This window comes from Pseudomonas sp. UV AK001 (genome assembly GCF_046097675.1).
GTDB lineage: Bacteria > Pseudomonadota > Gammaproteobacteria > Pseudomonadales > Pseudomonadaceae > Aquipseudomonas > Aquipseudomonas kribbensis.
Genome location: NZ_JBJUVZ010000013.1, coordinates 1 through 53,969, shown reverse-complemented (window position 1 = coordinate 53,969; position 53,969 = coordinate 1). Strand labels below are relative to the sequence as shown.

58 protein-coding genes (1 of these 58 running past the window's edge) are annotated in these 53,969 nt (G+C 60.8%); 22 read left to right on the top strand and 36 right to left on the bottom strand.

The genetic code is table 11. The features are described from left to right. The 4 genes in view from zur to ACKLNA_RS27100 are tightly spaced (at most 37 nt apart) and all read left to right on the top strand, a layout consistent with a single transcriptional unit that may run on beyond the window. A protein-coding gene (zur, locus tag ACKLNA_RS27115; protein WP_011331783.1) for a zinc uptake transcriptional repressor Zur crosses the window boundary here: on the top strand, positions 1-473 show its 3' portion. Its footprint begins 10 nt before the window's first position; the window shows 473 of its 483 coding nt (coding positions 11-483); the start codon falls outside the window, past its left edge; its stop codon occupies positions 471-473. Then, on the top strand, positions 473-1,258 hold the full coding sequence (gene znuC / locus ACKLNA_RS27110; RefSeq protein WP_408987663.1) for a zinc ABC transporter ATP-binding protein ZnuC: 786 nt from the start codon (positions 473-475) through the stop codon (positions 1,256-1,258). The genes zur and znuC overlap by 1 nt, the downstream gene beginning before the upstream one ends. Next, positions 1,251-2,039 (top strand): zinc ABC transporter permease subunit ZnuB, encoded by a 789-nt coding sequence (znuB, locus tag ACKLNA_RS27105; RefSeq protein ID WP_065260666.1) that lies wholly within the window; start codon positions 1,251-1,253, stop codon positions 2,037-2,039. The genes znuC and znuB overlap by 8 nt, the downstream gene beginning before the upstream one ends. Positions 2,040-2,076: 37 nt before the next feature. After that, a complete protein-coding gene (locus ACKLNA_RS27100) occupies positions 2,077-2,790 on the top strand; it encodes a PA5502 family lipoprotein (RefSeq protein ID WP_114880890.1) in 714 nt (237 codons plus the stop codon). 38 nt (positions 2,791-2,828) lie between these two features. Here ACKLNA_RS27100 and katE read toward each other — a convergent pair whose 3' ends face one another. After that, positions 2,829-5,036, bottom strand: a complete 2,208-nt coding sequence (katE, locus tag ACKLNA_RS27095) for a catalase HPII (protein ID WP_408987662.1) — start codon at positions 5,034-5,036, stop codon at positions 2,829-2,831. Between the two features lie 194 nt (positions 5,037-5,230). On the opposite strand from katE, the gene ACKLNA_RS27090 reads away from it, so the two are divergent. The 3 genes from ACKLNA_RS27090 to ACKLNA_RS27080 all read left to right on the top strand — a co-directional run bounded on the left by ACKLNA_RS27090 (position 5,231) and on the right by ACKLNA_RS27080 (position 7,760). Beyond that, positions 5,231-6,238, top strand: a complete 1,008-nt coding sequence (locus ACKLNA_RS27090) for a methionine ABC transporter ATP-binding protein (protein ID WP_408987661.1) — start codon at positions 5,231-5,233, stop codon at positions 6,236-6,238. Continuing rightward, on the top strand, positions 6,238-6,912 hold the full coding sequence (locus ACKLNA_RS27085) for a methionine ABC transporter permease (protein WP_065260662.1): 675 nt from the start codon (positions 6,238-6,240) through the stop codon (positions 6,910-6,912). The genes ACKLNA_RS27090 and ACKLNA_RS27085 overlap by 1 nt, the downstream gene beginning before the upstream one ends. Positions 6,913-6,989: 77 nt before the next feature. Continuing rightward, the gene (locus ACKLNA_RS27080) at positions 6,990-7,760 is read left to right on the top strand and encodes a MetQ/NlpA family ABC transporter substrate-binding protein (RefSeq protein WP_408987660.1); all 771 of its coding nucleotides are present in this window, start codon (positions 6,990-6,992) and stop codon (positions 7,758-7,760) included. A 61-nt stretch (positions 7,761-7,821) separates the two neighbouring features. Here the strand turns inward: ACKLNA_RS27080 and ACKLNA_RS27075 are convergent, their stop codons facing one another. From ACKLNA_RS27075 to ACKLNA_RS27055, 5 genes are read right to left on the bottom strand one after another with little or no spacing between them, the layout of a single operon-like run. Next, positions 7,822-8,457, bottom strand: a complete 636-nt coding sequence (locus ACKLNA_RS27075) for an SCO family protein (RefSeq protein ID WP_007953994.1) — start codon at positions 8,455-8,457, stop codon at positions 7,822-7,824. Beyond that, positions 8,454-9,353, bottom strand: coding sequence for a heme o synthase (gene cyoE, locus ACKLNA_RS27070; RefSeq protein ID WP_192552650.1), 900 nt, complete (start codon positions 9,351-9,353; stop codon positions 8,454-8,456). Before cyoE ends, ACKLNA_RS27075 begins: the two co-directional genes overlap by 4 nt. Further along, entirely contained in the window at positions 9,341-10,420 is a 1,080-nt protein-coding gene (locus ACKLNA_RS27065; RefSeq protein WP_085713032.1) for a heme A synthase, read from the bottom strand. Before ACKLNA_RS27065 ends, cyoE begins: the two co-directional genes overlap by 13 nt. A gap of 10 nt (positions 10,421-10,430) precedes the next feature. Next, positions 10,431-11,024 carry a hypothetical protein gene (locus tag ACKLNA_RS27060; protein WP_408987659.1) on the bottom strand — a complete coding sequence of 198 codons (594 nt, stop codon included), beginning with the start codon at positions 11,022-11,024 and terminating at the stop codon, positions 10,431-10,433. Next, positions 10,990-11,730: an SURF1 family protein gene (locus ACKLNA_RS27055; protein WP_408987658.1), complete on the bottom strand. Its 741-nt coding sequence runs from the start codon at positions 11,728-11,730 to the stop codon at positions 10,990-10,992. Before ACKLNA_RS27055 ends, ACKLNA_RS27060 begins: the two co-directional genes overlap by 35 nt. Before the next feature lie 71 nt (positions 11,731-11,801). Between ACKLNA_RS27055 and ACKLNA_RS27050 the strand changes: the two genes are divergently transcribed. Beyond that, the gene (locus tag ACKLNA_RS27050) at positions 11,802-12,005 is read left to right on the top strand and encodes a twin transmembrane helix small protein (RefSeq protein ID WP_065260656.1); all 204 of its coding nucleotides are present in this window, start codon (positions 11,802-11,804) and stop codon (positions 12,003-12,005) included. 9 nt (positions 12,006-12,014) lie between these two features. Here ACKLNA_RS27050 and ACKLNA_RS27045 read toward each other — a convergent pair whose 3' ends face one another. From ACKLNA_RS27045 to coxB, 4 genes are all read right to left on the bottom strand, one after another. Then, entirely contained in the window at positions 12,015-12,902 is an 888-nt protein-coding gene (locus tag ACKLNA_RS27045; RefSeq protein WP_085713030.1) for a cytochrome c oxidase subunit 3, read from the bottom strand. A 25-nt stretch (positions 12,903-12,927) separates the two neighbouring features. Beyond that, positions 12,928-13,479: a cytochrome c oxidase assembly protein gene (locus tag ACKLNA_RS27040; RefSeq protein WP_408987657.1), complete on the bottom strand. Its 552-nt coding sequence runs from the start codon at positions 13,477-13,479 to the stop codon at positions 12,928-12,930. A gap of 27 nt (positions 13,480-13,506) precedes the next feature. After that, positions 13,507-15,093, bottom strand: a complete 1,587-nt coding sequence (ctaD, locus tag ACKLNA_RS27035) for a cytochrome c oxidase subunit I (RefSeq protein WP_114880897.1) — start codon at positions 15,091-15,093, stop codon at positions 13,507-13,509. An 82-nt stretch (positions 15,094-15,175) separates the two neighbouring features. Next, positions 15,176-16,303, bottom strand: coding sequence for a cytochrome c oxidase subunit II (coxB, locus tag ACKLNA_RS27030; protein ID WP_085713027.1), 1,128 nt, complete (start codon positions 16,301-16,303; stop codon positions 15,176-15,178). 369 nt (positions 16,304-16,672) lie between these two features. Here coxB and ACKLNA_RS27025 point away from each other — a divergent pair, with 369 nt between their 5' ends. Continuing rightward, positions 16,673-17,305 carry a hypothetical protein gene (locus ACKLNA_RS27025; RefSeq protein WP_065260651.1) on the top strand — a complete coding sequence of 211 codons (633 nt, stop codon included), beginning with the start codon at positions 16,673-16,675 and terminating at the stop codon, positions 17,303-17,305. A gap of 51 nt (positions 17,306-17,356) precedes the next feature. On the opposite strand, the gene ACKLNA_RS27020 is transcribed toward ACKLNA_RS27025, so the two are convergent. The 3 genes from ACKLNA_RS27020 to ACKLNA_RS27010 all read right to left on the bottom strand — a co-directional run bounded on the left by ACKLNA_RS27020 (position 17,357) and on the right by ACKLNA_RS27010 (position 20,979). After that, positions 17,357-18,883, bottom strand: coding sequence for a SulP family inorganic anion transporter (locus ACKLNA_RS27020; protein ID WP_408987656.1), 1,527 nt, complete (start codon positions 18,881-18,883; stop codon positions 17,357-17,359). Positions 18,884-18,973: 90 nt separating this feature from the next. Further along, positions 18,974-19,705, bottom strand: coding sequence for a carbonic anhydrase (locus tag ACKLNA_RS27015; protein WP_114880899.1), 732 nt, complete (start codon positions 19,703-19,705; stop codon positions 18,974-18,976). A gap of 215 nt (positions 19,706-19,920) precedes the next feature. Then, complete coding sequence (locus tag ACKLNA_RS27010) at positions 19,921-20,979, bottom strand: PA0069 family radical SAM protein (RefSeq protein WP_408987655.1); 1,059 nt, start codon at positions 20,977-20,979, stop codon at positions 19,921-19,923. A gap of 233 nt (positions 20,980-21,212) precedes the next feature. On the opposite strand from ACKLNA_RS27010, the gene ACKLNA_RS27005 reads away from it, so the two are divergent. Further along, a complete protein-coding gene (locus ACKLNA_RS27005; RefSeq protein ID WP_408987654.1) occupies positions 21,213-21,515 on the top strand; it encodes a hypothetical protein in 303 nt (100 codons plus the stop codon). A 53-nt stretch (positions 21,516-21,568) separates the two neighbouring features. On the opposite strand, the gene ACKLNA_RS27000 is transcribed toward ACKLNA_RS27005, so the two are convergent. Genes ACKLNA_RS27000 through ACKLNA_RS26990 form a run of 3 tightly spaced genes read right to left on the bottom strand, consistent with a single transcriptional unit; the run spans position 21,569 to position 25,416 of the window. Then, entirely contained in the window at positions 21,569-22,870 is a 1,302-nt protein-coding gene (locus tag ACKLNA_RS27000) for a c-type cytochrome (protein ID WP_408987653.1), read from the bottom strand. Between the two features lie 12 nt (positions 22,871-22,882). Further along, positions 22,883-24,667 carry a GMC family oxidoreductase gene (locus ACKLNA_RS26995; protein WP_408987652.1) on the bottom strand — a complete coding sequence of 595 codons (1,785 nt, stop codon included), beginning with the start codon at positions 24,665-24,667 and terminating at the stop codon, positions 22,883-22,885. Between the two features lie 2 nt (positions 24,668-24,669). Next, positions 24,670-25,416: a gluconate 2-dehydrogenase subunit 3 family protein gene (locus tag ACKLNA_RS26990; RefSeq protein WP_408987651.1), complete on the bottom strand. Its 747-nt coding sequence runs from the start codon at positions 25,414-25,416 to the stop codon at positions 24,670-24,672. Between the two features lie 300 nt (positions 25,417-25,716). Between ACKLNA_RS26990 and ACKLNA_RS26985 the strand changes: the two genes are divergently transcribed. Continuing rightward, entirely contained in the window at positions 25,717-26,361 is a 645-nt protein-coding gene (locus ACKLNA_RS26985; protein WP_248744369.1) for a dual specificity protein phosphatase family protein, read from the top strand. Here the strand turns inward: ACKLNA_RS26985 and ACKLNA_RS26980 are convergent. From ACKLNA_RS26980 to prlC, 3 genes are all read right to left on the bottom strand, one after another. Further along, positions 26,348-28,399 (bottom strand): M3 family metallopeptidase, encoded by a 2,052-nt coding sequence (locus ACKLNA_RS26980; RefSeq protein WP_408987650.1) that lies wholly within the window; start codon positions 28,397-28,399, stop codon positions 26,348-26,350. The two genes, ACKLNA_RS26985 and ACKLNA_RS26980, sit on opposite strands and share 14 nt — an antisense overlap. A 112-nt stretch (positions 28,400-28,511) precedes the next feature. Then, on the bottom strand, positions 28,512-28,802 hold the full coding sequence (locus ACKLNA_RS26975) for a YheV family putative zinc ribbon protein (protein ID WP_007953955.1): 291 nt from the start codon (positions 28,800-28,802) through the stop codon (positions 28,512-28,514). Further along, positions 28,799-30,877, bottom strand: a complete 2,079-nt coding sequence (prlC, locus tag ACKLNA_RS26970; RefSeq protein ID WP_408987649.1) for an oligopeptidase A — start codon at positions 30,875-30,877, stop codon at positions 28,799-28,801. The genes ACKLNA_RS26975 and prlC overlap by 4 nt, the downstream gene beginning before the upstream one ends. 62 nt (positions 30,878-30,939) lie before the next feature. Here prlC and ACKLNA_RS26965 point away from each other — a divergent pair, with 62 nt between their 5' ends. Together ACKLNA_RS26965 and ACKLNA_RS26960 are read left to right on the top strand one after the other, a co-directional pair. Then, positions 30,940-31,485: a gamma carbonic anhydrase family protein gene (locus ACKLNA_RS26965; protein WP_085696514.1), complete on the top strand. Its 546-nt coding sequence runs from the start codon at positions 30,940-30,942 to the stop codon at positions 31,483-31,485. A gap of 28 nt (positions 31,486-31,513) precedes the next feature. Then, on the top strand, positions 31,514-32,164 hold the full coding sequence (locus ACKLNA_RS26960) for an HAD family hydrolase (protein ID WP_114880907.1): 651 nt from the start codon (positions 31,514-31,516) through the stop codon (positions 32,162-32,164). A 3-nt stretch (positions 32,165-32,167) separates the two neighbouring features. On the opposite strand, the gene ACKLNA_RS26955 is transcribed toward ACKLNA_RS26960, so the two are convergent. Further along, the gene (locus ACKLNA_RS26955) at positions 32,168-33,253 is read right to left on the bottom strand and encodes an aminopeptidase (protein ID WP_408987648.1); all 1,086 of its coding nucleotides are present in this window, start codon (positions 33,251-33,253) and stop codon (positions 32,168-32,170) included. Positions 33,254-33,312: 59 nt separating this feature from the next. Between ACKLNA_RS26955 and ACKLNA_RS26950 the strand changes: the two genes are divergently transcribed. Together ACKLNA_RS26950 and ACKLNA_RS26945 are read left to right on the top strand one after the other, a co-directional pair. After that, positions 33,313-33,735: a hypothetical protein gene (locus tag ACKLNA_RS26950; RefSeq protein ID WP_085733829.1), complete on the top strand. Its 423-nt coding sequence runs from the start codon at positions 33,313-33,315 to the stop codon at positions 33,733-33,735. A gap of 40 nt (positions 33,736-33,775) precedes the next feature. Beyond that, a complete protein-coding gene (locus ACKLNA_RS26945; RefSeq protein ID WP_408987647.1) occupies positions 33,776-34,195 on the top strand; it encodes a hypothetical protein in 420 nt (139 codons plus the stop codon). Between the two features lie 6 nt (positions 34,196-34,201). Here ACKLNA_RS26945 and ACKLNA_RS26940 read toward each other — a convergent pair whose 3' ends face one another. Further along, positions 34,202-34,441, bottom strand: coding sequence for a DUF1161 domain-containing protein (locus ACKLNA_RS26940; RefSeq protein WP_085713012.1), 240 nt, complete (start codon positions 34,439-34,441; stop codon positions 34,202-34,204). A gap of 102 nt (positions 34,442-34,543) precedes the next feature. Beyond that, complete coding sequence (locus ACKLNA_RS26935; protein WP_011331817.1) at positions 34,544-34,975, bottom strand: OsmC family protein; 432 nt, start codon at positions 34,973-34,975, stop codon at positions 34,544-34,546. A 243-nt stretch (positions 34,976-35,218) separates the two neighbouring features. Here ACKLNA_RS26935 and ACKLNA_RS26930 point away from each other — a divergent pair, with 243 nt between their 5' ends. After that, on the top strand, positions 35,219-36,220 hold the full coding sequence (locus ACKLNA_RS26930; RefSeq protein WP_065260633.1) for an LLM class flavin-dependent oxidoreductase: 1,002 nt from the start codon (positions 35,219-35,221) through the stop codon (positions 36,218-36,220). A 61-nt stretch (positions 36,221-36,281) separates the two neighbouring features. Here ACKLNA_RS26930 and ACKLNA_RS26925 read toward each other — a convergent pair whose 3' ends face one another. Next, on the bottom strand, positions 36,282-36,506 hold the full coding sequence (locus ACKLNA_RS26925) for a DUF1161 domain-containing protein (protein WP_085713011.1): 225 nt from the start codon (positions 36,504-36,506) through the stop codon (positions 36,282-36,284). A 125-nt stretch (positions 36,507-36,631) separates the two neighbouring features. After that, the gene (locus ACKLNA_RS26920) at positions 36,632-36,847 is read right to left on the bottom strand and encodes a dodecin (RefSeq protein ID WP_003220389.1); all 216 of its coding nucleotides are present in this window, start codon (positions 36,845-36,847) and stop codon (positions 36,632-36,634) included. A gap of 156 nt (positions 36,848-37,003) precedes the next feature. Between ACKLNA_RS26920 and ACKLNA_RS26915 the strand changes: the two genes are divergently transcribed. After that, a complete protein-coding gene (locus tag ACKLNA_RS26915) occupies positions 37,004-37,330 on the top strand; it encodes a YqjD family protein (RefSeq protein WP_408987646.1) in 327 nt (108 codons plus the stop codon). On the opposite strand, the gene ACKLNA_RS26910 is transcribed toward ACKLNA_RS26915, so the two are convergent. Beyond that, entirely contained in the window at positions 37,303-38,220 is a 918-nt protein-coding gene (locus tag ACKLNA_RS26910; RefSeq protein ID WP_408987645.1) for a LysR family transcriptional regulator, read from the bottom strand. The two genes, ACKLNA_RS26915 and ACKLNA_RS26910, sit on opposite strands and share 28 nt — an antisense overlap. Positions 38,221-38,332: 112 nt before the next feature. Here ACKLNA_RS26910 and trpB point away from each other — a divergent pair, with 112 nt between their 5' ends. The 3 genes from trpB (at position 38,333) to ACKLNA_RS26895 (ending at position 40,955) form a co-directional block, all read left to right on the top strand. Then, positions 38,333-39,580: a tryptophan synthase subunit beta gene (trpB, locus tag ACKLNA_RS26905; RefSeq protein WP_408987644.1), complete on the top strand. Its 1,248-nt coding sequence runs from the start codon at positions 38,333-38,335 to the stop codon at positions 39,578-39,580. Further along, a complete protein-coding gene (trpA, locus tag ACKLNA_RS26900; RefSeq protein WP_085713008.1) occupies positions 39,580-40,392 on the top strand; it encodes a tryptophan synthase subunit alpha in 813 nt (270 codons plus the stop codon). The genes trpB and trpA overlap by 1 nt, the downstream gene beginning before the upstream one ends. A 119-nt stretch (positions 40,393-40,511) precedes the next feature. Continuing rightward, positions 40,512-40,955, top strand: a complete 444-nt coding sequence (locus tag ACKLNA_RS26895; RefSeq protein ID WP_085713007.1) for an anti-virulence regulator CigR family protein — start codon at positions 40,512-40,514, stop codon at positions 40,953-40,955. A 69-nt stretch (positions 40,956-41,024) separates the two neighbouring features. Here the strand turns inward: ACKLNA_RS26895 and ACKLNA_RS26890 are convergent, their stop codons facing one another. The 11 genes from ACKLNA_RS26890 to ACKLNA_RS26840 form a co-directional block, all read right to left on the bottom strand. Beyond that, positions 41,025-42,986 carry a DUF4105 domain-containing protein gene (locus tag ACKLNA_RS26890; protein ID WP_408987643.1) on the bottom strand — a complete coding sequence of 654 codons (1,962 nt, stop codon included), beginning with the start codon at positions 42,984-42,986 and terminating at the stop codon, positions 41,025-41,027. Then, positions 42,983-43,303 (bottom strand): DUF2388 domain-containing protein, encoded by a 321-nt coding sequence (locus ACKLNA_RS26885; protein ID WP_065260625.1) that lies wholly within the window; start codon positions 43,301-43,303, stop codon positions 42,983-42,985. Before ACKLNA_RS26885 ends, ACKLNA_RS26890 begins: the two co-directional genes overlap by 4 nt. Positions 43,304-43,331: 28 nt before the next feature. Beyond that, positions 43,332-43,640: a DUF2388 domain-containing protein gene (locus ACKLNA_RS26880; protein WP_134828660.1), complete on the bottom strand. Its 309-nt coding sequence runs from the start codon at positions 43,638-43,640 to the stop codon at positions 43,332-43,334. Between the two features lie 107 nt (positions 43,641-43,747). After that, a complete protein-coding gene (locus ACKLNA_RS26875; protein ID WP_085713004.1) occupies positions 43,748-44,065 on the bottom strand; it encodes a DUF2388 domain-containing protein in 318 nt (105 codons plus the stop codon). A 135-nt stretch (positions 44,066-44,200) separates the two neighbouring features. Continuing rightward, complete coding sequence (locus ACKLNA_RS26870; RefSeq protein WP_408987642.1) at positions 44,201-44,410, bottom strand: DUF1127 domain-containing protein; 210 nt, start codon at positions 44,408-44,410, stop codon at positions 44,201-44,203. Positions 44,411-44,670: 260 nt separating this feature from the next. Beyond that, positions 44,671-44,886 (bottom strand): DUF1127 domain-containing protein, encoded by a 216-nt coding sequence (locus ACKLNA_RS26865; protein WP_003220409.1) that lies wholly within the window; start codon positions 44,884-44,886, stop codon positions 44,671-44,673. A gap of 321 nt (positions 44,887-45,207) precedes the next feature. Beyond that, positions 45,208-46,701, bottom strand: coding sequence for an acetyl-CoA hydrolase/transferase family protein (locus ACKLNA_RS26860; protein ID WP_408987641.1), 1,494 nt, complete (start codon positions 46,699-46,701; stop codon positions 45,208-45,210). 215 nt (positions 46,702-46,916) lie between these two features. Beyond that, positions 46,917-48,350 carry an NAD(P)(+) transhydrogenase (Re/Si-specific) subunit beta gene (locus tag ACKLNA_RS26855; RefSeq protein ID WP_134828664.1) on the bottom strand — a complete coding sequence of 478 codons (1,434 nt, stop codon included), beginning with the start codon at positions 48,348-48,350 and terminating at the stop codon, positions 46,917-46,919. Further along, entirely contained in the window at positions 48,350-48,670 is a 321-nt protein-coding gene (locus ACKLNA_RS26850) for an NAD(P) transhydrogenase subunit alpha (RefSeq protein ID WP_003220416.1), read from the bottom strand. The genes ACKLNA_RS26855 and ACKLNA_RS26850 overlap by 1 nt, the downstream gene beginning before the upstream one ends. Positions 48,671-48,685: 15 nt before the next feature. Then, the gene (locus tag ACKLNA_RS26845; RefSeq protein WP_114880919.1) at positions 48,686-49,807 is read right to left on the bottom strand and encodes a Re/Si-specific NAD(P)(+) transhydrogenase subunit alpha; all 1,122 of its coding nucleotides are present in this window, start codon (positions 49,805-49,807) and stop codon (positions 48,686-48,688) included. Between the two features lie 434 nt (positions 49,808-50,241). Continuing rightward, positions 50,242-51,141, bottom strand: coding sequence for a LysR family transcriptional regulator (locus tag ACKLNA_RS26840; protein ID WP_408987640.1), 900 nt, complete (start codon positions 51,139-51,141; stop codon positions 50,242-50,244). Positions 51,142-51,299: 158 nt separating this feature from the next. On the opposite strand from ACKLNA_RS26840, the gene ACKLNA_RS26835 reads away from it, so the two are divergent. Further along, on the top strand, positions 51,300-52,481 hold the full coding sequence (locus tag ACKLNA_RS26835; RefSeq protein WP_408987639.1) for an acyl-CoA dehydrogenase: 1,182 nt from the start codon (positions 51,300-51,302) through the stop codon (positions 52,479-52,481). A gap of 13 nt (positions 52,482-52,494) precedes the next feature. After that, complete coding sequence (locus tag ACKLNA_RS26830) at positions 52,495-53,715, top strand: CaiB/BaiF CoA transferase family protein (protein WP_408987638.1); 1,221 nt, start codon at positions 52,495-52,497, stop codon at positions 53,713-53,715. Positions 53,716-53,969 lie beyond the last annotated feature (254 nt).

Sequence of the window (53,969 nt, the reverse complement as noted above, 5' to 3'; positions counted from 1 at the left end):
CCCCGATTGCCAGCCGTCCCCACGACCACTCCCATTGCGTCCACAGCGCCCTGTCCGAGGCCGATGCCTTGTGTGCACAGAAAGGCCTGCGCCTGACCGCATTGCGTCGGCGGGTGCTGGAACTGGTCTGGCAGAGCCACAAGCCGCTGGGTGCCTACGACATCCTCGCCGTGCTCAGCGAGCAGGACGGCCGTCGCGCCGCGCCACCGACCGTGTACCGGGCGCTGGATTTCCTGCTGGAAAACGGCCTGGTGCACCGCATCTCCTCGCTGAACGCCTTTGTCGGCTGCGTTCACCCGAAACACTCGCACCAGGGCCAGTTCCTGATCTGCCGCGAATGCCACGCGGCCATCGAGCTTGAGCAAAAAACCATCAGCGATGCGATCGTCCACAGCGCCAAGGACGTCGGCTTCATCGTCGAGGCCCAGACCGTCGAAGTGGTCGGCCTCTGCTCCGGTTGCCGGGGGGCTTGATGAGCGATGCGTTGATCCGTCTGGAGCAGGTGGCTGTCCGGTTTGCCGGGCAGAACGTGCTGGACAACATTCACTTGAGCGTCGAGCCGGGGCAGATCGTCACCCTGATCGGCCCCAACGGCGCCGGCAAGACCACGCTGGTACGCGCCGTCCTTGGCTTGCTGAAACCCGACAGCGGCAGTGTCTGGCGCAAGCCGAAACTGCGCGTCGGTTACATGCCGCAAAAGCTTCACGTCGATCCGACCCTGCCGCTGTCAGTCCTGCGCTTCCTGCGGCTGGTGCCGGGCGTCGATCGTCCGCGTGCGCTGGCGGCACTCAAGGAAGTCGGCGCCGAGCATGTCATCGACAGCCCGGTGCAAAGTGTTTCCGGCGGCGAAATGCAGCGCGTGCTGCTGGCCCGGGCGCTGTTGCGCGAGCCGGAACTGCTGGTGCTCGACGAGCCGGTGCAGGGCGTCGATGTGGCCGGGCAAGCCGAGCTGTACAGCCTGATCACCCGCCTGCGCGACCGTCACGGTTGCGGCGTGCTGATGGTTTCCCACGACCTGCATCTGGTGATGAGCACTACAGATCAGGTGGTATGCCTAAACCGTCATGTCTGCTGCTCCGGGCATCCCGAGCAGGTCAGTGGCGATCCGGCTTTCGTCGAGCTGTTCGGCAACCACGCGCCGAGCCTCGCGGTCTATCACCACCATCACGACCACGCCCACGACCTGCACGGTTCGGTGGTCAAGGGGCCTGTAACAGGCCAACCTCATGTTCACGGAGATAGCTGCAAGCATGGCTGATTTTCTGTTCTACGCCCTGCTTGCAGGTCTGGCGCTGGCGGTGGTCGCGGGGCCGTTGGGCTCGTTCGTGGTCTGGCGGCGCATGGCCTATTTCGGCGACACCCTGTCCCACGCCGCACTGCTCGGCGTGGCGCTGGGCTTTCTGCTGGATGTCAGCCCGACGGTTGCGGTCACCGTGGGCTGCCTGCTGCTGGCGGTACTGCTGGTGACCCTGCAACAGCGTCAGCCGCTGGCGTCCGACACGTTGCTGGGCATTCTTGCGCCGAGCACACTCTCTCTCGGGCTGGTGGTACTAAGCTTCATGCATGAAGTGCGGATCGACCTGATGGCCTATCTGTTCGGCGACCTGCTGGCGATCAGCCCGACCGATCTGGCGTGGATCCTCGGCGGCAGCGCGGCGGTGCTGGTGTTGCTGGTGACGCTCTGGCGACCGCTGCTGGCGATCACCGTGCACGAAGAACTGGCCAGGGTCGAAGGCCTGCCGGTGGCCGGTTTGCGCATGGCGCTGATGCTGCTGATCGCGGTGGTGATCGCGGTGGCGATGAAAATCGTCGGTGTGTTGCTGATTACGTCGCTGTTGATCATCCCGGCGGCTGCGGCACAACGTCACGCCCGTTCGCCGGAGCAGATGGCACTGGGCGCGAGCCTGCTGGGCATGCTCGCCGTGTGTGGCGGGCTGGCGCTGTCCTGGTTCAAGGACACCCCGGCCGGCCCGTCAATCGTTGTGACGGCGGCCGCACTGTTTCTGCTGAGTTTTGTTCTGCCCCGTCGAGGGGTGTAGACTTGCTCGTTTTTTGCGCAAATAGAGAGTCGCAGGAATGAAGCCGTTCGCCTCCCGTTATCTGCTCCTTGTCGCATTTTCAGTGCTGCTGGGCGCCTGCCAAAGCACGCCGCCGGTGGCCGAAGCCCCCGATGCGCGGGCCACGGCCATCGCACAGCTGGAGCAAAGCCTGGCCAGCAGCGAACTGGCCACTGCCGAGGACCAGTTGGCTGCCTTGCAGGCCGAAACGCCCAACGATCAGTCCCTTGAGCAATACCAGCGCCAGTTGGCCGAAGCCTATCTGCGCCGCAGCCAGATCGTCCTGCAGAAGGGCGATGTGAATGCTGCCGCAACCGCTCTGGCCCGTGCCCGTGCGCTGATGCCCAAGGCCCCGGCGCTGACCGGTGGCGTCAACGGCGCCATCACCGAAGCGCGCAAGGCCGAGCTGGAAAAAGCCGAAGCAGCGCTCCTGGCCGCCGAAGCCAAGCCGAAAGCCAAGGTGATCGATCCGACCGCCGAGAGCACCACGGTTGCACTGAATATCAACGATAGTCGCAAACTTCGCCGTCAACTCGACGCGATCGCCGCCGATGTGGTGAATTACGACTGTGCGGTGAGCATTCAGGCGCCGCGCACCAATGATTACCCTTGGCTGGCGACGCTGATCACCAAGCGCGTGAAGAAGCTCGATCCGGATTTCGATCTGCAGATCGAGAAGCAGATTCTGCGCACGGTTCCGGCGCAGATGGTTCTGAGCCCGCGCAAACCTTGATTCAACCGCAGCCTGCTTTTCGCAGGCTGCGGTTTTCTTCAGGCCGGAATTGCCTTGGCCTTCGCCTCCCGATCCCAGACCCGATGCTGCCCGATCGCCGCAAAGAACGGCTTGGTCAGCGCTTTCACATCTTTGCCTTCGATCAATCCGGCATCCGCTTCCAGCTTCAGCACATCCAGCAACTGTTTGGCCTCGCCTTGCAGGGCAATCGCCTTCAGGTGCTTGTACGCCTCCAGCAGGTAATGCAACGCCACGCCGTCTCCGCTCAACGCCTTGACCGACGCCGCGCCACCCGGCACGAACACCGCGTCGAACACCACAGAAGGCAAACCTTCCATCGACGCATCCACCGCCAGGCTTTTGCCATCGGCCGTCTTCACCGGTGCCGAAGTCGGGCCGAGCAGTTTGGCGTGCGCGCCTTCTGCCGCCAGAGCCTTCTTCATTGCATCAATTGCGGCACCATCGACGCCGTTGGCTGCCAAAATCGCCACTTTTCGCGTCTTGATATTCTCCGGCAACAGGTTGGCCTGACTCAGTGACGGTGAGTGGTCGAGAGATATCTTGCGCACCTCGACCGTGCCCTTGGCCGGCGCCGGCAATCCAAGGTTGTGCGCCACGCGCTTGGCCAGTTCCAGATCGATGTTGGCCAGAATCTCGTTCACTTCCCGGGCCCGAATGTGCTCCCGTTCAACCTTGCCCAGTTCGAAGCTGTAGGCCGAAATGATGTGTTCCTGCTCGTGCTTGCTCATGCTCTTGAAGAACAGTCGCGCCTGGGAAAAGTGATCGCTGAACGACTCGCTGCGCTGGCGGATCTTGTTGGCGTCGATGCGCTCCGCATAGCTCTCGAACCCGCCGTCCTGCGCTGCCGGCGTGGTTTCTTTCGGCCAGCCGCCATCAATCGAGTTCGGCTCGTAGGACGCACGGCCCTTGTCGATCACCGTACGGTGCTGGGCATCGCGCTGGCCGTTGTGGAAGGGCGCCACCGGACGATTGATCGGCAGCTCATGAAAGTTCGGCCCGCCGAGTCGGCTGATCTGCGTGTCGGTGTAGGAAAACAGCCGACCTTGCAGCAGCGGGTCATTGGAGAAGTCGATGCCAGGCACGATATGGCCGGGGCAGAACGCGACCTGCTCGGTTTCGGCGAAGAAGTTATCCGGGTTGCGGTTGAGGGTCATCTTGCCCAGCGGCGTGATCGGGACTATTTCCTCGGGAATCAGCTTGGTCGGGTCGAGGATGTCGAAATCGAAGTCGTGCTCGTTTTTCTCCTCGATGACCTGTACGCCCAGTTCCCATTCCGGGTAGTCCCCGGTCTCGATGGCCTCCCAGAGATCGCGCCGATGGTAGTCAGTGTCCTTACCGGCCAGCTTCTGCGCTTCGTCCCACACCAGCGAACAGGTGCCGGCGGTGGGGCGCCAGTGGAATTTGACGAAGCGCGATTTGCCCTCGGCGTTGATCAGCCGGAAGGTGTGCACGCCGAAACCCTGCATGCTGCGCAGGCTTTTCGGGATGGCCCGGTCGGACATGGCCCAGATGACCATGTGCGCCGATTCCGGCACCAGCGACACGAAGTCCCAGAAGGTGTCGTGAGCCGAGCCGCCGGTAGGCATTTCATTGTGCGGTTCGGGTTTTACCGCGTGGACGAAGTCGGGAAACTTGATCGCGTCCTGGATGAAGAACACCGGCATGTTGTTGCCGACCAGGTCGAAGTTGCCTTCGTCGGTGAAAAATTTCACGGCAAAACCGCGCACGTCGCGCACGGTATCGCCGGAGCCCCGTGGTCCTTGCACCGTGGAAAAGCGTACGAACACAGGCGTTTTCTTCCCCGGATCCCGCAGGAAACCGGCCTTGGTCAACGCCGAATGATTCTCGTAGCTTTGAAAGAAACCATGGGCGCCGGTACCGCGGGCATGGACGATGCGCTCGGGAATCCGCTCATGGTCAAAGTGCGTGATTTTCTCACGCATGATGAAGTCTTCCAGCAGCGACGGCCCGCGCGGTCCGGCCTTCAAGGTGTTCTGGTTGTCCGCGACCTTCACGCCCTGATTGGTGCGCAGAGCCTGGCCGGTGGCGTCGGAACGGAATTTTTCCAGGCTGTCGAGTTTGGCGTTGGTATTGGCGCGATCCGGGGTGTCGGTGCCGGCCATCTGGCTTTTGTCTGTGGCAGGTTTTTTCGTACTCATCAGTCGTGAACTCCTGTCTGCCCCGGCGTTGCGCCGGGACGCTTGAGTGGTTCCCGGGCACGGCACCCAGGGTTTTCAAGTCGCTTACCTAGTGACTGACGAGGGTTTTGGGCGTTCCTTTTTTATGACCTTTGATCCTGTTATTGCCAAATCGAAGGTTAATTGCGAAATAAATGCTAAGAACCTCTATACGGACAGGCTAAAATGCGCGCCCGGCTAACCGCTGATCCTTTTCCAACGCGCCCCACAAGGTTCGCTACGTGATCGAGTTTCAAAACGTCCATAAGACTTACCGCGTCGCCGGTAAGGACATCACCGCGCTGCATCCGACCAGTCTCTCCATCGAGAACGGTCAGGTGTTCGGCCTGATTGGCCATTCCGGCGCGGGAAAAAGTACCCTGCTGCGTCTGATCAATCGCCTGGAAGATTCCAGTGGCGGCAAGATCATCGTCGACGGCGAAGAAGTCACCGCGCTGGACGCCAACGGCCTGCGCCGTTTCCGTCAGCAGGTCGGGATGATCTTCCAGCACTTCAACCTGCTGGCATCCAAGACCGTGGCCGACAACGTCGCGCTGCCGCTGACCCTGGCCGGTGAACTGTCCCGCGCCGAGATCGACCAGCGTGTGGCCGAATTGCTGGCGCGGGTCGGTCTGTCCGATCACGCGAAGAAGTACCCGGCGCAGTTGTCCGGTGGCCAGAAGCAGCGCGTCGGCATCGCCCGCGCCCTGGCGACCAAGCCGAAAATCCTGCTGTGCGACGAAGCCACCAGCGCCCTCGATCCGCAGACCACCGCGTCGGTCCTGCAACTGCTGGCCGAAATCAACCGCGAGCTGAAACTGACCATCGTGCTGATCACCCACGAGATGGACGTGATCCGCCGTGTCTGCGATCAGGTGGCGGTGATGGACGCCGGCGTGATCGTCGAACAAGGTTCGGTGGCCGAGGTGTTCCTGCATCCGAGGCACCCGACCACCAAGCGTTTCGTGCAGGAAGACGAGCAGATCGACGAAAGCGAGCAGCGCGATGACTTCGCTCACGTGCCGGGCCGCATCGTGCGTCTGACCTTCCAGGGCGAAGCGACCTACGCGCCGCTGCTGGGTACCGTCGCTCGGGAAACCGGCGTGGACTACAGCATCCTGGCCGGTCGTATCGACCGCATCAAAGACATTCCTTACGGGCAATTGACCCTCGCCGTCACCGGTGGCGACATGGAAGCGGCGTTCGCCCGCTTCACCGCCGCTGACGTTCACATGGAGGTGTTGCGCTAATGGCAGACCTGATGAGTTTCTTCACCAATATCGACTGGTACGAAATCTGGCTGGCCACCGGCGACACCATGATGATGCTCGGCGGTTCGCTGCTGTTCACCGTGTTGCTCGGCCTGCCGCTGGGCGTGCTGCTGTTCCTCTGCAGCCCCCGCCAGTTGCTCGAAGCCAAAGGCGTATATGCGCTGCTATCGCTAGTGGTGAACATCCTGCGTTCGTTGCCGTTCATCATTCTGTTGATCGTGATGATCCCGTTCACTGTGCTGATCACCGGCACCTCGCTGGGCGTGGCCGGTGCGATTCCGCCGCTGGTGGTAGGTGCGACGCCGTTCTTCGCGCGTCTGGTGGAAACCGCCCTGCGTGAAGTCGATCGCGGCATCATCGAAGCGACCCAGTCGATGGGCGCGACCACTCGCCAGATCATCATGAATGCCTTGCTGCCGGAGGCTCGTCCGGGCATTTTCGCAGCGATTACGGTGACGGCGATTACACTGGTTTCCTACACGGCGATGGCCGGTGTGGTCGGCGCCGGTGGTCTGGGTGACCTGGCGATCCGTTTCGGTTACCAGCGTTTCCAGACCGACGTGATGATCGTCACCGTGGTGTTGCTGCTGATTCTGGTGCAAGTGCTGCAAATGGTCGGCGACCGGCTGGTCGTGCATTTCTCGCGCAAATAACCCGGTTTGGTAATCAAAAAATGAGCCGGCCATTCGCTGGCAGGTGCCACACGGGCACCTCAAAAGGAGTTAGCTGAATGAAAAAACTGATCGCTGCTTTCGCTGCCGTAGCCGCTTTTTCGGCTCACGCTGAAACCCTGACCGTTGCTGCCACTCCGGTGCCGCACGCGGAAATCCTCGAATTCGTGAAGCCGGCACTGGCCAAGGAAGGCGTGGATCTGAAGGTCAAGGTCTTCACCGATTACATCCAGCCGAACGTGCAGGTGGCCGAGAAGCGTCTGGACGCCAACTTCTTCCAGCACCAGCCGTACCTCGATGAGTTCAACAAGGCCAAGGGCACCAGCCTGGTGGCTGTGACCGGTGTGCACCTGGAGCCGCTGGGCGCCTACTCGAGCAAGATCAAGAAAATCGAAGACCTGCCAGGCGGCGCCAACGTGGTGATCCCGAACGACGCCACCAACGGCGGCCGTGCGCTGTTGCTGCTGGACAAGGCGGGCGTGATCAAGCTGAAGGATTCGAAAAACATCCTGTCCACCGTCAAGGACATCGCCGAGAACCCGAAAGACCTGAAGATCCGTGAACTGGAAGCCGCGACCATCCCGCGCGTGCTGACCCAGGTCGACCTGGCGCTGATCAACACCAACTACGCGCTGGAAGCCAAGCTGGATCCGTCCAAGGACGCGCTGGTCATCGAAGGCAACGACTCGCCGTACGTGAACATCCTGGTGTCCCGCGCGGACAACAAGGACAGCGACGCCATGAAGAAACTGGCCGCTGCCCTGCACAGCCCGGAAGTGAAGAAATTCATTACCGAGAAGTACAAAGGCGCGGTGTTGCCAGCGTTCTGATCCCGGCTTACAAGCATAAAAAAACCGCAGCTCAGGCTGCGGTTTTTTTTGGTCCGGGTTTTTACTTGCGGTTCAACATCACCGGCAACTGCGCCACCAGCTTGGCATTGTTCAACGGCGCCCGAATGAACCCACGCTGCGTACCATCAGGCCCGATCACCGCCAGATTCCCGCTGTGATCCACCGTGTAATTCGGTTTGCTGGTATCCGCCGGAATGAACGGGATGCTCACCGCGTTCGCCACCTTCTGCAGCTCATCGATCGACTTCGGCGTCAGGCCGATGAATTGCGGATCGAAGTAACCCAGGTACTGCTTCAACTGCGCAGGGTTGTCGCGGTTGGGGTCGACGCTGACCAGCACGATCTGCAGTTTATCCACCGCATCCTTCGGCAGTTCGCTCTTGATCTGGCGTAGCTGGGCGAGGGTGGTCGGGCAGATGTCCGGGCAGAAGGTGTAGCCGAAGAACAGCAGGCTCCACTTGCCCTTGAGCTCGTTGACCGTGACCGGTTGGCCGTCCTGATTGGTCATCGTCACGTCCGGCAGGTTGCGGCTCTGCGGCAGCAGGATGATGCCGGCGTCGATCAGCGCGGTCGGGTCGCCCTGGCCCTTGCCGCTCAGCACTTTGTTGACGGTCAGGCCGAGGATCAGCGCGATCACGGCCACGAGGATGAAGACGGTTTTCTGGGTTCGAGTCATAGGTTCAACAGTAAGTAGTGGTCTACGAGCAGGGCGATGAACAGCAGAAACAGGTACCAGATAGAGTACTTGAAGGTGTTGATCGCCGCGTGCGGCCGAGTGCCACGGTACAGCACCACGGCCCATTGCAGAAACCTCGCGCCCAGGCCGAGGGCGCAGATCAGGTACAGCGCGCCGCTCATGTGGATCACGTACGGCAGCAGGCTGACCGCCAGCAGGGCGAAGGTGTACAGCAAAATGTGCACCTTGGTGTAGTGCTCGCCGTGGGTGACCGGCAGCATCGGGATGTCGGCCTTGGCGTATTCCTCCTTGCGGTGGATCGCCAGCGCCCAGAAGTGCGGCGGGGTCCAGGCGAAGATGATCAGCACCAGCAGCAGTGGTTCAGCGCCGATATGGCCGGTGGCGGCGGTCCAGCCGAGCAACGGCGGTGCGGCACCGGCGAGGCCGCCGATGACGATGTTCTGCGGCGTCGCGCGCTTGAGGAACCCGGTGTAGATCACCGCGTAGCCGAGCAACGAGGCCAAAGTCAGCCAAGCGGTCAGCGGATTGGTGAAGGTCAGCAGCAAGGCCTGACCAAGTAGCGCCAGCACCAGTGCAAAGGTCAGTGCCGCCGTGGGCGAAACCCGGCCCTCGGCCAGCGGCCGTTTGTGGGTGCGGGCCATGACCGCATCGATGCGCCGGTCCACCACGTGATTGACCGCCGCCGCGCCACCGGCACACAACGCAATTCCCAGATTGCCGAACACCAGCACCGTCCATGGCACCCCGGCGCGGGTCGCGAGGAACATGCCGACCAGCGAGGTGATGAGCATCAGCACCACGACTTTCGGTTTGGTCAGCTCCAGGTAATCACGCCACAACGCCTGTGCGGGACGTTCGCCGATCAGAATCGCCATGGCGTCTCTCCTTTTAGGGTGATGGGCGCCGCCGAGGGTTTACGCGGGCTCAGGCGCCAGCGCGCGAGCATCGGCTGCTTGACCCGGACCAGACTGGTCCGCGCGTGATAGTTGACCAGCACCATGGTCAGCAGCAGCGCCGCGCCGCCGGCGTTGTGCGCCACGGCCACCGGCAGCGGCAGATGAAACAGCACATTGCTGATACCGAGGGTGATCTGCGCGCCGAGCGCAACCAGCACCAGCCCGGCCAGTCGCGTCATGCCCACCACTTTCAGTTGCCACGCCAGACCGAGCAGGACAATCGTCACCAGCAGGGCGCCGATGCGGTGGGTCAGGTGAATCGCCGTGCGTGCATCGCTGTCGAGTTGCCCGCCGAGGTAATTGGGGCCGATGTGCTGGGTCAGGTGAAAACCGTTGGCGAAATCCGCCGGCGGCAGCCATTGGCCGTGGCAGGTCGGGAAGTCGATGCAGGCCACCGCCGCATAGTTGGAACTGACCCAGCCACCCAGCGCGATCTGGCCGATCACCAGCAGCAGTCCGGCGGTGGCCCAATATTGCAGACGCTTGGGCACGGTCAGCGCCGGCAGCACGCCGGACAGCCTCAGCGTCAGCAGAAACAGCAGGCTCAAGGTCGCGAAGCCACCGAGCAAATGCCCGGTCACCACTTGCGGCCAGAGCTTGAGCGTCACCGTCCACATGCCGAACGCCGCCTGGGCGAACACCACCGCCAGCAGAAACAGCGGCAGTTTCAGCGGTTGCCCCGGATGCCGCCGATTGACCCACGCACGCCCGGCCAGAATCGAAATCAGCATGCCGAGGGTGCCGGCGAAGTAGCGGTGGATCATCTCGTTCCAGCCTTTGTGCGCCTCCACTGGCGAGTCGGGGTAGTGCAGTTCGGCATGGGCCAGTTGGGCTTCGCTTTTCGGCACGCTGATGAAGCCGTAGCAGCCCGGCCAGTCAGGGCAGCCGAGGCCGGCGTGAGTCAGGCGGGTGTAGGCGCCGAGCAGCACCACGATCAGTGCCAGCAGGGTGGCAAACAGCGCGAGGCGAAATCCAGGTTTGGCCATGACGATGCCCTTATCCGATGTTCGACAGTTTCAGCAGGTGACGCAGGTCGTTGAGCAGATCCTTGCCCTTCACGCTCGGGTCGTAGCGCAGCACGAGGTTGCCGTGGGGATCGATGATCCACAGCTGCGGCGTGGCCTTGTCGCCGGTGGCCTTGCTGAATGCGGCGGCGTCCAGCGGATAGCGTTGCAGTTGCGGATATTCGCGAGTGAGTTTGGCTTCGTAGTCGGCGCTCAACGGTTGCGCGGCGGCGAGGGCATGGCTGGCGCGCCCGGCATCGCGGCCGAGGCCGATCTGGATCTGCCGCGCCAGGTACACCAGTTGCTGGCAATCCACCGCGCAGTCTTTCGGAGCGGTCACCAGCATCTGCCAGCGTTCTTCGTCGGCCGTCACGCCGAGGTCGGCGCGGCTCTGGCCGTTGCCGATCAGTTCGCCGTGATAACTGCGTCCTTCCGGCACCCAGAACTGCAACTTGTACATGCCGGTGGCGAGGATCATCGGGCCGACGACGCCGAGCAGGATCAACAGCAGTTGAATGCGCCCGCGGCGGCGCCCGGCCGGGACTTTGGCTTCAGACATGCTGGGTGGATTCATGGCCGCTCCCATGGTGTTTCTCCTTCGCGTTGTGCAATCCGAGGTAGATGTAGAGACCGAACAGGGCGGTGGCCATGGCGAACCACTGCACGGCGTAGCCGAGGTGTTTTTCCGGGCCCATGGCGACTACCGGCCAGTCGGCCTGGTAGCTGGCGGGACCGGGTTCTGCGCGCAATTCATAGGCGAAGCCGTCGCGCTCCAGGGTTTTCCACAATTTGGCCGGTTCGACGGCGGTGACGGTTTGCGGCCAGGTGCTGCTGACCGGGTCGGCGTGCAACTGGAAGGTCGTGCCGGGGGCGACGTACACCCAGGCGTCGACATTCACGGCCTCGGCCGGCGTCTTGAATTGCGGGGTAACGCGGCGGTCCGGCCACGGCAGCCAGCCGCGATTGACCAGTAGCCAAAGGCCGGTGCGCTGATCCTGAAACGGTTGCAGCAATTCGACGCCGACCTTGCCGTCCCGCTGGCGGTTGTCCAGCAACAGGCTGTGCGCCGCATCGAACTGGCCGTGCAGATGCACCCGGCGAAAGGCCGGATCGGCACTGTGCAGCAGCTCGGTGCTGGCCATCGGCTCGGCGGCGCGGCGCTCGGCGTAGCTGGCGAGCAGGGCGGTTTTCTCCGCGCCCCGGCCCAGTTGCCAGAAGCCCAGCGAAATCAGCAGCGGCAGCAGCAAGGCGACCACCAGCGTCGGCACGACGCCCGGCCGGAAGCGCTTCATGGCCGCGCCAGAAAAGCAGTGAATGCGACCGCTATACTTGATTGCATCGCATGTACCCCCGGAGTCTTCCCATGCTCAAAGCAGCTATCGTCCTGATGCTGATTGCCACGGTGATCAGCCTGTTCAGCGGCCTGTTTTTCCTGGTCAAGGACGACAGCAGTTCAAATCGCCTGGTCATCGCCTTGAGTGTTCGGGTGGCATTGGCCGCTTGCACCGTCGGCTTGATTGCCTGGGGTTTTTACAGCGGCCAACTGGTGTCGCACGCGCCCTGGTAGCTCTGTCCTTCAGAGCACGTAAACGAAGATGAACAAGCCGATCCACACCACATCGACGAAGTGCCAGTACCAGCTCGCGGCTTCGAAGCCGAACTGGTGCTCGTTGTCGAAGTGGCCCTTCATGATGCGCATCAGCATCACAAACAGGATGATCGTGCCGATGGTCACGTGGGCACCGTGGAACCCGGTGAGCATGAAGAACGTCGCGCCGTAGATCCCTGAACCGAGGGTCAGGCCCAGTTCGTGATAGGCGTGCATGTACTCCTCGGCCTGCAAGGCGAGGAAGCCGCAACCCAGCAGCACGGTAATCGCCAGCCAGATTTTCAGCGCCCCGCGATGGCCTTTCTTCAGGGCATGGTGGGCGATGGTGATGGTCACGCTGGAGCTCACCAGCAGAATCGTGTTGACCAGCGGCAGGCCCCAGGGGCTGATGACTTCCTTGGGCGGCGGGAACAGTTTCGGGTCAGGCGTGTGCAACAGCGGCCAGGTGAACTGGAAGTTCGGCCAGAGCATGTGCGCAATGCCTTTGGTGCCTTCGCCGCCCAGCGCCGGGCCGGAAATGTGCCGCACGTAGAACAGCGCGCCGAAGAAGGCGATGAAGAACATCACCTCGGAGAAGATGAACCAGCTCATGCCCCAGCGGAACGAGCGATCCAGCTGCGGGCTGTACAACCCCGCGCGGCTTTCCTTGATCACCGCGCCGAACCAGCCGAACAGCATGTACGCCAGCAACAGCCCGCCGACGAAAAAGATGTACGGGCCGTGGGATTCCGGGCGTGCAGCCTTCAGATCGTTGAACCAGGTGGCCAGGCCGTAAACGGTGATGACCATGCCGAAGGTGGCGATGATCGGCCACTTGCTCTGGGCCGGGACGTAATAGTGCTCATGAGTTGCCATTTATTGTTCTCCTTATCGGGCACGCTTAACCGCCAGTGTTTGAAGCCACCGGAGGATGTCGGGCGGTGATATCGAACAGCGTGTAGGACAGCGTCAGGTGCTTCACGTCCTTGGGCATGTCGCGGTCAACGATGAAACGCACCGGCATCTCGATCTGCTGACCGGGCTGCAGCACCTGCTGGGTAAAACAAAAGCATTCGGTCTTGTGGAAATACGCCGCCGCTTCGCTCGGGGCGATGCTCGGCACGGCCTGGGCGCTCATCGGCTTGTCGGTGGGATTGCGGGCGATGAAGATCATCTCGTTCACCCCGCCCGGATGGGCGACCAGTTCCTCACCCTTGGGATAGAACTCCCAGGGCATGTCGGCGTTGTTCATCGACAGGAACTGCACCCGCACCTGTCGCGAGTTATCCACAACCTGCTCGCCCTCGTACTGCCCGGCAGTCTTGCCGTTGATGCCGAACGCCTTGCACATCACGTCGTAGATCGGCACCAAAGCAAAACCGAAAACAAACATCGCCACCACCACGCCCAGCAGTCGGGTCACCAGTTTCTTCAGCGAAATCGAGTCAGCCATGGCGGCGGCCCTCAAGGGCTACAGGGTTCATTTCACTTCCGGCGGCGTGGTGAAGGTGTGATACGGCGCCGGCGACGGCACGCTCCACTCCAGACCTTCGGCGCCATCCCACGGTTTGGCCGGTGCCGGCTCGCCGCCACGGATGGTCTTGATCACGATGAACAGGAAGAAGATCTGCGTGGCGCCGAACATGAACGCGCCGATCGACGAGACCATGTTGAAGTCGGCGAACTGCAGGTTGTAGTCCGGAATCCGCCGTGGCATCCCCGCCAGTCCCACGAAGTGCATCGGGAAGAACGTCAGGTTCATGCCGACGAAGGACAGCCAGAAATGCAGCTTGCCCAGGGTTTCGTCGTACATGTGGCCGGTCCATTTCGGCAGCCAGTAATAGGCCGAAGCGAAGATCCCGAAGATCGCCCCCGGCACCAGCACGTAATGGAAGTGCGCGACCACGAAGTAGGTGTCCTGGTACTGGAAGTCCGCCGGGGCGATGGCCAGCATCAGCCCGGAGAAACCGCCGATGGAGAACAGGATCACGAACGCCACCGCAAACAGCATCGGCGTCTCGAAGGTCAGCGAGCCTTGCCACATGGTGCTGGCCCAGTTGAACACCTTCACCCCGGTCGGCACCGCGATCAGCATCGTCGCGTACATGAAGAACAACTCGCCCACCAGCGGAATGCCCACCACGAACATGTGGTGCGCCCAGACGATGAACGACAGGAACGCGATGCTCGCCGTGGCGTAGACCATCGAGGTGTAGCCGAACAGCGGTTTGCGCGAGAAGGTCGGGATGATCTGGCTGACGGCACCGAAGGCCGGCAGGATCATGATGTACACCTCGGGGTGGCCGAAGAACCAGAACACATGCTGGAACAGCACCGGGTCACCGCCACCGGCGGCACTGAAGAAACTGGTGCCGAAGTGGATGTCCATCAGCATCATCGTCACGCACCCGGCCAGCACCGGCATTACCGCGATCAGCAGGAACGCGGTGATCAGCCAGGTCCAGACGAACAACGGCATTTTCATCAACGTCATGCCGGGGGCGCGCAGGTTGAGGATGGTGGCGATCACGTTGATCGCGCCCATGATCGAACTGATCCCCATCAAGTGAATGGCGAAGATGAAGTAGGTCACGCTTTCCGGCGCATAGGTGGTGGACAGCGGCGCGTAGAAGGTCCAGCCGAAGTTCGGCCCGCCACCGGGAGTGAACAGGGTCGACACCAGCAGCAGAAACGCCGCCGGCAGCAGCCAGAAGCTGAAGTTGTTCATCCGTGGCAGGGCCATGTCCGGTGCGCCGATCATCAACGGGATCATCCAGTTGGCGAGGCCGACGAACGCCGGCATTACCGCACCGAAGACCATCACCAGACCGTGCATGGTGGTCATCTGGTTGAAGAACGCCGGTTCGACGATCTGCAGGCCGGGCTGGAACAGCTCGGCACGGATCACCATGGCGAACGAGCCGCCGAGCAGGAACATGCAGAACGCGAACCACAGGTACAGCGTGCCGATGTCCTTGTGGTTGGTGGTCAGCACCCAGCGCATCAGGCCTTTGGCGGGGCCGTGGGCGTGGTCGGCATGACCGTGGTCATCGATGACAGCGCTCATGGCCGGTCTCCTTCAAGTGAGTGGACTTGGCAGGCCGGGGCGCCTTGCCCCGGCCGGTTCACGAAGTACGCAATAGACCGGCTCATTTGCTTTCCGCCTGTTTCAGCTCCAGCACTTCTTTTGGCGTGACCATGTCGCCCTTGTTGTTGCCCCAGGCGTTACGTTCGTAGGTCACGACCGCTGCGATGTCGACTTCCGAGAGTTGCTTGCCGAACGCCGCCATGGCGGTGCCCGGTTTGCCGAAGTACACGCGGTGCAGGTGATCGGCTTTCGGCCCGGTGGCAATCGGCGAGCCCTTGAGCGCCGGGAACATCGGCGGCAGGCCCTGGCCTTCGGCCTGGTGACAGGCCACGCAGGTGGTGTGATAGATCTTGTCGCCGCGTTCCTTGAGCTCGTCGAGGGTCCATTCCTTGCTGGTCAGCTCTTTGAGTTGCGCAGCCTCGGCCTTGCGGTCGGCCAGCCATTTTTCGTAGTCGGCCTTTTCCTTGACGTCGACCACGATCGGCATGAAACCGTGATCCTTGCCGCACAGCTCGGCGCACTGGCCACGGTAGATGCCGGGCTTGTCGATGCGCGTCCAGGCTTCGTTGACGAACCCGGGAATCGCATCGCGCTTGACCGCGAAGGCCGGCACCCACCAGGAGTGGATCACGTCGGCGGAAGTAACGAGGAAGCGCACCTTGGCGCCGATCGGCAGCACCAGTGGCTTGTCGACCTCGAGCAGGTAATGCTCGCCCTTGGCTTCCTTGTTGTGGATCTGTTCGGCGGGGGTGGCCAGGTTGCTGAAGAACTCGACGTCCTGGCCCAGGTATTTGTAGTGCCACTTCCACTGGTAGCCGGTGATCTGGATATCGATATCCGGCTCACTGGTGTCGTACATGCGGATCAGCGTGGCAGTCGCCGGAACGGCCATTGCCACCAGGATCAGCAGCGGAACGACGGTCCAGAGAATCTCGACGGTGGTGCTTTCGTGGAATTTTGCGGCGACCTGCCCGGTAGAACGGCGGTGCACCATCATCGACCAGAACATGGCGCCGAAGACGATGATCCCGATCACCACACAGATCCAGAAAATGGTCATGTGCAGGTCGAATACTGCGTGACTGATTTCAGTCGCTCCAGGCGCCATATTCACAGTCCAGGCGGCGTTGGCCTGGCTGAAAATCGACCACAACAGGAGGCCCATCCAGACGTGTGGATGTCGCATCATTGCGGGTTCCCCTTATCGTTCTTGTTATCCCGCCGGCTTTCGCCTGCGGCAAGGGAGCGGCTGCATCAGACTACGAACTTGAATCGCCGGGCCTTGCTGCGGGTGCAGTCGGGCGTCATCAGCTAACTCCATTCAATGGCGAGTATAGACAGCGGCTGAAAAATGCAATGTGCGGACGTAAATCGAATGAAACAGCTGGCACTTGCGTTCCAGGGCACGAATGGAGAAGGATGCAGACGAGTGGTGGCAAACCGATATAACGCAGGTGTATCAAGGATGAAATAATTATGACAAATGCGTCTTAGCATTTTTCGTAAGCCAGCTAAGTTATGTCTTCCCTATTTCATTGCCTTGTTTCCTGGAGTTTTCATGAACACCGCCGCATTGCGCGAGCAGATCCACATAGCCCGACAACACGAGATCGAAACCGGAAAGCTGACCCGTCAGCTCGAAAATCAACTGCAACACCTGCACCCGGCCATCCAGTTGCCGGAAACCGACGCCAACGGCGTGCTGACGCGTTTTGTCGCCGCCTACATCGATGAAGTGCCAGACCTGCTGGATGCAGCCAATGAAGTCGCCAGGGAAGCGGGAATCGAGTCACAGATCAAACCGGTGCTGAAAATCGCCGAACAGTACTTTCTCCAGCCGCCGGTCGGCCTGGACAGTCTGCTGGACGAGGCCTATCTGGCCCACCGCTTTGTCGAAGAGGTCAACGACCTGTACATCAAGCATTTCGGCCAGCCACTGATCCCCCTGGACATGACGGTTGCCAATCTGATTGCTCACCAGTTACTCGGTGAGGAATTTGCCAATCAACTCGATGAAGTGGTGCACCACGCGGTGGACAGCATGCTCGACGACGACAGCTTTGCGCTGGAGTCGGTGGAGGCCTACCGCGAGAAACTCAGCAGCCCGGACACCGGTGCGGCGTGGAAACGCTGGCCGTGCATGAGTCGCCGTCTGGGCGTGGGCCTGGAACTGGATCAGCCTGCGGCTTGATCTCGGCGCAAACGATTGGGGGAACAGATTGCTCTGTTCCCCCAGGTTTTTTCAGCCTGCCGCACCGATGCCGGTAGTGGTACGGATTCTCCCCTCAAGCCTGCGTTTCAGTCCTCGCGACTCGATCAACAGCTTCGAACCCTTGGCCGCATTGGCCCGGCCCCACTCCTCCAGCAGTTCCAGACAGGAATGGTCGATGTAGCTCAGGTTGTTGAGCGGCACATGCACCGTCGTGGCTGGCGGAATGCTGCCCAGCACCTGCGTCAGTGCCGGCACCTTGAGGAATGTCGCCGCGCCCACCAGGCGCAATTCCATTTCCCGGTCCTGTGGCAGATCGATCAGGCTGATCTTCAGTCGCGAAGCCTTGAACGCCAGTTTCACCAGGGTCAGGCCGAAACCGATCAACACGCCGGTCAACAGGTCAGTGAAAATGATCGCCAGCGCTGTCGCCGCGTAGGTGAACATCGGCATTCGGCCATAACGCCCCAGGCCACGAAAGGCCTTGAGATCTACCAGTTTGAAACCGGTGTAGACCAACACCCCGGCCAGGCTCGCCACCGGAATGCTTTGCAGCAGACTCGACAGCAACAGCACGAAGGCCAGCAGCCACAGACCATGGAAAATCGTCGAGTAGCGCGTGGTTGCGCCGGCCTGGACGTTGGCCGAACTGCGCACGATCACCCCGGTCATCGGCAACGCGCCCACCAGACCGCAGAGCATGTTGCCGACCCCTTGCGCCGACAGTTCGCGGTCGAAGTCCGAACGCGGGCCGCTGTGCATTCGATCCACCGCTGCGGCGGACAGCAGGGTTTCGGCACTGGCGATGAACGCCACGGCAAACGCGGCGATCAGCAGCGTCGGGTCGGCCAGGTTCAGCAGATCCGTCGGCTTCAGCCAGTCGATGGCTTCGGCGAGATTCGCCGGTACTTCAACCCGTTTGACCTGCAGCGCCAACAACAGGCTGGCGCCGGTTGCCAGCCCGACACCGAGCAGCGCGCCGGGAATGAAACGCAGCGAGTGCGGGCGGAATTTCTCCCACAGCCACATCACGGCGATGGTCGACAATCCGAGCAACCCGGCCTGCCAGCCAAAGGACGGCAAAGCCTGCGCCACTGCGCCGGGGAACGCTGTCAGGTTGTCCAGCCCGGAGGGTTTCGGCGCGGCATCCAGCATCACATGCACCTGTGAGAGCACGATCAGCACGCCGATCCCCGCGAGCATCCCGTAGACCACCGCTGGCGCCGTGACCCGGAACCAGCAACCGAGCTTCAGACGCCCGGCCACCAGTTGCAGAAAACCGGCGAGCAGCAGGATCGGCCCGAGCATCTCGATACCGTGCTGGCGCACCAGCTCGAACACCAGTACCGCCAGCCCCGCCGCCGGCCCGCTGACCTGCAACGGCGACCCCGCCAGCCAACCCACCACCAGACCCCCGATGATCCCGGTAATCAGGCCTTTGGCCGGCGGCAACCCTGAAGCAATCGCAATGCCCATGCACAGTGGCAGGGCGACCAGAAACACAACCACCGAAGCCAGCAGCTCCCGTGGCAACACCGCTTTCAATTGAGCCGCACGCATGATGACTCTCCCGAAGTTTTCTTCAGGCGTGGCGAAGCCGGGTCGCTTGAACTGCGACCGGCGTCAGACCACACGGATTTTTAGGAGGATTCAGAAGCGCGCTTTGGGCGTCGCCACCGGAATCGGATGGCTGCCGTCGAGCGGCAGGAAGCGTCCCTGATCCGCGTCGTAAGCTTTGATTTCGCTGGTTTCGATGTTGTAGACCCAGCCATGGATGAACAGATGACCGTTCGCCATGCGCGAGGCTACCGAAGGATGGGTACGCAAGTGCTGCAGTTGGGCGATGACGTTTTCCTCGGTGAGGATCGGCATGCTTTCTTTTTCGTCGGTGCAGTTGCAGTTGTCATGCACCATGGTTTTCGCAACTTCGGCGTGGCGCAGCCAGGCTTTGACCGTCGGCATCTTTTCCAGGCTGCCCGGGTTGAGTACCGCGCGCATGGCGCCGCAATCGGAGTGGCCGCAAATGATGATGTGTTGCACGCCAAGCGCCAGTACCGCGTATTCGATGGCGGTGGAAACGCCGCCGTTCATCTGGCCGTAGGGGGGAACCACGTTGCCGACGTTACGGGTCACGAACAGATCGCCGGGAGAGCTCTGGGTGATCAGTTCGGGAACGATGCGCGAGTCGGCGCAGGTGATGAACATCGCCCGTGGCGACTGGGCCGTGGCGAGTTTCTTGAAGAGTTCTTCCTGTTGCGGAAAGACCTCATGATGAAAATGCAAAAAGCCGTCAACGATATGTCGCAATGCTGCATCGGCGGAAACCGCCCCAGGGACGGCTTGCGCCGACGCAGCCAACGGCTGTTTATCCTTGTCACTCATGATTCATCCTCTTTGGCGGATTCGGGGAGTCATTCCCGTGTATTCCGGTATGAAGCCAGTGGCTGTTTAAAACATCCGGGCCGTCCTGACCCGTCAGTCACTCGATGAGCACGGTAACCGCCGAAACTTAACTCAAACTGAATGAAGCGCTCTAGAACGTGTGTTCCAGGTCACAAAAAACGTGACTGGGGTGAATCTGGTCAGTCATTTCCTCCTTAAATCAGCGCCATCTGGCGACCCGGCGGGCAAAAGGCTGTGCAGTCGAGATTGAAACCTTCGCGGTGATTGAGTCCCAGGCGTTTCAACGCCTTGGCGAATCGCTGGGCGAGCAGGTCGGCAAACGGCCCTTCACCGCGCATCCGGGCGCCAAAACGGCTGTCGTACAGCTCGCCGCCACGGCTCTGGCGGATCAGGCTCAACACATGGGCGGCGCGTTGCGGGTAATGCGCCTCGAGCCATTCCTCGAACAACGGTGCCACTTCCAGCGGCAGGCGCAGCATCATGTACGCGGCGCTCTGGGCGCCGGCGGCGTGGGCTTCGGTCAGCAGGCTTTCGATTTCGCTGTCGTTGATCATCGGAATCATCGGCGAGCACAGCACGCCGACCGGAATCCCCGCCTCGCGCATGACCCGTATCGCCCGCAACCGGGCCTTGGGCGCGGCGGCGCGGGGTTCGAGGATGCGTTTGAGCTCATCGTCCAGGGTGGTCAGGCTGATCATCACCGCCACCAGTCGCTGCTGCGCCAGCTCGGTCAGCAGGTCGAGGTCGCGCAGGATCAGCGAGCCCTTGGTGACGATGGTTACCGGGTGCCGATAACGCAGCAGCACTTCGAGGGTCTGGCGGGTGATTTTGTGTTCACGTTCGATCGGTTGATACGGGTCGGTGTTGGAGCCGAGATTGATCGGCGCACACTGATAGCCTTTCTTGCCAAGCTGTTCCTCCAGCACCTGGGCGGCATTGGTCTTGGCGATCAGCTTCGTTTCGAAATCCAGCCCCGGCGACATGTCCCAATAGGCGTGGCTCGGTCGTGCGTAGCAATAGATGCAGCCATGCTCGCAGCCGCGATAGGGATTGATCGAACGGTCGAAGGGCAGGTCCGGCGAGGTATTGCGGGTGATGATGGTTTTCGCCGTCTCGAAACTGACTTCGGTGCCCTGGGTCAGTGGCACTTCCTGAAACCAGCCGTCGTCCTCGGCCACCGAACGACTCGGCGCGAAGCGGTTGTGCGGATTGGTGGCGGTGCCGCGGCCGCGTGGGGGCAAGAGGCTGGTCATCACGGGTTTCCTTGTTCTGTACATGCATACAGTATCTGCAAGGTTGCGGATGATCCACTACCGTTCGGCCGTCCATCAATAAAACGCGCGGTTAGTTATAAGTTTGTTTAGATGTAAAGTTGTAGTGGTGCAAATTAAAGAAACATAAGGCGGCTGTTCGTTTGTTATTCAAGTTTGTAGTATTCACTCCGCTTCACAACACTTGATCATATAAAAGACAAAAGGAATTGATGATGTCGTTTTTTAATTCGCGCGGTATTTTTCTGCAACTTATGCAGCCCGGCCCGTCGGAGCCCAATACACTGGTGTCCATGCAACTTGCACGTAAGGAACTGGGCTGGGATGCCGAGGCTGGCGAGCAGACTGAAAGGCTGGTTGACCCGATTTTTGTTACCGCAACCTCCCTGGATGGCGGCCATACCTTCAGCATTGGCCGTCTGGAGCACGATGTGGATCGTGACGGTGAAATCGGTGAGCAGGATCGGGCCAAACTGGTTGCCCTGGCCAAAGCCTATGCCAGTATTACCAACCCGTAACAGCGATTGAATGAATAACCCCTGCATGATTAGTCATGCAGGGGTTATTGCGTTTAGTTGTGAATTGTTACTTGTCCAAGGTCGCCGGCTGATGTTGTGTTCATATCGTCGGTACGTAACTTGGCAACATCTTTCGCAGTGACGGCGGAGCCCTTGTTACCCCAACTTCCACGAATAAAGCTCACGACATCCGCCACTTCCTGATCCGACAGACGCCAGGCAAAACCCGGCATGGTGAAAGTGGATGGTGCCGTGTGCGTTGCAGGCAGGGTGCCGCCCTTGAGCACGATGTGGATCAACGAGGTCGGATCCTCCGATTGCAGCACCGGATTGCCCGCCAACGCCGGGAAGACCCGGGTGTAGCCGTGGCCGTCAGTACGGTGGCAGGCTGCGCAGTTGTCGATGTACACCGAGGCGCCACGCTGACTGTCATCACCATTCCACAAGGCCTTGGCGGCTTTCTCGTCGTATTGATGCGGCTGGTCGGCAGGATCGTTGGCCGGCAGCGATTTCAGGTAACGGGCAATCGCGGTCAGGTCGGCATCGGTCATGTACTGCATGCTGTGGGTGACCACGTCGCTCATGCCGCCGAACACTGCACTGCGGTCGCTGCGGCCGGTCTTGAGGAACTGCACCAGCTGCTCTTCGCTCCAGCTGCCGAGGCCGTCCTTGTGGTCGCCGCGCAGGCTTTTGGCGATCCAGCCTTCCAGCGGCGCACTGCCTGACAGAAAACTGCTGCCTTCGGCCGCACTCAGGGATTTTTCCTGCATGGTCAGGGCCCGTGGCGTATGGCAGGCGCCGCAATGTCCGAGGCCTTCCACCAGATACGCCCCACGGCTGACGACGGCATCGTCTGACGCGGGTTTGTAGTCCTCGACCTTCGGCGCGAACAACCAGCGCCAACCCATCAGCGGCCAGCGCATGCTCAACGGCCACGGGATGTCGCTGGCCTTGTTCTCCTGTGCCACCGGCTCCACGCCGTGCATGAAGTAGGCGTACAGCGCCTGCATGTCATCCTGACTGACGCGGGCGTAGGACGGATACGGCATTGCCGGGTACAACGTACTACCGTTTTTGGCGACGCCATGCCGCACGGCCTGGTCGAACTCCTCGAAGCTGTAGCCGCCCAGCCCGGTATTGTCCGGGGTGATGTTGGTCGAAAAGATCGTGCCGATCGGGGTTTCCATCGGCAGGCCGCCGGCGAACGGCTTGCCGTCCTTGGCCGTGTGGCAAGCCACGCAGTCACCGGCACGGGCGAGGTATTCACCTTTTTTGATCAAGGATTGATCTACTTCGGCGCCATGAACGGCAACGCTGCCAAGCAGCGCCAGGGTCGCGATAACGAGAGTCTTCATGGTCATCGCTCCTTAAGCCTGAACCAGCGGGCCGGGGTTTTTCAGGTATTGCTCGCGGATCGCCTTCGCCGACCAGTAGGTCAGTGCGGCAACCAGCCCGGTCGGGTTGTAACCCAGGCCCTGTGGGAACGCCGAGGCACCCGGGACGAACACGTTGTGTACGTCCCAGCTCTGCAAGTAGCGGTTCAGGGCGCTGGTCTTCGGATCAGTACCCATGATCGCGCCTCCGTTGAGGTGGGTGGTCTGGTAGGACGCCGTGTTGAAGTGCTCGCCGACTTTCTTGCCAAGCACGGCAATGGCTTTCGGGCCCATGGCTTGCGCGACCTTGCCCATCTTTTCGACCATGAAACGGTTCATCTTGATGTCGTTTTCCTGCCAGTCGAAGGTCATCCGCAGCAGCGGCAGGCCGTAGGCATCGCGGTACACGGGGTCCAGATCAAGGTAGTTGCCACGGTAGGACTGATGCGCACCGTGAGCGTCCATCGACACCTGGTGGGTGTAGTAATCGGCGGTCGCGCGTTTCCAGTCACTGCCCCAGGCCGGCGTGCCCGGCGGGTTGGAGGTGCCGGCAATCGGTCGGCTGCCGGCCTGGTTGACCCACATCGGCGAGCCGCCGACGAAGCCGTGCGGCCCGTGGTCGAAGTTATCGGCGTTGAAATCGTCCAGCGCCACGCCATTGCCGCCGGCGCCGATGAAGTTGTTGGTGTGGGTGTCCTTGTCGAAGAACGCCTTGATGGTCGCCATGTTCTGGTAGGCGAAGTTACGCCCGACCACGCCTTCACCGCTGATCGGGTCATACGGCTTGCCGATACCGGAGAGGAGCATCAGGCGCACGTTGTGCAGCTGGAACGCACCGAGAATCACCAGATCCGCCGGTTGCTCGATCTCGCGGCCCTGGCCATCGATGTAGGTGACGCCGGTGGCTTTGGTTTTCGTGCTGTCGAGGTTGACCCGCAGGACGTGGGCGTTGGGCCGCAGTTCGAAATTCGGCAGCGGTTTCAGCGCCGGCAGAATGTTCACGTTCGGCGAGGCCTTGGAATACATGTAGCAAACGTAGCCGCTGCAGAAACCGCAGAAGTTGCACGGGCCCATCTGCGCGCCATAAGGGTTGGTGTAAGGCCCTGACGTATTCGCGGAAGGCAGGTTGTAGGGTTTGTAACCGACCTCTGTAGCCGCTTTGCCGAACAGCTGTGCGGAAACCGTGTTCTTCTGCGCTTCCAGCGGGAACGGGTTCGAGCGATCCGGCGCGTACGGGTTGCCGCCCTTGCCCTGGCCGACCAGTTGGCCTTTCACGGTCCAGGCCTGGCCGGAGGTGCCGAAGACTTTTTCGGCGAAATCGAAGAACGGTTCCAGCTCTTCATAGCTGACGCCGAAGTCCTGGATGGTCATGTCTTTGGGGATGAAGCTTTTGCCGTAGCGTTCTTCGTAGTGGCTGCGAATGCGCAACTCGATCGGATCGACACGAAAGTGCACGCCCGACCAGTGCAGGCCGGCACCGCCCACGCCATTGCCCGGCAGGAACGCACCCAGCTGGCGGTTCGGCAGGGCGATGTCGTTGACGCTGTGGCGGATGGTGACGGTCTCTTTGGAGATGTCCTGGAAGAGTTTTTTCCGCACGCTGTAGGTGAGTTCGTCGATCACCTGGGGATAGTTGCCGTCAGGGTAGGTGTCCTGCATCGGCCCGCGCTCCAGCGCCAGCACGTTGAGGCCAGCCTCGGTCAGCTCCTTGGCCATGATTGCGCCTGTCCAGCCGAAACCGACGATCACCGCGTCGACCTTCTTCATTACCGCTGCCATGCTCACGCCCTCTCGCCGCGAATCGAAACTGCCGGGAAGGGGTATTGCTCGTTGCGTTCCACCCAATCCATGAAATCGGCGCGGGCGCCGGGGAAGCCGATCATGGTCCAGCCGACCATGCCTTTATTGCCACCGTGGATCGGGTCGCAGAAGAACCCTTCCTTGGTGTTTTGCAGCAAAAGATTGAAGAAAATCTTCGCCGGAACACTGTCGAATTGCGGTTTTCCGGCCTCAAGCTGCTTGAGCAAATCGTCTCGGGTAGCGCTGTCTTGCTCGGCAAATGTTTTACCGTTGAGGGATTTTGTCCACTGATCCGTGGCGGCGATGCCGAGGCGATAGATCTCTTTTGGCACCAGTTTGCTCTGCCAGCCCATCTCGGGCGCAGCGTCGGCGTTGAACGGGCCTTGCATGTACCACAGGGCACCGGCGGCGTACGGGGTGTTCATCTGACGGTCGATATATTCCGGCACGCCGGCCTCGAGAGCGCCCGGGCCCTGGGCATCGTTGGGGATCAACTGCGCGACGGCGGCATTGATGAACGCCCACTCTTCGGCGGTGAAGTAGCTCGGCTGGTAGGCGCTTGTCTCTGCTGCAACCGGTTTGGCGGGGGCCGGGGCTGGCGAGCTTTCGGGAGCCGCTTGCAGCACGCTGCTGCCCAGTCCGCTGCCGGCGAGGGTGACCACCGGAATCAGGGTCAGGGATTTGCGCAAAAACTCACGCCGCGGGTTGTCTCGATCTTGATCAGACATGGGGGTGCACCTCATCAGGCATTGATGGTTATCAGCCGTTTCTGGGGACGGCTTTTTGAGTGGTCGGTTGCAACGTGGCCGGAAATGACCCGGAAAAGGGGGACGCGTCTGCAACATGATGTGACAAATGGTAGCAGCCTAACCAACCGGATGAATCGATTCAGCCGAAAAAAAGCCCAGAAATTCGACGAAGGAAGTCTCCGGCTTCACGTTTCTTTGACAATCGCCTCACAGGGATTTGACTGGACAACCCGCAAGCTGCCGCCCTCACTGACGAATCCCACACGGTCACCGCACAGCATGTCCTTGAAGCGTTTTTCCTCCGCGATCTGTTTCTCGCTGTTTGCCCTGCTCGGCTCGATTTCGGCCCATGCCGCAGATGCGCCGGTTTCTCGCCCTCCGGAATGGGCCCAACCGGTCGAAATGAAATACAACTTCTTCCAGATGTCGCCCACGCTCTATCGCAGTGCGCTGCCTGACGCCGGCGCCGTGCCGTTGCTGCAGAACCTGAAAGTGGCCACGGTCATCAACTTCCTGCCGGAAGAGGACTCGAGCTGGTTGAAAACCCCGGGCATCAACCAGGTGCAATTGCCGTATCGCACAAATCATGTCGATGACGCCGACGTCCTCAAGACCCTGCGTGCGATCCAGACCGCCGAAGCCAACGGCCCGGTGCTGATGCATTGCAAGCACGGCTCCGACCGCACCGGCCTGATGGCCGCGATGTACCGCATCGTGGTGCAGGGCTGGAGCAAGGAAGACGCCCTGAACGAAATGACCCAAGGCGGCTTCGGTGAAAGCGGCCACTTCAAGGATGGCGTGCGCTACGTGATGCAGGCTGACGTCGACAAGCTGCGTACTGCGCTGGCCAATGGCGATTGCAGCACCAGTGCGTTCGCTACCTGCTCGATGAAGAGCTGGTTCCAGACCGTCAATCTGAAGTAACCCGCCGGATGATCGGTCGGCCAGGGCACAGTTCTTCACTGACCGGCCGGCCGATGAATGTTTCAACAGCCTCAAGCAACGAGCGACCGGCTCCGGGCGCCAAGAACGTTTCCCGGAACGCCCGGCCGGTCTGCGCGTTGAACACCCAGTCACGACTGAAGCGCTTGAACGCTTCCTGAGCCAGCACCCCTGACCAGACATAGGCGTAAACCGAAGCGTCGTATTGGGTCACCATGTAATCGAAACCATTGGCGAACCGGTGACTGTCGGGCAGTTGCAGGTGGCCCATTGTGCGTTGCACGTCGGCGCAAACCTCTTCGACAGAACGCCCGTCGCCGTGGGTGGTGTGCAGCTCGAAATCGATGAGCGCGCCCATCAGTATCAAGGCCTGTTGTCGATTGGAGTGGGCCTCGGTGGCCGAGAGTGCCGCATCGACCCTTGCAGCGCTCAAACGCTCGCCGGTCTGGAAATGCGCACCGAGCCAAAGCACGAACTCTCGCGACTGACACCACAGCTCGAATAACTGACCGGAAAACTCCGCCGCCTCATGGCCCAATTGCTGGATTCCGGACAGGGAGTGATGAGGTGAACGCGTCAGTACGTGCTGAAGGCAGTGGCCAAACTCATGAAAAAGTACCCGCAGGTCGTTGAGTTCGAGTCGACAAGGATGGCCGTCGGTGGCCGGCGTGAAATTGCTGTAGAGCACGGCAATGGGTAGCGCCGGTCGGCCTTCGGCGTTGATCCGGCGATTGCGTAGCGTGGAAGTGCCAGCGAAATCCGCAGCGGTATCGCGGTGAAACGGGTCGAGGTAGATGTAACCGACGACCAGTTCATGCTCGCGGATCTCCAGCAGCCGCACATCGTCATGCCAGTGTTTCCCGCCGATCTGTTCGACGATACGGATCACGAACATGCGTTCGCAGAACAGACAGAGCCGGAGCAGGGTGCCATCGAATTCGAAGTAATCACGCAGGTTATCCAGCGCTCCGCGAAACTCTTGCTGACGCCATTGCTCGGCGAGAAATTCCTCATCCCATGGCTGGACCCGGTCGATTCCCTGTTGCCGGGCGAAGGCAGCCAGTTGTTTTGCGTCCTGCTCCAGGATGGGGGTCAATTGCGCAACCTGGCATTCGAGAAACCCCCTGACCCAGGCCGTCGTTCCGGCCATGCTTTTTGCCAGACTCAGTTGCGCAGTGTTTTCGTGGCCAAGCAAGCGGGCTTTCTGCTGGCGCAAGGCAAGCAGCTTCGTCAGCACCGGGCCGTTGTCGAAGCGCCCGGCCAGCGGCCCCTGATCGGACGCGCGGGTCGCATAGGCTACGCAGCATTCCTCGCGCAACGCACGATTCTCGGTGTATTTGAGGATGTGATGGCAGGTGTTCTGGTCCAGGCGAATCAGCCAGCCGTCATGTCCGGCCTCGCGTGCGGCGCGCGCCAGGCGATCCTTCATCGACGGGGACAGTCCCGCAAGCAGTGCAACATCGTCGACCCGTTTGCTCCAAGTCTCGGTCCAGCGTTCGAGGTGGGTCAAAAATGTGGATTCAAGTCCGCCGATCTCAAGGTTCAACCGGGCCAGTTCCTGCTGTTGCGCGGTGGGAAGCTCTATGCCCGATTGCCTGAATTTGTGCAGTATCCGCGCCAGCACGGTCTTGCGTGATTCATCGAAACTGGCAGCGATCGAGCTCTGCGTCAAACGCTGGTAGGCCTCGTACAACGGGCGATTGCGGTTTTTTTCGGAGCGATACTGGTTGAGCGCGAGATGGGCTTTGGCGATTTCCTCAAGCCAGGTGGTGTCGTCGGATCTGATCGTGGACAGCGTCTCGAGAATCGACCGAAATTCACTGAGGCGGGCATCGGCTTCGTCGATGCTCAGTACCAGATCGTCCCAGCCGGGATGCTCCAGCTGAGTGGAGAGCACTTGCGCAATGATTCGTCGGTGGTCGGCAATGATGCTGTTGATTGCCGGCAGCAAATGCTCGGCGCGAATCGCCGGCCAGGGCGGCAGCGTCCAGTGTTGCAGGAGGGGATTGGAGTCAGACATGGCAGCTTCCTTCGAGGCATGGCGGAAACGGCCAGCCTACGAAGCAAGTGCAGGGGACAGGTGTTAAGCCAATACCACCTTCCACCGGAAATCGGTGGAAGGTGGTGCCGGATCAGTGTTGCTCGTCGGGCTTTTTCTTCAGCTTCGGGTTCGGGAAGAACTGCACCGCCTGAACTGTCTTGTCCGGTGCCGGCTTGAGCGCGCTGGTGTTGACTCGCGTGCCCAGTTCCTTCGGAACCGACAGGCCTTGAGCATTGAGCGTATCGCTGTAGCCGCACGCCACGCATTCGCGGTGCGGGACGTCGTCCTCGCTCCACATCATCAGCTTGTCCGGCTCGCTGCACGCCGGGCAGACTGCCCCGGCGATAAAGCGTTTTTTCGTTTTCACAGGTGCCTCACTCATGCTGCCGCGTCCTCACTCAGGCCGCTGTGGCGCAAGAGTGCGTCAATCGATGGCTCACGGCCACGGAAGTCGACGAACAGCACCATCGGCGCCTGCGAGCCGCCACGGGCCAGGATTGCTTCGCGGAAGGCGCGACCGGTGTCGGCATTCAGCACGCCGTCTTCTTCGAACCTGGAGAAGGCGTCTGCCGACAGCACCTCCGCCCACTTGTAGCTGTAGTAACCCGCCGCGTAACCGCCGGCGAAGATGTGCGCGAAGCTGTTCGGGAAACGGTTGTAGGCTGGCGGACGCATCACCGAGACTTCATCCCGCACGCCTTCCAGAACCTGCGCGACACTGCGGCCGTCACCGTGGGTGGCGTGCAGTTCGAAGTCGAACAGCGAGAACTCCAGCTGACGCACCATCATCAGGCCGGACTGGAAATTCTTCGCCGCGAGCATTTTTTCCAGCAGATCCTGCGGCAATGGCTCGCCGGTTTCGTAGTGGCCGGAAATCAGCGCCAGACCTTCCGGCTCCCAGCACCAGTTTTCCATGAACTGGCTCGGCAGCTCGACCGCGTCCCATGCCACGCCGTTGATGCCGGACACGCCGGCATGTTCGACGCGGGTCAGCAGGTGATGCAGGCCGTGGCCGAATTCGTGGAACAGGGTGGTCACTTCATCGTGGGTCAGCAGCGCAGGCTTGCCGCTGTCGGCCGGGGTGAAGTTGCACACCAGGTTGGCCACCGGGCTTTGCAGCACGCCGTCGAGGGTGCGGCGACGGTCGCGGGCGCCGTCCATCCAGGCACCGCCGCGCTTGTTGGCGCGGGCGTAGAGGTCGAAGAAGAAGCGGCCGACGTGCTGGCCGTTTTCCTTGATCTCGAACAGGCGCACGTCCGGATGCCAGGTGTCGAAGCCTTTCAGTTCGGCGATCTCGATGCCGTACAGACGCTGAACGATGGCGAACAGGCCGCCCAGCACTTTGTCGATCGGGAAGTAGGCGCGCAGGGTTTCCTGGGCGACGCTGTAGCGTTGTTCACGGAGTTTTTCCCCGTAAAAACCGCTGTCCCAGCTTTGCAGATCGGCGCAGCCCTGTTCGGCGGCGTACGCCTTGAGCTGTTGCAGGTCCTGGGCGGCGAACGGTTTGCTGCGTTTGGCCAGATCGCGCAGGAAGCTCAGCACCTGATCGCTGGACTCGGCCATTTTGGTCGCCAGGCTCAGCTCGGAGAAGCTGGAGAAACCCAGCAGCTTGGCCAGCTCCTGACGCAGGTCGAGGATTTCGCCCATCACCGGGCCGTTGTCGTTCTGGCCGGCGTTCGGGCCTTGATCCGACGCACGGGTGCAGTAGGCGGCGTAGACTTCTTCACGCAGCGCACGGTCCTGGGCGTAGGTCATCACCGCGTAGTAGCTCGGGAATTCCAGGGTGATCAGCCAGCCGTCGAGGCCTTTGGCCTGTGCGGCGGCAGCCATTTGCGCCTTGGCCGAATCGGTCAGGCCGGCGAGGGCGGCTTCGTCGGTCAGGTGCTTGGTCCACGCCTGGGTAGCGTCGAGCAATTGGTTGGAGAAGCGGCTGCCCAGCTCGGACAGCTTGCTTTGCACTTCGGCGTAGCGCTTCTGCTCGGCTTCCGGCAGGTCGATACCCGACAGGCGGAAATCACGCAGGGCGTGTTCCAGAATGGTTTTCTGCGCCACGTCGAAACCGGCGGCTTCCGGGCTGTTGGCCAGGGCTTCATAAGCCTGGAACAGTTCGCGGTTCTGGCCCATTTCGGTGGAATAGGCGCTCAATGCCGGCAGGCACGACTCGTAGGCTTCACGCAGTTCGGCGCTGTTGCACACGGCATTGAGGTGGCTGACCGGGCTCCAGGCAGCGCCCAGACGATCATTGAGTTCGTCCATCGCCAGCACCAGCCCGGCCCACGTCGGGTTCTGGCCTTGGGTCTTGAGGATTTCGGCAATGGCGGCGCGGTTGTCGGCCAGGATGGTTTCGATGGCCGGCTGCACGTGTTCGGCACGGATCGCGGAGAACGGCGGCAGGTCGTAGGACTGCAGAAGAGGGTTGTTCACGCTCACGGTTGGCACCTTGGCTGGAAGAAACATGCGCCCATCTTAATTACAATCGACACCCACCGCAGCTATCGGCGACAGAGAGAGAACTAATCGTGTCCCTTCGCAAGTACCAGAATCACACCCCACGCTTGAGCACAGGCGCTTTTGTCGATGGCTCGGCGGTGGTGATCGGCGACGTCGAAATCGGCGAAGACAGCTCCGTGTGGCCATTGACGGTGATCCGTGGCGACATGCACCGGATCCGCATAGGCGCGCGCACCAGCGTGCAGGACGGCTGTGTGCTGCATATCACCCACGCCGGCCCGTTCAACCCGGATGGCTTCCCGCTGCTGATTGGCGATGACGTAACCATTGCCCATAAGGTCATGCTGCATGGCTGCACCGTCGGCAGCCGCGTGTTGATCGGTATGGGCAGTATCGTCATGGACGGCGCGGTGGTCGAGGATGACGTGATCATCGGCGCCGGCAGCCTGGTGCCGCCGGGCAAACGTCTGGAAAGCGGTTTTCTGTATGTGGGCAGCCCGGTGAAACAGGTTCGTCCGCTGACCGACAAGGAAAACGCCTTTTTCACCTACAGCGCGGCGAACTACGTGAAGCTCAAGGACCTGCATCTGGCCGAAGGCTACGACCAGCTCTGACTTTTCTCTCTATTGCCCGGGATTTTTCATGCATTACCAGACCGTACTGTTCGACCTCGATGGCACTCTCACCGACCCGCGTGAGGGCATCACCCGTTCCATCCAGTTCGCCTTGGCCAAACTCGGCATCGATGAACCGGACCTGACCAAACTGGAACACTTCATCGGCCCGCCGCTGTTGCAAGCGTTCATGCAGTTTTATGGTTTCGATGAAGCCAAGGCCTGGGAGGCGGTGAATTTCTATCGCGAGCGCTTCAAGGTCACCGGCCTTTACGAGAACCGGGTGTTCGAGGGCGTCACGCCGTTGCTGGAAACCCTGAATGGCCAGGGCCGACAGCTTTACATCGCGACGTCGAAGCCGTGGGTGTTCGCCCGGGAAATCGCCCGGCACTTCGATTTCGCCAAACACTTCAAGGTGATCTACGGCAGCGAACTGGACGGCACCCGCACCAACAAGGTCGAGCTGATTGCACATCTGATGGCAGAAGAAGGGCTGGATCCGGCCAGCACGCTGATGATCGGTGACCGTAAACACGACCTGATCGGCGCTCGCAGCAACGGACTGGATGCGGCAGCCGTGGGTTATGGCTTCGGTAGTCATGAAGAGCTGAGCGCCGAGGCGCCGGCTTATCACTTCGAAACCCTGGCCGAGTTGCATCAGGCGTTTTTGCAGCGCTGATCGTCAATCGGAGCGAAGGGCGGCCAGCTCACGCAGGGCTGCCTTTCGTTTGTCAGCCGGCAATCCGCCCAGTTTCTCCACCTGGGCATAGAACCTTAGCCAATCCCCGTCCACCTGCCTGAACAACGCCGCAAACGCCGGCACCCACTGGTCATACAGCCCGAATGGCAACAATCGCGCGTTGTTCAGCGGCGCATTGACCCAGGCGTCGTAGCGTTTGTCCCCGGCCCACTGGCTGTCGCGCATCTCCCGATAGTCCCGGCGAAACCGTTCGAACTCGGCAGCCTTGCGTTCGCGCATCTGCTCGACGGGCATCTGTTGTGTGTACAGCTTTTCCAGCCGGGCACGGGTATCGAGGATCAGTTGAATGAACTGGTCACGACGTTTGATCTGGGCATCATTCTCTGGCGGCAAACCACGAAACGCCCGCCACTGCCGGGTGCCTTCCTGCTCGACAAAGGTGGCGTAGGACTCGTTGAACTCGGTGTCGTCCTTCACATAGAAACGTTGATGGCCCAGCTCATGGAAGATGAGCGTGGCCAGGCGTTCGTCGCCCCAGCCCATCATCGAGTTGAGGATCGGGTCGTTGAACCAGCCCAGGGTTGAATAGGCCTCGACGCCGCCAATCGACACATCCATGCCTTGCAGACGCTGAATTGCCGCCTCACCCCGCGCGGCGCTCTGGCTGTAGTAGCCGCGATAGGCCACGCACCCGGCAATCGGGAAGCAATGGTTCTGCGGACTCAGGGAAAACTCCGGGGTGGCGAACACGTTCCACACCACGTACGGCCGGTGGATGTCGGCGTACAGGCGATAGCTCTGGTTATCCGGCAGGTGCAGGTGTTGGCTGGCGAAATCCCGGGCCTTCTGTGCCTGGGCCAGGTGGGCGCGCAACGTTGCGTCCCGGCTCGGGTCTTCGATCACCTTGGCCACCGGCTCCCGCGCCCGCAGCAATTGCAGCTGACCGTCGGCCAACTGGCTGTAATAGCTGACGCTGGAACAACCGTTGAGCAACAAAAACAACACACCCGGAAACAAAACCCGCAAAACGCGATCAAGTAACCCAAGGCTTGGAAACGGCCTGATCACAATAAGAACATCCTTGGAAAGTCTGATCGCAAGACTATCCCGCCCATTGGAGCTTCGCCATGCGCATCTTGATACTGACGGGGGGCCTGCTGACGCTGGCCGGTTGTGCCGGATTCGGAATGCCTTCGCCAGACCCCACGCAAGCCTGGATCGATCTGGACGCCCGGCAACAGGACACGGCGCTGCAAGCGCTGGAAGTCGACAGGAAGGCCGCCGTCGACAAACGTTACTTCGAGGTACAACCCGGCAGTCATGAACTGAAGGTGCGCTATCAGTTTCCGGTGGAGGCGACCAATATCGGCCCGGACGCCGAGCCCCTGTGGCGCGATTGCCAGTTGAGCCTGAAATTCACGGACTTCAACGCCGGCCAGCGCTATCAGCTCCAGGCGGGCTATATCGGTTTCCGGCCGTGGGCCAAGCTCTATGACCAGCAGAAAAATGTAGTCGGCCAGGGCAAACCGGCAGGCTGTCAGCGCACCTGATCGGCGTTATGCTGGATGTCCGAATCCACGGACATTCATCATGCGCAAGTCAATGTTGTTGCTGGTGGCCGGTGTGCTCGCCGGTTGTCAGACGCCGATGCCCCCGGTCGACCCCAACATGGCCTGGGTCGAGTTCTCGACGCCGACCCCGGGCGGAAAACTGCTGATGGCCGAACGTCTCGACAAGCAGAGCTTGAATGACGGGCGTTTTTTCCAGGTAACGCCCGGCAGCCACGAGTTGCTGGTGCGTTTCGATTTCGAGGCACCCGGTGGAGGAGCTGGCATGTTGAACGACCCCGTGGAGCGCCTGTGCTACCTGACCATCCGCTTCGACCATTTCGAAGCGGGTCAGCGGTACGTGCTGGAGGGTCGCTCCCTGATGTTTACTCCCAGTGCCCGGCTGTATAACGCCAAGCGGGAAATCGTCGCCGAGGATCGCGACACCTATTGCGCCATCTAGCGTGAATCAGCTGTCGTTCTTCTGGTAGATGATTGCCTTGGTGCCGTTCTCGCAAGTGCCGACGATCATGGCGACGTCGTGCTTTTCGGCTTCCTCTTTGGAGACTATCTCCAGCGTGTAGGAGGGCACGGCATTTGCCTGAATCTTGATTTCGATCTCTTTCCTGAGTTCTTCGCAATCTTTGGGTGCCGCAAAGGCCGAAGTTGCCAGCACGCCACAGATAACCGCCAAAGCAAAACGTTTCATGGTTGAAGCTCCTGGGAGCAGTGCGCACGACGATGCGCGAAAGCTGCTGTCATTTATTCGACCACATTTTTGCCTGGCGGGTTCTGATTCTGCTCAAGTCGATCAGCTGACCAGCGACGCATCCAGGCTGATCTTCGCGTTCAATACCTTCGACACCGGGCAACCTTCCTTGGCCTTGTTGCTCAGTTCTTCGAACTGCGCCTGGGTGGCGCCCGGGATCTTCGCCTTGAGAATCAGCTTCACTGCAGTGATCGCGAAACCGCCGTCAACCTGATCGAGGGTGACTTCAGCCTGGGTATCGATGCTGTCGGCCTTGAGCCCGGCGTCACCGAGAATCATCGAGAATGCCATGGAGAAACAGCCGGCATGGGCGGCGCCGATCAGTTCTTCCGGGTTGGTGCCCTTGCCGCCCTCGAAGCGGGCCTTGAAACCGTACGGCGCTTCCCGCAGGACGCCGGTTTCGGTGGAGATCGAGCCGATGCCGGTTTTCAGGTCACCTTCCCAGTGTGCGGATGCCTTCTTCACGATAGCCATGTGTGCCTCCTTCAATTCGGGCGCGAAACGCCGCGCCGTTGTGGTTTTTGCCTGCAAGGCTTCTGAGGATAGACGCCGGAACAAAGTTCAGCCCGGCTGAATCGTTGACTTTTTTAGTAGGAAATTTCGGATCGGCTATTGAAACTCGGGTATATGCCCTTATTGCAGAGAACACGCTTATGAATTGGGCAGGTTTGCGTTCGTCAGGAACAAACCGGCGCCCTCAATCGGAGATGCAGGTTCATGAAGCAACTGTCCGACGTAAAGTTTTCCACCCTCGATCTGGTGCCGGTGCGCGAGAACGGCAGCCCGGCCCAGTCGCTGCGTAATTCGCTGGATCTGGCGCAGCATGTCGAGAAATTCGGCTACACCCGGTTCTGGGTCGCCGAGCACCACAACATGGATGGCATCGCCAGTTCTGCGACGTCGGTGTTGCTGGGCTATCTGGCCGGCGGCACATCGACCATCCGTGTCGGCTCTGGCGGTGTGATGTTGCCCAACCACGCGCCGCTGGTGATTGCCGAGCAGTTCGGCACCCTCGAAAGCCTGTATCCGGGACGGATCGACCTCGGCCTGGGCCGTGCGCCGGGCTCCGATCAGATGACCGCCCGCGCCTTGCGCCGAGAGCGCTCCGGCAGTGCCGACGATTTCCCGGAAGACGTGGCCGAACTGGTGCGCTTCCTTGGCCCGCGTACTCCGGATCAGCGGGTGATCGCCATGCCGGGCACCGGCACCAATGTGCCGATCTGGCTGTTGGGTTCCAGCCTGTTCAGTGCGCAACTGGCCGGCGAGCGCGGTTTGCCCTACGCCTTTGCCTCGCATTTCGCACCGCGCTTCATGCACGAGGCGATTCGCGTCTATCGCAATCACTTCAAGCCTTCGGCGGTGCTCGACAAGCCGTACGTAATGCTTGGCGTGCCACTGGTGGCTGCCGACACCGACGAGCAGGCCGACTACCTGGCGACCTCGGTGTACCAGCGAATTCTCGCGCTGATGCGTGGGCAAAGTCTGGTGCAGCGTCCGCCGGTGAAAACCATGGACGGCCTGTGGCTGCCACACGAACGTGAGGCGGTGGGCGATTTCCTCGGTCTGGCGATGGTCGGCAGCCCGCAGAAAATCCGCGCGAAACTGGAAGTGCTGATCGAACAGACCCAGGCCGATGAGCTGATCTTCACATGCGATCTGTACGAACACGCCGATCGCCTGCACTCCTATGAGTTGCTGGCGCAGGTGATGAAGGGCTGAAAAAGATAGCCGGGTACAAAAAAGCCGACGCATTGCGTCGGCTTTTGCATTTCAGGCGCGATCAACCGCGTTTGTAGACGATTTCCTTGGTGCCGCCCTCGCACTTGCCGACAACCTTGCCGCCCGCTGCTGCACCTTTATCGACGATTTCCAGCGAATAACCGGAGACGTGTTTCGCATCCAGTTTTGCCGCGATCTCGGCTTTCACTTCTTCGCAAGGCTTGCCGGCAGCAAACGCACCACCCGCAAGGCTCAACAAACCTACTGCCAATATGAACTTCTTCATCGGTCGCACTCCCTGGTCGGATTAAAAGAGGCGGGCATCAAGCTCGCTCGATGCGTCCACCCTGTAGCGCTTTGCCATTCCTATGGCATTCGGCCAGCGCGCAAGTTCAGAAGCGTAGCCCAAACTCAGCTGCTGGCAATCCGGAACCCGACTTTCAGGGTCACCTGAAAGTGGGCAGCCTTGCCGTCCTTGATGTGGCCACGGGTATCGACCACTTCAAACCATTCCAGATGCTTGATGCTTTTGTTGGCCTCGGCCAGCGCGTTATTGATGGCGTCTTCGATGCTGCTGGTGGACGAACCGACCAGCTCGACTTTCTTGTAGGTGTGATGGTCACTCATGGCGATCTCCTTGACGTGTGGATTTGAGCCTAGCAGCGATTTGCGCTGTTGATTTCGGTCGCCGGGAGAAACCGGAGTTCAGATTTTCTGCACTTTCCAGAACCGGTGAAGTCCCAAACAACACACGCCACTCATCACCAATGCAGGAGAGCCACCATGGCCAACACCTCGTTACGCAAAGCCTCGTTGCAAAGCATGGAAGCGGAGATCGAGAGTCTGCTCAAGTCGTTGGAAAGCCTGAAAGACGACGCTTCGGACGAGTCGCGCAAGACCCTCAGGGCGCTCAAGGGCAACGCCGAAAGTGCGCTGAAACATTCGCGTAGCCTGCTCAGCGATGCCTACGAAGAAGTCAAAGTCAAAACCCGCGAGACCGGGATCGCCACCCGTGATTACGCGCAGGAACATCCGTGGACGACCGCCGGTGTGGCGGTCGGTGCGCTGGGTCTGCTGGCCGCTTACTTGCTGTTCAAGCGCGGCGAGTGATCCGCCTGGCGCAGCTCGTTCCTGAGCCACTGCGCCAATTGCCGGGCGCGCCCGTCCGCGGCGCGCTTGGGTAGCCACAACGCCAGTTGCGCCGGGGTTTCGCAAAAGCCCCATGGCGCGACCAGGCGACCGGCTTTCAAGTCTTCAGTCACCAGTGGCTCCGGTGCGATCGCCACGCCCAAACCGGCGACAGCCGCTTCCAGCAAGTAATACAAATGCTCGAAACCTTGCCCCAGCCTCAACGCCTTGGCGTCGAGGCCGCTTTGCTGCGCCCAGCTCGGCCAGGCTTGTGGGCGAGAGGTCGTGTGCAACAAGGGCTCGCCGAGCAGGGCCGCGGGCGGTGCTGATTTCAGGTGCTCGTAACCGCTGAACAGCGGGCTCATGACCGGCCCGATGCGTTCGCTGGCCAGCTCATAGACCTGCATGTCGGCCGGCCACGGCGGTTCGGCGAACAGCAGCAGCGCATCCAGTCCCGGGCGGCGCGGGTCGAGATCGCCTTCACCGGCGGACAAGTGCAGACGCAAGTCCGGCAGATCGGCATTCAGCCTTCCCAGTCGCGGAATGAACCAGCGTGCGAGCAGGCTGCCCGAGCAGCCGAGCACGAACGGCGCGTCGGCGGTGCTTTGGGTCAGTTCGGCGCAGACGCTGCGCAAGCGGTCGAACGCCTCGCCGCTGGCGTCCCGCAGACGGATTCCGGCATCTGTGAGTTTCAAGCCGCGACCATCCTTGACGAACAGGCTGACACCGAGGTGCTCTTCCAGCACCTTGAGCTGGCGGCTGACCGCGCCGTGAGTGACGTGCAGCTGCTCGGCAGCCTGACTGACGCTGTTCAGTCGGGCGGTGGCTTCGAAGGCACGCAGGGCGTTCAGCGGAGGAAGGTCATGGCTCATGATATCTGTGAGTTTTCCTGACAGGTTGTGGCGATCTTATCGGTTTTCAGTCTGGAAGGTCAGGGGTAGAGTGAACGCCATTGTCTTCTCGTGAAATCCGCTGGAGCGAACCATGACCCAGACTTCGAACACCTCCGATCTGCGTAACGGCCCTGATGCCAACGGCCTGTTTGGCTCGTTCGGCGGCCGTTACGTTGCCGAAACCCTGATGCCGTTGATCCTCGATCTGGCCCGCGAGTACGAAGCGGCCAAGGAAGATCCGGCGTTCAAAGAAGAACTGGCCTACTTCCAGCGCGACTACGTCGGCCGTCCGAGCCCGCTGTACTTCGCCGAGCGCCTGACCGAGTTCTGCGGTGGCGCCAAGATCTACCTCAAGCGCGAAGAGCTGAACCACACCGGCGCGCACAAGATCAACAACTGCATCGGCCAGATCCTGCTGGCGCGGCGCATGGGCAAAAAACGCATCATTGCCGAGACCGGCGCCGGCATGCACGGTGTGGCCACCGCCACCGTGGCTGCGCGTTTCGGTCTGGACTGCGTGATCTACATGGGCACCACTGACATCGAACGTCAGCAGGCCAACGTGTTCCGCATGAAGCTGCTGGGCGCCGAGGTGATCCCGGTGGTCGCCGGCACCGGCACCTTGAAAGACGCAATGAACGAAGCACTGCGTGACTGGGTGACCAACGTCGACAGCACCTTCTACCTGATCGGCACCGTAGCCGGCCCGCACCCTTATCCAGCGATGGTCCGCGATTTCCAGGCCGTGATCGGCAAGGAAACCCGCGAGCAGCTGCAAGCCCAGGAAGGTCGTCTGCCGGACAGCCTGGTGGCGTGCATCGGCGGCGGTTCCAACGCCATGGGCCTGTTCCACCCGTTCCTCGACGACAAGAGCGTGGAAATCATCGGCGTCGAAGCCGCCGGTTACGGCATCGAGACCGGCAAGCACGCGGCCAGCCTCAACGGCGGTGTACCGGGCGTGTTGCACGGTAACCGTACTTTCCTGCTGCAGGACGATGATGGCCAGATCATCGACGCCCACTCGATTTCCGCCGGCCTCGACTATCCGGGCATCGGCCCTGAGCACGCCTGGTTGCATGATATCGGCCGCGTCCAGTACACCTCGGTCACCGACGACGAAGCCCTCGCTGCGTTCCACCAGTGCTGCCGCCTCGAAGGCATCATCCCGGCACTGGAAAGCGCCCATGCCCTGGCCGAAGTATTCAAACGCGCACCGAAGCTGCCGAAGGATCACCTGATGGTGGTCAATCTGTCCGGTCGCGGCGACAAAGACATGCAGACCGTCATGCACCACATGGAACACTCTCAACAAGAGCAATCCAAGCAGGAGAAACACTGATGAGCCGCCTGCAAACCCGCTTTGCCGAACTCAAAGAACAGAACCGCGCCGCGCTGGTGACTTTCGTTACCGCCGGTGACCCGGATTACGACACCTCGCTGGCAATCCTCAAGGGCCTGCCGAAAGCTGGGGCGGATGTGATCGAACTGGGCATGCCGTTCACCGACCCGATGGCCGACGGCCCGGCGATTCAGCTGGCGAACATCCGTGCCTTGGGCGCCAAGCAGAACCTGATCAAAACCCTGCAAATGGTCCGCGAGTTCCGCAAGGACAACAGCGACACGCCGCTGGTGCTGATGGGTTACTTCAACCCGATCCACAAGTTCGGCGTCGAGCGCTTCATCGCCGAAGCCAAAGAAGCCGGGGTTGACGGCCTGATCGTGGTCGACATGCCGCCTGAGCACAACTCGGAGCTGTGCGACCCGGCCCAGGCTGCAGGTATCGACTTCATCCGCCTGACCACGCCGACCACCGATGACGCACGTCTGCCCAAAGTGTTGAACGGCAGCTCCGGCTTCGTTTACTACGTGTCGGTTGCCGGTGTGACCGGTGCCGGTGCGGCGACTCTGGAACACGTCGAGGAAGCCGTGGCGCGCCTGCGCCGTCATACCGACCTGCCGATCAGCATCGGTTTCGGTATCCGTACGCCGGAGCAAGCCGCGTCCATCGCGCGTCTGGCCGATGGCGTGGTGGTGGGCTCGGCACTGATCGATCACATTGCCAACGCGACCACGCCGGCTCAGGCCATCGACGGCGTACTGAGCCTGTGCTCGGCGCTGTCCGAAGGCGTGCGTAAGGCCCGCGTCAGCTGAAGGTAAAGTTCCTGATACAGAGGAATTAGCACGTCGCGGCACAGACTAATTCAGCAAGACCGAGGGATTCAGAACCCGTTCTGAATCCCTTTTTGCTGTCAGTGCAGTGAGGAAAACCCATGAAAATGCCGAAACGTCTGATTGCCAGTCTGGGCGTGCTGATGATCAGCGCGACGCCGCTGCTGGCCAGCGCCGACCCACGCGACGATCACGACCACGGCGGCCCTCAGCAGGGTCACTACGACGATCGCGGTGGCGACCACCATGATTGGCAAAGCAGCCACCGTGGCGGCCCGCCACCGCGCGACTTCGGGCCGGTGCGTCAGGTGATTCGTGACAATCACGGCTACTTCGTTCGCGGTGCACCGCCACCTCCGGGCATTCGCCTGGAGCGCGGTCGGCCGTTGCCCCACGGTTATTACGGCGAGCGGCTGGATCCCCGGGCGTTGGGGCGTTTGCCGGTGTATCCGGGCTATGAGTGGCGTCGGGCCGGTGGCGATATCGTGTTGATCGCAGTCGGTACCGGGATCGTCTACGAAATTCTGGATGGCGTTCTGTACTGATTTACAGGCAATAAAAAAGACCGCAGCCTTTCGCAGGCTGCGGTTTTTTGTTTTTCAGGGCCGTTGTTTTCAGGGCAGTTCCAGGCCACCCGAAGCTTTGTGCAGTTTGCGTAAATGCTCGCCGATCTGCTTCACGTTGGCCTCGTTGGCCGCAATCTCTGCGGCTCGCTTGGGCTCCAGCAGCGCACGCACTTCCTTGTCCAGATCACCGCTCAGCACCAGTAACTGTTTCTGGCGCTGACTGCTTTCGGCTTCCAGTCGGCTGAACTCGCTGGGTTGCGGCAGGCCATAACCACGAGAATCAAGCAGCTCCGCCGGGCGGCTGAGGAAGCCGCTGTTGGCGAGGATCTGCTGCAACGTTGCGTTGGCCTTGTCCATGCCGCCGTTTTCCAGTTCCCGGGCGCCGAGGTAGCGTTGCTTGACCTCATCCTGTGCCAGCAGCAACTGGCGACGGAAACTGGCCTGTTCCAACAGCAGCAGCGCGGCGCTGGTGCGCAAGTCAGCGCGTTCGAACCATGGTCGCCGCTCTTCGGCAGACAGCGACAGCCATTCCTCGACGCTGGTCTGCTTGATCGGCAATTGCTTCTTCAGCACATCAAACATCGCCTGATAGCGATCGCGGAACGAGTCAAACCGATAACCCAGACGCAACGCCTCTTTGGGGTTGTCCAGCACACTGGTATCCGCCAGGCCCCGGCCCTTGAGCACCTCCAGCAGGCCGTTGGGCATGATGCTGTCGAGGCCGACAAGCTGCGAATTGTTGCTGCCGCTGCGCAGCAGCTTCAGGCTTTCCACCGCACAGTTGTTGGACAGGAAGAAATAGTTGCCGTCGTAGCTCCAGTGCATTTCGGCGGCGTGTTCGACCACGTCTTCGATCTCGCTGCGCGACAGGTTCAGCGGCACCGAGGCGAGGCTGCGCAGTTCGGTCTTGGTGTATTCGTCGATCACCTGCGCCAGTGGCAGGACAAACAGGCGCGACGGGTATTTGCCGACCAGTCCGTCCCAGCTCGACAGCTGCACATCGCCGACGAATGCGCGGTAGGACAGCACCAGATGCTGGTCCAGATCCAGTCGGCAGTCCGGCCCGCGCGGCCGGCCCGGGGCGCAGATCACCAGGCGCAACATGCTGTGCCCCCAGCGGCTGACCCAGTTCTGATTCGCTTCGGCCAGCAGGTAGTCGATGGCGTAGACCCGTTCCGGATCGACCTGCCCCAATGGCTGCTTGGCAAAGTCGTTGCCGGCATTGAGGAACGCGAAGGATTTGGCGCAGGTGTCCTTTTCCGGCGGTGCCCAGCCGAAGTGTTCCTTGTAATAACGGTACAGCGCCGGACGGCGGCAGGCGTAGCTCGGGTCGAGGAGGAAATACTCCATGTTGACCGCGACGAACTCCTTCGGACTGGAGATTTCGTACAGGTCCGGGCTGCGGGCGATCTGGCGGTTATGCTGTTCACGTTCGCCACGGCGGCCGACGTATTGCTGCCAGCCGGCGAGGTCGAGCAGGCGCGGGTCATCGCTGAGGGTGAAGCGCCGGTCGTTCTGGCCACGGCACTCGTCCGGCAGGCCGATCAGTCCGGCACTGTTGTTGCGGCGGGTGCAGCGCTGGATCAGCGTGCGTTCGGCGGCTGGCCACAGGCGTGCGCGGTCGTAAATGTGGGTGATTTCGTGCAGTACCGTGGCCAGCAATTCCTGGCGCACAGTGCCGTGGGGGCGACTGGTCTTTTGTTTGGCCGCGCTGCCGTCGGTGAGACTGGCGAGCAGTTTGCGGTTCAGATCCAGCTCGGAAACAAGAGCGGCCTCACCGTAGGCATTGTCGGGCATCTCGTCGGTCCAGCCGACGTCGATGCGTCGATCCAGGCGTTCGATGAAGCTGGGCGGCAGTTTCTGCATCGCTTCATCGAGCAGCGCCTGACTGGCCTGTTGTTGGGCGGGGCTCAGACCGTCGGTCTTGAGCCGCAGTTGCAGGCTGGCGTGGGCGTTGCTGCCAATCAGCAGCAGCACCCCGGCCAGTAGCCAGGCGCTGAGAGACTTCACAATGCGAGGATGGCTTCGGCGAGTACCTGGTCGCTGGCGTCGCGGGCTTCGGGCACGCGGGTGCGCAAGGTGTTGAGGGCGGCTTCCAGGTGCGCGCCACGGATATCACCGTTGCTGGCGACGAAGCTGGCGGCGTCGTCGTGGGCTTCGCGGATGATTTTCGAATCGCGGATCGACGTGGTGGTGTCGGAAGTGAAATCGATGGTGCGCTGGGAGGCACGAACGATGATGTTACTGGTGGCTACCAGGGTGTGCGCCTGGGCCATATCGGCCAACAACAGCAGGCCAAGGGCGGCAGCAATCAGCGGGCTACGCATGGAACGACTCCGGAGGGGGCAAGAATAACTATTGGACGAGAATTGCCTGTGCCAGTTCAAGGTCGCTTACATGAAGTTTTGGCCGGGATTTACGCAGGTAATGCAGTGCGGATTCCAGCTGGGCGCCTCGCAATTGGCCGTCACTGGCAACGAATGCCGCGGCATCGTCGTGGGCGGCGAACAACAGTTTACGGTCGAAAGGCGCGGAAGACACCATGCTGGTGGCGTAACCGCTGACGACGGTGTTTTGCGTCGAGACGTCAAAGGCATCGACCGAGGTCGCCCAGCAGGCAGTGAGCAGAACAGAAGGGATAAGCAGATTTTGATAAAAACGCATGAGTCTCAGGAGCTGTTAGCGAGTCCCAAGGCTAGCGCAATGCCCGGTCCAGAGCCAGCGGCGAAACATCGGGACACGGCTGGCGTGTCCCTTCCAGCAACGTCGGATCAGATCGCCAGGATGGCTTGTGCCAGTTGTGCGTCGGTCGCATTCAGTTGCGGTGCCTGATGGCGGATGAGGTCCAGGGCACTTTCCAGTTTCACGCCGCGAATCTGGCCTTCGCTGGCAACGAAGCTGGCAGCATCGTCACGGGCAGCGATCACGACTTTGTTGTCACGCAGCGAAGAGCTGACGTCGGAAGTCGCGTCCGAAGAGGACTTCAGTGCGCCAACAACGGCGTCGGTGGTCACGATGAAACTGGTGGCGCTGGCATTGGCAGCCACAGCCAGCAGGGCGGCAGCGCTGAGCAGGCGAAGACGGGACATGGTGTAACTCCTCTGGAAATTTCGTATTGAGAGGTGGCTTGGTGTCTGGGGAGTCAGACGCCAGTCGCACGGCATTCGCCACGTTCTGCGCGGATATTAGGCCTGTGTGGGAGGTTTCGCACAGAGGGCAAAATGCTAGCGCCAGAAGGGTTTCTCCAGTTCGTTCAGTCGATCCGCGTGGCTGAGGCCGAGATCGGCGAGATCCCGACCGTCAAGTTGAGCCAGCAGGCGCCTTGTCCTGGCGCGCTCCAGGCCTTGCCAGAAGCCTTTGAATAGCCGCCGTAGAAGACCGCAGCGGGGAGAGCGATCGACCGTAACTGCTGAAACATCCTGTAAGTGATTCATGACGTCTTCCTTAAGTCAGTAGTGGAGGCGGAAGGTCATGTTGATCTCAATGCAGTGAGTACGGCAGATACACCGTGGCAGAATTGTACTGGTTCAGTTTTAGATTTAGAGAAACTGTACCTGTTTACGATACAGGCACCTGTATCGCATGTTTTCCGACCCCAGAACGACAAGACCCGTCGCGGTTTCCCGCGACGGGTCTTGTTTGTTCAATTCGGGTTGCTGGCGGTGGGTCTGGTGACCAGAGCCAGCGACGCTACTTAGCGCCAGAACGGCTTGCTGAGCTCTTCGTAGCGTTGTGCTTCGCTGATACCGGCGTCAGCCAGCAGACGCGAATCCAGACGAGCCAGTTGGTGGCGGCTGGAGATGCGGCGCTGCCACAACATCAGGTTGGCGATAACGCGCAGAGGCAGGGAAGCCTGGGTTTTTGCAGCTTTGTCTTCGAAGAACAGTTCGGAACTGAGTGTACGTTCCATGGTTGACATCCTTCCGCTTGTGGCGGGATCAGGTAGTGGTTTAACTGGTGCCCATGATCCTCTCGTTTGGCCAGACTCTCTAGATACAGTTCACTTGTATTGTGAGTGACCAGTTAACTGTTTATAGGGGGTGTACGGGTCAAAATCGCGCAAACTGTACCTGTCTGCACCTATTTGGTGCATTTTTGCTCGATTCGATGATTCGAGTAGGTAAAAGCTGTAGGAAAAGACCGGTACAGCAGTACAGTTTTTGACGGGATTGGAAGTTTTCAAATTTCCGCTGACGAAACTGTATTTGCGCCAGCGGAATATCTGTGCGGATCAAGCCTTCAGCATGTGCCCGGTTTCTTCCAGATTGATATGCCAGCTCAGAGCATCACGCAGGATGTGCGGGGTGTGGCCGCCGATGGCGCAGGCTGCTGTGAAGTAATCGTTCAGTGCCTGGCGGTAATCCGGGTGCACACAGTTGTCGATGATGACGCGGGCGCGTTCCCGTGGTGCCAGGCCACGCAGGTCGGCCAGACCCACCTCGGTCACCAGGATGTCGACGTCATGCTCGGTGTGGTCGACGTGACTGACCATCGGCACCACGCTGGAAATCGCGCCACCCTTGGCGATCGACTTGGTCACGAACACCGCCAGGTGCGCGTTGCGTGCGAAGTCACCCGAACCGCCAATGCCGTTCATCATCCGCGTGCCGCAGACGTGGGTGGAGTTGACGTTGCCATAGATGTCGAACTCGAGCGCCGTGTTGATGCCGATGATGCCCAGGCGCCGCACCACTTCCGGGTGGTTCGAGATCTCCTGCGGGCGCAGCACCAGTTTGTCTTTGTATTTCTCCAGGTTGCCGAACACGTCGCTGTTGCGCCGTTCCGACAGGGTGATCGAACTGCCCGAGGCGAAGCTCAGCTTGCCCGCATCGATCAGGTCGAAGGTCGAGTCCTGCAGCACTTCGGAGTACATGGTCAGGTCTTCGAACGGCGAATCGATCAGCCCGCACATCACCGCGTTGGCAATGTTGCCGATCCCGGCCTGCAGCGGGCCGAGCTTGTTGGTCATGCGTCCGGCATCGACTTCCTGCTTGAGGAAGGTGATCAGGTGATCGGCGATGGCTTTGGTGTCGACATCCGGCGACGACACGGTGGACGGCGAATCCGATTGCTGGGTGATGACGATGGCGACGATCTTCTCCGGCGGGATCGGGATCGCGGTGCTGCCGATGCGGTCGTCGACCTTTACCAGCGGGATAGGCGTGCGGGTCGGGCGATAGGTCGGGATATAGATGTCATGCAGACCTTCGAGGTTGGCGTTGTGCGCCAGGTTGATCTCGACGATCACGTGTTTGGCGAAGATCGCGAAGCTCGCCGAGTTGCCCACCGAAGTGGTCGGCACAATGTGACCCTGTTCGGTGATGGCCACGGCTTCGATCACCGCGATGTCAGGCAGCTTCAGTTGCTGGTTGCGCAGTTGCTCGACGGTTTCCGACAGGTGCTGGTCGATGAACATCACTTCGCCGGCGTTGATCGCCTTGCGCAAGGTGCTGTCGACCTGGAACGGCATGCGCCGGGACAGGACGCCGGCCTCGGTCAGTTGCTTGTCGAGGTCGTTGCCCAGGCTGGCACCGGTCATCAGGCTGATCTTCAGCGGCGTGACCTTGGCTCGCTCGGCCAGTGCATGGGGAACGGCCTTGGCTTCGCCGGCGCGGGTGAAGCCGCTCATGCCGACGGTCATGCCGTCCTCAATCAGCGCAGCGGCGTCGGCGGCGCTCATCACTTTATCCAACAACGAAGGCAGGCGAATACGGTCACGGTACATGGATTATTTTCTCGGGCAGCGAGTAGCAGGATGCGCAGTCTAGTGAATTTCGCGGGCGCCTGTCCCGCTACCAAGGTCGCAAACGAGGCGTCTATTTAGCGGGTTTCAAGTAAAACACCGTTACCGGATCTGCAACAACGCGGCAAATTGTCCGACGTTTTTCGCAAACAAAAACGCCCCGACAAGTCGGGGCGTCCGGTACAGCAGCGAGCGATTTACTCGACCGCTTTGACCATGTCTTCGATGACTTTCTTCGCGTCGCCGAACACCATCATGGTCTTGTCCAGGTAGAACAGTTCGTTGTCCAGACCGGCATAGCCGCTGGCCATCGAGCGCTTGTTGACGATGATGGTCTTGGCCTTGAACGCTTCGAGGATCGGCATGCCGGCAATCGGCGATTTCGGATCGTTCTTCGCGGCCGGGTTGACCACGTCGTTGGCGCCGAGCACCAGCACCACGTCGGCCTGGCCGAACTCGGAGTTGATGTCTTCCATCTCGAACACCTGGTCGTACGGCACTTCGGCTTCGGCCAGCAGTACGTTCATGTGGCCAGGCATCCGGCCGGCCACCGGGTGAATCGCGTACTTCACGGTCACGCCGTGGTGGGTCAGCTTCTCGGTCAGCTCTTTCAAGGCGTGCTGTGCACGGGCTACCGCCAGACCGTAACCCGGAACGATGATCACGGTGTCGGCGTTGGTCAGCAGGAAGGTTGCGTCGTCAGCCGAACCGGATTTCACCGGACGGGCTTCTTTCTCGCCAGCAGGACCGGCGTCTGCTGTATTGCCGAAACCGCCGAGCAGTACATTAAAGAAGGAACGGTTCATCGCCTTGCACATGATGTAAGAGAGGATCGCACCGCTCGAACCCACCAGCGAGCCGGCAATGATCAGCATCGAGTTGTTCAGCGAGAAACCGATACCCGCTGCCGCCCAGCCGGAATAACTGTTGAGCATCGAGACCACCACCGGCATGTCGGCGCCGCCGATCGGGATGATGATCAACACGCCCATGACAAACGCCAGGGCCAGCATCAGTGCGAACGCGGCGAGGTTGCCGGTCAGCATGAAGGTGATGCCGAGGATCAGCGTCGCCAGGCCCAGTACCGCGTTCAGCTTGTGCTGACCACTGAACTGTACCGGTGCGCCCTGGAACAGGCGGAACTTGTACTTGCCCGAGAGCTTGCCGAAGGCGATCACCGAACCGGAGAAGGTGATGGCACCAATGGCCGCACCAAGGAACAGCTCCAGACGGTTACCCGCCGGGATCGAGTCGCCCAGTTGCTTGACGATGCCCAGCGACTGCGGCTCAACCACAGCGGCGATAGCGATGAACACCGCTGCCAGGCCGATCATGCTGTGCATGAACGCAACCAGTTCCGGCATCTTGGTCATTTCAACGCGTTTGGCCATGATCGAACCGGCGGTGCCGCCGATCAGCAGGCCGACGATCACGTAGCCAATACCGGCGGTGGCCAGCTCAGCCCCGAGCTTATAGATGAGGCCGATGGTGGTCAGGATCGCCAACGCCATGCCGAGCATGCCGAACAGGTTGCCGCGGCGCGAGGTGGTCGGGTGCGACAAGCCTTTGAGGGCCTGGATGAAACAGATCGACGCGATCAGGTAAAGCGTCGTGACGAGGTTCATGCTCATTACTTAGGCGCCTCTTCTTTTGCTTTCGGGGCTTTCTTCTTGAACATCTCAAGCATGCGGCGGGTGACCAGGAAGCCACCGAACACGTTGACCGCAGCCAGCGCCACGGCGAGGGTGCCCATGGTCTTACCCAGCGGGGTGACGGTCAGGGCGGCCGCGAGCATGGCGCCGACGATCACGATCGCCGAAATGGCGTTGGTCACCGCCATCAGCGGCGTGTGCAATGCGGGTGTAACGTTCCAGACCACGTGGTAACCGACATAAATCGCCAGCACGAAGATGATCAGGTTGTAGATACCGGGGGAGATAAGCTCTTCCATCGTCTGAATCCCTGCTTAGGCGTTTTTGCGGATGACTTGGCCGTCGCGGCACATCAGGCACGCGGCGACGATGTCGTCTTCAAGGTTTACTTCGAACTGGCCTTCTTTGGTGAAGACCAGCTTCAGGAAGTCCAGCAGGTTGCGTGCGTACAGCGCCGAGGCGTCAGCGGCGACTTCACCGGCGAGGTTGGTCGGGCCGACGATGGTCACGCCGTTCTCGATCACAACCTGATCGGCTACGGTCAGCGGGCAGTTGCCACCCTGGGCGGCCGCGAGGTCGATGACCACCGAACCGGGTTTCATCTGCGCCACAGTGTCCGCGCTCAACAGCACCGGAGCCTTGCGGCCCGGGATCAGGGCGGTGGTGATAACGATGTCAGCCTGCTTGGCGCGCTCGTGCACGGCCTGGGCCTGACGCTGCATCCAGCTCGCCGGCATCGGACGTGCGTAACCACCGACGCCGACCGCGCATTCGCGTTCTTCATCGGTCTCGTAAGGCACGTCGACGAACTTGGCGCCGAGGGACTCGATCTGTTCCTTCACGGCCGGACGTACGTCGGACGCTTCGATGACGGCACCCAGACGTTTCGCCGTGGCAATCGCCTGCAACCCGGCCACACCAGCCCCCAGAATCAGTACGCGCGCCGCTTTCACGGTGCCCGCAGCGGTCATCAGCATCGGCATGAAACGCGGATAGTAGTGAGCGGCCAGCAACACCGCTTTATAGCCGGCAATGTTCGCCTGGGACGACAGCACGTCGAGGCTCTGGGCCCGGGACGTACGTGGCGCTGCTTCCAGGGCGAACGCGGTAATCCCGCACTCGGCCATCTTCGCGATGGTGTCGTTGTTGAATGGGTTGAGCATGCCCACCAACACCGTGCCGCGCTTGATCAGCGTCAATTCGGCATCGCTTGGCGCGACCACTTTGAGAATCAGCTCGGCGCCAAACGCGTCATTGGCACTGCCAATGGTTGCGCCTGCCGCTTCATAGGCACTGTCGACAACACTGGCTTTTACGCCGGCGCCGGTTTGCACAGTGACCTTATGACCTTGGCTGATCAGCTTTTTAATGGTTTCCGGGGTTGCAGCAACCCGTGTTTCACCGGTCTGGGTTTCGAGAGGAACACCAATGTGCACGTCAAATCTCCTGCGTGATCTTATTGAGTAAACCCATGCACTACGGATGGTGCGACTGGGGCGGCCGATCAGCACGATCCCGCCGAATCAGGGCGGGGCGCGGCATTTTGCAGGCGAAGTTTATGCCCTTCAAGGGATTATGACGGGTGACGGAAAATTAACTACAAGTCATCCCGTGACCGAATGTCGCAGATGGCCAGTTGAATCCCTTGCAGGCCGTGCCTTTCAAGGAGTCTGGATGAATTTGAAGAATTTTCTCATCGGTGACGTGAATAGGCCGCAATGAGTCGCGAATGAGGGCGCAAAGCCACGTCGGCAGGCGCTTGTGGGACGTCTGTACGACTTTCGGATACAGTCTGTCGATTTGCGACAAATAGTTATATCTGTAGGGCTTTGAATATCCTGACTACGGGGTTAGTAATCGCTGAAAGCCTTTATCCTTCTAGGTTGTAGCTGTGTGCCTGATTTACCAGCCAGTCGCGAAATGCCTTGAGTGACGCGGATTCGACCTTTCGCTCCGGAATCATCAGGTAATACGCCTTGATGCTGGAGAGCGCATTCGGGTTGGCAATCACCAGGCGTTTCTCGGCCAATTCGCGCTGGATCAGGAACGGCGGGATCAGCGCGATGCCCATGTCGTGCATGGCTGCCTGGGCCAGCATGGAGAATAGCTCGTAGCGCGGACCTGTCATGTCGCGGGGGATGTTCAGGTGCTGCGAGTTGAACCACTGTCGCCAGGCGTAGGGGCGGGTGGTTTGCTGGAGGAGAGGGAAATCGGCGATTCCATCGGGTGTCAGGTGAGTTTTGTTGCCGAGCAGGGCGGGACTGCACACAGGCATCGGATTCTCACCCATCAGCCTGTGGGATTCGGTACCGGACCAGTCGGCATCACCGAAGTAGATGGCGGCATCGAAGTCAGTGTCGGCAAACAGAAACGGACGGGTGCGGTTGGTCAGGTTGACCGTCACTTCCGGGTGCTTGAGCTGGAAGTCCTTCAGTCTTGGCAGCAGCCATTGCGTGCCAAAGGTGGGCACCACAGCGAGCTCGATCACGTTGGTGCCCTGCTGACCCATCACTGACAGGGTGTCGCGCTCAACGGCATCGAGTTGGGTGGCAACCCGGCGGCTATAGGAAAGGCCCGCTTCCGTCAGTTTCACTCCGCGTCGCGAGCGTCGGAAGAGTTCAACGCTGAGGAAGTCCTCCAGGCTGGCGATCTGTCGGCAAATGGCGCCCTGGGTGAGGGAAAGTTCTTCGGCGGCCTTGGTGAAGCTCTCGTGGCGAGCCGCGGCTTCGAAGCTGATCAGGGCGGTGGTGCTGGGTATCTTGCGGCGCATGTACGTCAACCTCACTAATACGCCGCATATAAGGCACTTGGCGACGTTTCGGAGTGAGAAATTAGCACAACAGGATGCGAAATCCTCGTTTGCCGGGATGACGAAGCGGGCCTAGGATCAATGCCACGTTAATTCACCCGATTTGCGAGGACTCACTCATGGGCGGTAAAGCTAGCTTCAACTGGATCGATCCACTGCTGCTGGATCAACAGCTGACTGAAGAAGAACGCATGATCCGCGACACTGCCGAGCAATTCGCCCAACAGAGTCTCACGCCACGCGTTCTCGAAGCATTCCGCCATGAGAAGACCGATCCGGCAATCTTCCGTGAAATGGGCGAAGTCGGCCTGTTGGGCGCGACCATTCCCGAGCAGTACGGTGGCAGCGGCCTCAACTATGTCAGCTACGGTCTGATTGCTCGTGAAGTCGAGCGTGTTGATTCCGGCTACCGCTCGATGATGAGCGTGCAGTCTTCGCTGGTGATGGTGCCGATCAACGAATTCGGTACTGAAGCACAGAAGCAGAAGTACCTGCCGAAACTGGCTTCAGGCGAGTGGATCGGCTGCTTCGGTCTGACCGAGCCGAACCACGGTTCCGACCCGGGTGCGATGATTACTCGCGCACGTAAAGTCGACGGCGGCTACAGCCTGACCGGCGCCAAGATGTGGATCACCAACAGCCCGATCGCCGATGTGTTCGTGGTCTGGGCCAAGGACGACGCCGGCGATATCCGTGGCTTTGTTCTGGAAAAAGGCTGGAAAGGCCTGAGCGCTCCGGCGATTCACGGCAAGGTCGGCCTGCGCGCTTCAATCACCGGCGAAATCGTTATGGACAACGTCTTCGTGCCGGAAGAAAACATTTTCCCGGACGTGCGTGGCCTGAAAGGACCGTTTACCTGCCTCAACTCGGCGCGTTATGGTATCTCCTGGGGTGCGCTGGGCGCGGCCGAGTTCTGCTGGCACACCGCTCGCCAGTACACCCTGGATCGTCAACAGTTCGGCCGTCCGTTGGCTGCTACTCAGTTGATCCAGAAGAAGCTGGCCGACATGCAGACCGAAATCACTCTGGCGCTGCAAGGCTGCCTGCGTCTGGGTCGCATGAAGGACGAAGGCACTGCTGCGGTTGAAATCACTTCGATCATGAAGCGCAACTCTTGCGGCAAGTCTCTCGAGATCGCTCGCATGGCGCGTGACATGCTGGGCGGCAACGGCATTTCCGATGAATTCGGTGTGGCCCGTCACTTGGTCAACCTGGAAGTGGTGAATACCTATGAAGGTACTCACGACGTCCACGCGCTGATCCTCGGTCGTGCGCAGACCGGCCTGCAGGCGTTCTATTAATAGGAGAGCGACCATGGGCGCGCTGTCGCATCTGCGGGTACTGGATTTGTCGCGAGTGCTGGCCGGCCCATGGGCTGGTCAGATTCTGGCCGACCTTGGGGCGGAAGTGATCAAGGTCGAGCGCCCTGGTAATGGTGACGACACTCGTGCCTGGGGGCCGCCCTTCCTGAAAGACGCCTACGGTGAGAACACCAGCGAGGCGGCTTATTACCTGTCGGCCAACCGCAACAAGCAATCGGTGACGATTGATTTCACGCGTCCCGAAGGTCAGAAGCTGGTGCGGGAACTGGCAGCCAAGTCGGACATCCTGATCGAGAACTTCAAGGTCGGTGGGCTGGCGGCATATGGTCTGGACTATGAGTCGCTGAAGGCGATCAATCCGGATCTGATTTATTGCTCGATCACTGGTTTCGGTCAGACCGGGCCGTATGCGAAGCGCGCAGGCTATGACTTCATGATCCAGGGGCTCGGTGGGCTGATGAGCCTTACGGGGCGCCCCGAAGGTGATGAGGGTGCCGGGCCAGTGAAAGTGGGTGTGGCGCTCACGGATATCCTCACTGGGCTGTATTCGACGGTGGCGATCCTGGCGGCGCTGGCTCACCGTGATCACGATGGTGGCGGTCAGCACATTGATATGGCGCTGCTGGATGTGCAGGTGGCGTGCCTGGCTAACCAGGCGATGAATTATCTGACGACGGGCAATGCGCCGAAGAGGTTGGGGAATGCGCATCCGAATATCGTGCCGTACCAGGATTTTCCTACGGCTGATGGTGACTTCATTCTTACCGTGGGCAATGACGGGCAGTTCCGCAAGTTTGCCGAAGTGGCGGGGCAGCTGCAGTGGGCGGATGATCCGCGTTTCGCGACCAATAAACTGCGGGTGGCGAACCGGGCGGTGCTGATTCCGCTGATCCGTCAGGCGACAGTCTTCAAGACGACCGCCGAGTGGGTGGCTAAGCTGGAGCAGGCGGGTGTGCCGTGTGGACCGATTAATGACCTGTCACAGGTGTTTGAGGATCCACAGGTGAAGTCTCGCGGGTTGGCGATCGAGCTGCCTCATGCGCTGGCAGGGATGGTGCCGCAGGTGGCCAGTCCTATTCGGTTGTCGCGGACGCCTGTCGAGTATCGCCGTGCGCCTCCTTTGTTGGGCGAGCATACGCTGGAAGTTTTGCAGCGGGTGCTGGGTCTGGGAGCAGGAGCGGTGGCTGCGATGAAAGAGGATGGGGTGCTCTGAAGGTTCTCTCTATATAGAAGGGGTATTGAGTCCTTCTTCTATATAGAGGGTATTGAGCGTTTTTTGGTCTATCTGCAAGTTATTGAAAGAAAACCAAATTAAGGGTTGACGGCAGATTCTGAGTCTCTATAATTCGCCCCACTTCCGGCGCAGTCGAAACGGAAAACTCCTTGATATTCAATGAGTTATGTAGGTTTCGAGAGCGGATAGCTTCAGATCATCGAAGCCTGGAAGGAGTTGAAAGGGTGGTGATG

What these genes read in the sequence shown, in the direction of transcription:
- ACKLNA_RS27060 (WP_408987659.1), bottom strand. Translation starts at nt 11,024, where the DNA reads ATGGGAGCGGCCATGAATCCACCCAGCATGTCTGAAGCCAAAGTCCCG.
- ACKLNA_RS26855 (WP_134828664.1), bottom strand. Translation starts at nt 48,350, where the DNA reads ATGAGCATGAACCTCGTCACGACGCTTTACCTGATCGCGTCGATCTGT.
- ACKLNA_RS27085 (WP_065260662.1), top strand. Translation starts at nt 6,238, where the DNA reads ATGGCAGACCTGATGAGTTTCTTCACCAATATCGACTGGTACGAAATC.
- ACKLNA_RS26910 (WP_408987645.1), bottom strand. Translation starts at nt 38,220, where the DNA reads ATGAGCCATGACCTTCCTCCGCTGAACGCCCTGCGTGCCTTCGAAGCC.
- ACKLNA_RS26885 (WP_065260625.1), bottom strand. Translation starts at nt 43,303, where the DNA reads ATGCGTAGCCCGCTGATTGCTGCCGCCCTTGGCCTGCTGTTGTTGGCC.
- ACKLNA_RS27065 (WP_085713032.1), bottom strand. Translation starts at nt 10,420, where the DNA reads ATGGCCAAACCTGGATTTCGCCTCGCGCTGTTTGCCACCCTGCTGGCA.
- ACKLNA_RS27045 (WP_085713030.1), bottom strand. Translation starts at nt 12,902, where the DNA reads ATGGCAACTCATGAGCACTATTACGTCCCGGCCCAGAGCAAGTGGCCG.
- ACKLNA_RS26980 (WP_408987650.1), bottom strand. Translation starts at nt 28,399, where the DNA reads ATGTCTGACTCCAATCCCCTCCTGCAACACTGGACGCTGCCGCCCTGG.
- ACKLNA_RS26990 (WP_408987651.1), bottom strand. Translation starts at nt 25,416, where the DNA reads ATGTCTGATCAAGATCGAGACAACCCGCGGCGTGAGTTTTTGCGCAAA.
- ACKLNA_RS26835 (WP_408987639.1), top strand. Translation starts at nt 51,300, where the DNA reads ATGGGCGGTAAAGCTAGCTTCAACTGGATCGATCCACTGCTGCTGGAT.
- ACKLNA_RS27050 (WP_065260656.1), top strand. Translation starts at nt 11,802, where the DNA reads ATGCTCAAAGCAGCTATCGTCCTGATGCTGATTGCCACGGTGATCAGC.
- ACKLNA_RS26875 (WP_085713004.1), bottom strand. Translation starts at nt 44,065, where the DNA reads ATGTCCCGTCTTCGCCTGCTCAGCGCTGCCGCCCTGCTGGCTGTGGCT.
- ACKLNA_RS27080 (WP_408987660.1), top strand. Translation starts at nt 6,990, where the DNA reads ATGAAAAAACTGATCGCTGCTTTCGCTGCCGTAGCCGCTTTTTCGGCT.
- trpA (WP_085713008.1), top strand. Translation starts at nt 39,580, where the DNA reads ATGAGCCGCCTGCAAACCCGCTTTGCCGAACTCAAAGAACAGAACCGC.
- coxB (WP_085713027.1), bottom strand. Translation starts at nt 16,303, where the DNA reads ATGATGCGACATCCACACGTCTGGATGGGCCTCCTGTTGTGGTCGATT.
- ACKLNA_RS27055 (WP_408987658.1), bottom strand. Translation starts at nt 11,730, where the DNA reads ATGAAGCGCTTCCGGCCGGGCGTCGTGCCGACGCTGGTGGTCGCCTTG.
- ACKLNA_RS27025 (WP_065260651.1), top strand. Translation starts at nt 16,673, where the DNA reads ATGAACACCGCCGCATTGCGCGAGCAGATCCACATAGCCCGACAACAC.
- ctaD (WP_114880897.1), bottom strand. Translation starts at nt 15,093, where the DNA reads ATGAGCGCTGTCATCGATGACCACGGTCATGCCGACCACGCCCACGGC.
- znuC (WP_408987663.1), top strand. Translation starts at nt 473, where the DNA reads ATGAGCGATGCGTTGATCCGTCTGGAGCAGGTGGCTGTCCGGTTTGCC.
- prlC (WP_408987649.1), bottom strand. Translation starts at nt 30,877, where the DNA reads ATGTTTCTTCCAGCCAAGGTGCCAACCGTGAGCGTGAACAACCCTCTT.
- ACKLNA_RS26870 (WP_408987642.1), bottom strand. Translation starts at nt 44,410, where the DNA reads ATGAATCACTTACAGGATGTTTCAGCAGTTACGGTCGATCGCTCTCCC.
- ACKLNA_RS26930 (WP_065260633.1), top strand. Translation starts at nt 35,219, where the DNA reads ATGAAGCAACTGTCCGACGTAAAGTTTTCCACCCTCGATCTGGTGCCG.
- ACKLNA_RS26880 (WP_134828660.1), bottom strand. Translation starts at nt 43,640, where the DNA reads ATGCGTTTTTATCAAAATCTGCTTATCCCTTCTGTTCTGCTCACTGCC.
- ACKLNA_RS26940 (WP_085713012.1), bottom strand. Translation starts at nt 34,441, where the DNA reads ATGAAACGTTTTGCTTTGGCGGTTATCTGTGGCGTGCTGGCAACTTCG.
- ACKLNA_RS26840 (WP_408987640.1), bottom strand. Translation starts at nt 51,141, where the DNA reads ATGCGCCGCAAGATACCCAGCACCACCGCCCTGATCAGCTTCGAAGCC.
- ACKLNA_RS27000 (WP_408987653.1), bottom strand. Translation starts at nt 22,870, where the DNA reads ATGAAGACTCTCGTTATCGCGACCCTGGCGCTGCTTGGCAGCGTTGCC.
- ACKLNA_RS26895 (WP_085713007.1), top strand. Translation starts at nt 40,512, where the DNA reads ATGAAAATGCCGAAACGTCTGATTGCCAGTCTGGGCGTGCTGATGATC.
- ACKLNA_RS26985 (WP_248744369.1), top strand. Translation starts at nt 25,717, where the DNA reads ATGTCCTTGAAGCGTTTTTCCTCCGCGATCTGTTTCTCGCTGTTTGCC.
- ACKLNA_RS26935 (WP_011331817.1), bottom strand. Translation starts at nt 34,975, where the DNA reads ATGGCTATCGTGAAGAAGGCATCCGCACACTGGGAAGGTGACCTGAAA.
- ACKLNA_RS26830 (WP_408987638.1), top strand. Translation starts at nt 52,495, where the DNA reads ATGGGCGCGCTGTCGCATCTGCGGGTACTGGATTTGTCGCGAGTGCTG.
- ACKLNA_RS27040 (WP_408987657.1), bottom strand. Translation starts at nt 13,479, where the DNA reads ATGGCTGACTCGATTTCGCTGAAGAAACTGGTGACCCGACTGCTGGGC.
- ACKLNA_RS27020 (WP_408987656.1), bottom strand. Translation starts at nt 18,883, where the DNA reads ATGCGTGCGGCTCAATTGAAAGCGGTGTTGCCACGGGAGCTGCTGGCT.
- ACKLNA_RS26960 (WP_114880907.1), top strand. Translation starts at nt 31,514, where the DNA reads ATGCATTACCAGACCGTACTGTTCGACCTCGATGGCACTCTCACCGAC.
- ACKLNA_RS26865 (WP_003220409.1), bottom strand. Translation starts at nt 44,886, where the DNA reads ATGGAACGTACACTCAGTTCCGAACTGTTCTTCGAAGACAAAGCTGCA.
- ACKLNA_RS26945 (WP_408987647.1), top strand. Translation starts at nt 33,776, where the DNA reads ATGCGCAAGTCAATGTTGTTGCTGGTGGCCGGTGTGCTCGCCGGTTGT.
- ACKLNA_RS26920 (WP_003220389.1), bottom strand. Translation starts at nt 36,847, where the DNA reads ATGAGTGACCATCACACCTACAAGAAAGTCGAGCTGGTCGGTTCGTCC.
- trpB (WP_408987644.1), top strand. Translation starts at nt 38,333, where the DNA reads ATGACCCAGACTTCGAACACCTCCGATCTGCGTAACGGCCCTGATGCC.
- ACKLNA_RS27005 (WP_408987654.1), top strand. Translation starts at nt 21,213, where the DNA reads ATGTCGTTTTTTAATTCGCGCGGTATTTTTCTGCAACTTATGCAGCCC.
- ACKLNA_RS26995 (WP_408987652.1), bottom strand. Translation starts at nt 24,667, where the DNA reads ATGGCAGCGGTAATGAAGAAGGTCGACGCGGTGATCGTCGGTTTCGGC.
- ACKLNA_RS27100 (WP_114880890.1), top strand. Translation starts at nt 2,077, where the DNA reads ATGAAGCCGTTCGCCTCCCGTTATCTGCTCCTTGTCGCATTTTCAGTG.
- ACKLNA_RS27075 (WP_007953994.1), bottom strand. Translation starts at nt 8,457, where the DNA reads ATGACTCGAACCCAGAAAACCGTCTTCATCCTCGTGGCCGTGATCGCG.
- ACKLNA_RS26860 (WP_408987641.1), bottom strand. Translation starts at nt 46,701, where the DNA reads ATGTACCGTGACCGTATTCGCCTGCCTTCGTTGTTGGATAAAGTGATG.
- znuB (WP_065260666.1), top strand. Translation starts at nt 1,251, where the DNA reads ATGGCTGATTTTCTGTTCTACGCCCTGCTTGCAGGTCTGGCGCTGGCG.
- ACKLNA_RS26975 (WP_007953955.1), bottom strand. Translation starts at nt 28,802, where the DNA reads ATGAGTGAGGCACCTGTGAAAACGAAAAAACGCTTTATCGCCGGGGCA.
- ACKLNA_RS27015 (WP_114880899.1), bottom strand. Translation starts at nt 19,705, where the DNA reads ATGAGTGACAAGGATAAACAGCCGTTGGCTGCGTCGGCGCAAGCCGTC.
- ACKLNA_RS26850 (WP_003220416.1), bottom strand. Translation starts at nt 48,670, where the DNA reads ATGGAAGAGCTTATCTCCCCCGGTATCTACAACCTGATCATCTTCGTG.
- ACKLNA_RS26915 (WP_408987646.1), top strand. Translation starts at nt 37,004, where the DNA reads ATGGCCAACACCTCGTTACGCAAAGCCTCGTTGCAAAGCATGGAAGCG.
- ACKLNA_RS27010 (WP_408987655.1), bottom strand. Translation starts at nt 20,979, where the DNA reads ATGACCAGCCTCTTGCCCCCACGCGGCCGCGGCACCGCCACCAATCCG.
- ACKLNA_RS26925 (WP_085713011.1), bottom strand. Translation starts at nt 36,506, where the DNA reads ATGAAGAAGTTCATATTGGCAGTAGGTTTGTTGAGCCTTGCGGGTGGT.
- cyoE (WP_192552650.1), bottom strand. Translation starts at nt 9,353, where the DNA reads ATGGCGATTCTGATCGGCGAACGTCCCGCACAGGCGTTGTGGCGTGAT.
- ACKLNA_RS26950 (WP_085733829.1), top strand. Translation starts at nt 33,313, where the DNA reads ATGCGCATCTTGATACTGACGGGGGGCCTGCTGACGCTGGCCGGTTGT.